The following is a 57671-nucleotide window of genomic DNA, read 5'->3' on the forward strand; positions in this document are numbered from 1 at the left end:
TGAGCAGCCGGTGGTGGATTTTCTGGAACCCTACCTGCGTGAGCGCGGCTTCAAGACCACCGTGCAAGAGGTAGAGCCGGGCCGCCCCAACCTGATCGCCGACCTGGGGGAAGGCCCCGGCGGGCTGATTCTGGAGGGGCACACCGATGTGGTTACGCATGGGAACCTCGAGCGCTGGACCGTCCCCCCCTACGAGGCCCGACTGGTGGATGGCCGCATCTATGGGCGCGGGGCTTGCGATATGAAAGGAGGGCTGGCGGCGGCCATCTGTGCGGCAGTGGCGGTACAAAAAGTGCTGGGAGAACCCCAGAAAACCCTCCGCCTGTGCATTCCCTGCGACGAAGAAGGCTTGATGATCGGCATCAAAGCCTTTATTCGGGCCGGCTACGCCGAGGGTTTTGCCGGGGCTATTATCTGCGAGCCGGAAGAAAACCAGGTGTGCTTATGGCAGAAGGGGGCCATGCGGGTCTGGGTGCGCTTTCAGGGCAAGATGGCCCACGGGGCCATGCCCTACGCCGGGGCCAACCCCATTCCCTCGGCCTCCCGCTTCGTGGTGGCCCTCCAAACACTTCAGGCCGCCTTGCAGGTCGAAAGCCAGCACGAGTACCTGGGGCTGCCCTGGGTTACCCCCACGGTGTTTCAGGCGGGGGCAGGGGAAGGGCAGTTCAACGTGATGCCAGACCAGGTGCGGGTGGGCCTGGACATCCGCACCAACCCCGGCCAGGATCACGGTGCGCTGAAAACCAGGCTCAGGCAAGCCCTGGAGGGGAGCCTCGAGGCCGGTGTAAGCGCGTCCCTGGAGGTCTTTGAAGACCGCCCTGCCACCGAAACCCCGCGCGAGACTGCCCTGGTGCAAGCGGTAGAGCAGGGCTTACAGCTACTCCAGATGCCCCTTCGGTATGGGGGTGTGCCGGGGGCTACCGACGGTACTTTTCTGTGGGCCTGGGCGGGACTGCCCATCGTGACGATTGGGCCCGGTGGCAAGACGGTTCCCCACCAGGCCGACGAATACATCGAAGTAGAGGAACTCATCGCAGCCGCCCGGCTGTATGCGGCTACCGGTGTGCTGATGCTCACCTAGCTAAAATCTGACAATCGCGTTAGATTGTTAGCAAAGCTGAGTTGGCAGTTGCTGGAAACGGGTTCTTGCTCGGATTTGCCCAGCGTTGGGTGGTTCGCAGCGTCTTTTCCGGCGAACTCAGCGTCAAGGAGGCAGAGCAATGAAGAAATATCTGGTTGGACTGCTGGCGTTCTTGGGGCTTGGTCTGGGTTTGGGGATGGCCCAGCAACGAGGGGGTGCGATTACCATCGCCATCCAGACCGAACCTGCGGCCTGGGATCCTACCCAGGTAGCGGGCGCCGATATCTCCCGGGTGGTCTACGACAACGTGCTGCAAGGGCTTGTGAAGCGCAACCCCAAAGGCGAGATTGTGCCCTCGCTGGCCTCGCGCTGGACGGTCTCGAATTCCGGCCTGACCTACACCTTCACCCTGCGCCAGGGGGTGAAGTTCCACGATGGCTCCGACTTCACCGCCCAGGATGTGCTGGCCAAGTTCAACCGGGCCCGCAACCCCGATACCCGGGCCTCGGGCCACCTGCGCCCCGATCTCTACCGTGACATCGCCAACATCACCAGCCCCAACCCCAGCACGGTGGTGTTCAGCCTGCGCCAGCCCAACAACGATTTCCTCTTCATCCTCTCGCGTCCGGAGTCCCTGATTGGCCCCCGCCAGCGCCCCCTGGCTGAACAACGGGTGCAGCCCATCGGTACAGGCCCCTTCCGTTTTGCTGGATGGGAGCGGGGTGTAGCGGTGCGCCTGGAGCGCAACCCCAACTACTACGTGCAGGGCCTGCCCTACCTGGATCGGGTCAACTTCCGCTTCCTGGGGGATGGAGATGCCCAACTGGCCGGTCTGCGGGCCGGTGACCTGGATGTGATTGCCTATAGCTTGCTGCCCGAGAACGCGGTGGTGCTCTCGCGCGACAGCAACTTCAAGGTGTTCTCTGGCTCTGCTACGGCTGAAGCGGTGGCCGGTTTCAACAACAGCCGCCCCCCCTTCAACGACGTGCGGGTGCGCCGGGCCATTACCCTAGCGACCAACAAGGACGAACTGATTCAAGGGGCTATGCTGGGCTATGGCACCAAGATCGGCTCCATGCGTTCGCCGGGCGAAGCCTGCTACGTGGATCTGAGCAACTTCAACGCCTATAACCCCGACGAGGCCCGCCGCCTGCTGGCCGAGGCCGGCTTTACCAACCAGAACCCCCTGCGCTTTACCTTCAACCTGGCCGCCGAGTTCCCCTACGAGCGCCGCATTGGCGAGGCCATGGTGGCCCAGCTCAACAAGCTGGGGCCGCTACAGGTGACCATTCAGGTGACCGACTTCAACACCTGGATTCAGCGGGTCTTCAGCCAGGCCGACTACGCCATGACCATCATCGGGCACGTGGAGGCCAACGATACTTCCAACTACGCCAACCCCCGCTACTACTGGCGCTACAACAGTCCGCGTTTCCAGCAGTTATACACCCAGTACCTGCGGGCTCCCAACCAGACCAAAGCCTGTGAAGCCTTAGCTGCTGCGCAGCGTTTGCTGGCCGAGGATGCGGCAGGGGTATGGGTCATGAGCTTGCCAGCACTGGGGGCGTACCGTGCCCGCATCCAGAACTGGCCGGATGGTTTCCTGACCCCCGCCATCAGCGTGGCGGAGGTGTGGGTGCGTCAATAGTTCGCTAACGCTTGCGCCGGGGTCGAGTGTCCAGGGCACTACCCGCTCTAGGCCCTCGGCCCTCTACGTTTGACCATGTTTGCCTATACCGTTCGCCGCCTCGGCTTTGCCCTCGTGACCTTGTGGTTGGCGACCTTGCTGGTGTTCGGGGCGCTCCTCCTCATTCCCGGTAATCCGGCCCAGGCCATTTTGGGCATTGATGCCACCCCTGCCGACCTGGAGGCCCTCGAGGCCCGCCTAGGGCTGGATAAACCCCCCCTCGAGCGCTACTCGAACTGGCTGGGGGGTGTGTTGCGGGGCGACCTGGGGCAGTCCATTCGCTACGAGCGGCCCATCTCCGAACTCATCGTGGCCCGGCTGGGCATCACCTTGCCCATCGTGGTGGCCTCCTTGCTCCTGGCGACCCTGCTGGCGGTGCCGCTGGGTATTCTGGCTGCGCGCAAGGCCGGAACCTGGGTGGATGTCGCGGTCTCTACGGGCTCGCTGGTGGGCATTGTGCTGCCCTCGTTCTGGGTGGGCCTGATGTTTATCTACGTCTTTATCGTCTGGCTCAAGTTGCCGCTACCTACCAGCTTTCCCATTGGCGGCTGGGAGAATCCCCAGCGGGCCCTGGCCGCTCTGGTGCTGCCGGTGCTCACCGTGGGGCTGGCCAGCGCTTCGTTTCTGGTGCGGCTGGTACGGGGGAGTGTGCTCGAGGTCTTGCACCAGGACTATATCCGTACCGCTTTCGCCAAAGGGCTGGGCGAACGGGTGGTGCTGTACAAGCATGCTCTCAGGAACGCCGCTTTACCGGTGGTGACGGTGCTGGGGCTCGAGTTCGCCAGCCTGCTCATTGCTACCGTGGTGGTAGAGACGGTTTTTGGCATCCCTGGCCTGGGCTCGCTCTCGCTTACCGCCATCAGCGCCCGCGACTACCCCCTGGTGCAGGGGGTGGTGCTGGTGATCGCGGCTTTTATCGTGCTTATGAACCTGCTGGTAGACTTCCTGTACGCGTTGTTGGATCCGAGGGTGAGCTATGCCTAGATGGCTCCCCATGCCCAGCGGAATACAAGAGGTGGATGGTGGCTAGCCAGGTTGCGCATCGCCCAGGGGCCCGGCGGCGTTCCTGGTGGGGTGGGCTGCCCATCTCGCTCAAGGCGGGGGCTTTTCTGATTTCCCTCATCCTTCTGATGGTGCTCCTCAGCGCGCTGAATCCCACCAATCCCAACGCCACTACCCCCAATCGCCTGGCGCCCATCTTTTCCGAGGGGCACCCCCTGGGCACCGACATCCTGGGGCGCGATACCCTGGCCCGGGTGCTGGCCGGGGCCCAGAACGCCCTCTATGTGGGGCTGATTGCGGTGGGTATTGGGCTTTCGGTAGGGCTTTTGCTGGGGGTGTTGGCCGGATATTTGGGCGGCTGGCTCGACCAGATTTTATCGGTGCTGCTAGAAACCCTTTACGCGCTGCCCGCCCTGCTGCTTGCGTTGCTTTTGGCCGCCATCTTCAACCCGGGCGTGACGACTTCCATGGTGGCCATCGGCCTGGCAGCGGTGCCCGCCTTTGCCCGGGTGGCCCGGGCCAGCGTACTGTCCGTAAAGGCACTGCCCTACATCGAGGCGGCCCGCGCTCTGGGCATGGGCCAGGGGCGCATCATGCTGCGGCACGTGTTGCCCAACATCATGGGGCCGCTGGTGGTGCAGGCCAGCCTGGCTTTTGCGGTGGCCATTCTGGCCGAGGCCGCGCTTTCGTACCTGGGCCTGGGTACCCAGCCCCCCAACCCCAGTTGGGGCCGGATGCTACGCGAGGCCCAGAGTTACCAGGAGCTCACGCCTTATCCGGTCATTTTTCCGGGGCTGGCCATCGGCCTGGCGGTGCTGGGCTTCAACCTGCTGGGCGATGGGCTGCGGGATTATCTTGACCCCAGGAAGAGAAGCTAATGGCCGATAGCCAGTTGCTCTTGGCCAAGGGCGGTAGGCTGTAAGCGAGGTACACATGAACTACAAAGACATGTTTCGACTGGACGGCCAGGTGGCCTTGGTGGTGGGTGGGGGTTCGGGGATTGGGCAGGCTTCTTGCGAGGCCCTGGCGGCCCAGGGGGCAGCTGTGGTGGTCGCGGATATGAAAGCCGAGTTCGCCGCCGAAACCGTGGAAAAAATTAAGGCCAGCGGTGGGCAAGCCGAGGCCCTCGAGGTCAACATTACCGATGCCGAGGGGGTCAAGGGGCTCATTGCGGGTATTGTGGAGCGCTACGGTCGGCTGGACGTGGCGGTCACGACCCCCAGCATCAACGTCCGTAAGCCCATCCTGAGCTACACCGGCGAAGAGTTCGACCGGGTGGTGAACGTCAATCTCAAGGGCACTTTTAACGTACTGACTGAAGCAGGCCGGGTCATGGCCCAACAAGGCTCAGGCTCGCTCGTAGCCTTTTCTTCCATCCGCTCGCTGGTGGTGGAGCCGGGGCAGTCGGTCTACGCCATGACCAAGGCCGGAACCGTGCAACTCGTCCGGGGTTTGGCGGTAGAGCTAGGTTCCAAAGGGGTGCGGGCCAATGCCATTGGTCCTGGTGTGATTGATACCCCCCTCACCGCGCCCATCAAGAGCAAGCCCGACTGGTACAACGCCTACGCCGAGCGCAACATCTTGCGCCGCTGGGGCCGCCCCGAGGAAGTGGCTGCAGCAGTGGCTTTCCTGGCCTCACCGGCGGCCTCCTACATTACCGGCACCATTTTGTTTGTGGATGGTGGCTGGACGGCTATTGACGGGCGGTTCACCCCACCTCTTTAAAAAAAACTGTGCCGCAAACAAACCCTGGGGCTTTGGTATAGTACCCTGATGCTGTTTGGCCCTCCGGGGCCGACGTGGGTGGTGCATGGGTCGCAACAATGCTCACTGGTTTGCACTCCCGGCGGTGGCGCTGCTGGGCCTGTTTTTGCTGTACCCCTTTCTAGATGTGCTGCGTTTTTCGACCTGGGACTGGTCGGGGTTGTCGGAGCCCAGGGTAATTGGCCTCGAGAACTACCGCAACATTCTGCGCGACCCCGATTTTTACAATAGCCTGCGCATTACCCTGATCTTTGGGGTCATGACCCTGATTCCCTTTGTGATTCTCTCGATACTGCTGGCCCTGGCGCTGGACGGCCAGCCCTACGAACGCCCCATCAAAGCCCTGCTCTTTTTGCCGGGGCTGGTCACGCTGGGCGGGGCGACGGTGGCCTGGTATACCCTGTTTTCACCCGAGTACGGCGCACTGGCTTCGGTACTGCCGGTGCCGCGCTGGGATCAGAGTCCTTTTTGGGCGCTGATTCTGATTATGCTCTTCACCATCTGGCGGCACATTGGCTATGGGGTACTGGTGGTTTCGGCCCGCCTCAAGGCCATTCCCAAAACGCTGCTCGAGGCCGCCGCCGTGGACGGGGCCACCGCTTCCCAGGCTTTCCGCTACATCACCCTGCCCCTGCTGCGCCCGGCCATTACGTTTCTGGTGGTTATTGGTACGGTGCTCACCTTACAGGGCTACACGGCGGTGTTCCTGCTGACCCGGGGCGGCCCTTTTGGCGGCACCGAGGTGCTGGGCTACTACCTCTACAAAACCGGCTTTGAAGTGGGCCGCCTGGGCTACGCCGCCGCCCTCACGGTCATCATCTTGCTGCTCACCCTGGCCTTTGCCCTGGCGCAGGCCCGGCTCTTGCGGGAGGAGAAATGAACCATAAGACCGTATGCTCCGCACGGACTGGGGTGCGTGGTGCCGATGGGCTCGAGCTGCGGGGGGTTGGGCGTGTTCGACTGCTTCTCCCTGCCCTAATGCCCTTATGTCCTTGTACCAATCTGGAGGTTCGTGCATGCGCTGGTTAGGGCATTTGTTGGTGGCAACGGTGGCCCTGCTGGTGGCCCTGCCCTTTGTCTGGATGGCCTATGCGGCCTTCATTCCACCGGAAGCGGTATTTAGTGGCGATATCTTTGGAAATTTGGGCTTTAGCCTGGCCAACTTCGAGGTGCTGGGCCGGGGCGGTTTCTGGGAGGGCTTCTGGGGGCGTTTGCTGTTCTCGGTGCTCCTGACCGGCGGCGTGACTTTGCTGCAGCTCACCACCGGCTTTCTAGCGGCCTATGCCATCAAGGAAGGCGCGAAAATTTTGCCGTTCTTTCTGGTGTTGCTGGCCATTCCAGTGGAACTGCTGCTGGTTCCCTTGTACGGCCTGCTGGTCGGCCTGAAGATTCTGGATACCCTTTGGGCTTTGGTACTTCCCTTTGCGGCGAGTCCTTTTATCGTGTACCTGCTCTTCCAGGGGATGCGTACCGTACCGGAGGAATTGCTGGAGGCCGCCCGGCTGGACGGCGCGGGTCATCGGGTCCTGCTGACGCGCATTCTGTTACCGCTATTGCGCCCCCAACTGATTGCAGCGGGGGTGCTGGCCTTTGCTGCCCACTGGAACCTGGTGCTCTACCCGCGCATTGTCGCGGGTAGCAAGGAACTCAAAACCGTGCAAACCTGGATTACCGATTTGCAGCGCCAGAATCCTGCCGACTGGGGGCCGCTCTCGGCAGCCGCCCTGGCTGCAACTTTGCCTTTGATCATCATCTACCTGCTCTACGAACGGCGCATTGTAGAGACCTTTGAAGAAGGGCTCAAGGGCTGATACCAGATTCGGTCAGTTCGGCGCCGTATGGCGCCGAACTAACAGGGCCGAAGTTATCCGCGTAGCGGAGGGCGATACCGCCCCTTGGAAGTTATCCGCGTAGCGGAGGGCGATACCGCCCCTTGGAAGTTATCCGCGTAGCGGAGGGCGATACCGCCCCTTGGAAGGGAGTGCTCTAGGATTCAAAAAGATAGCCTCTGGGGGTCTTTAGTTTGGATGATTATCTTTTTGAATCCGGTATGAGATGCTGCACAATCTCTAGATCCTCCGCTCCCTGCAAGTCGTGGCAGCATCCAGCCCTGGCCTTTTCCTCACCCTGATCTTTGTCCGCTGCTTTAGTTCCTTGAACGCCTTTCTCATCCTCGGTATGGCAAACTGGTAAGGGTTTGCAAAGGCAAACCGTGGAGGATGATTAAGTCCATGCGTCTGTTGATGTTGCTTGTGATGGGGTTGGGGCTGGCCTGGGCCCAACGCCCGGTAGAAGTTCCCTTCTGGCACACGGCGGGGCCGCCCGGCCAGGAGGTGCTGGAGGGTATGATCCGCGAGTTTAACGCCTCACAGCGGGAGTACCGCATCGTACCGAGCTTTGTGGGCGACTACCGCGAGGGGGGCCTGAAGCTGCTGGCTGCCTTGCGTTCGGGCGGTGCGCCAGCGCTGTTCCATGCCGAAATCTCTTTTTTAGGCCGCATGGCCCAGGACAACGTAGCCCTACCGCTGGACGAGTATCTGGGCAACCTGCCGAGCGATTTTTATCCGAGCTTCTTGCAAGTGGGCAAGTTGCGGGGTCGTACCTATGGTTTGCCGATTGGCCTGTCCATCCCGGTATTTTTCTACAACGCCGACCAGTTTGCCGCCCGTGGACTGGGGGCGCCGCGCACCTGGGACGATGTGGCCACGGCGGCCCAACGCCTCACCACCCGCGCCGCCAAAGGGTACACGGTCTCGAGCGACATCTATAGCTTCAACGTGTTGGTGATGAGCCGAGGGGGGGCCATCGTCAACGAGCAGGGTCGCCCCGACTTCACCAACGCCAAGGCGGTGGAGAGCCTTCAGTACCTGCAAGACCTGGTGAAGCGCAACATCGCCCAAAGCCGCAACATCGCCGAAGCCCAGTTCTCGGTCGCGGACTTCTTGCGTACCAAAACCTTCATGGGCATTGCGCCCATCACCATGTGGCCTCTCATCGAAAACCGCGCACCCATCCCCTTCAAGCTGGGTGTGGCCGCGGTGCCGCGCTCGGAAGGCGGTAAAGTGCCGCTGGCCGGGGGTACGCTGGTGGTGCTGCGGGGGGCCAGTGAGCAGCAGGCGCGGGGTGCGGTGGCTTTCTGGCGTTTCCTGATGGAGCCGGCCAACATTGCCAAGTGGGTGCGGGCTACCTACTACATGCCCATGCGCCGGGCAGCGCAGCCCCTGCTGGAGGACTTCTACCGCGAAGACCCCCGCCGCCGGGTGGCCTTTAGCCAGGTGGAGTATGCCGAAGTATGGCTGCAAGACCCCGAGTTTACTGTCTGGTACAGCTTTTTGGAGGATGCCCTCGAGCGCGCCCTCAAAGGCAACGCTAACCCCCGGCAGGTGCTGGAAGAGGCCCAACGAAGGGCCAACGCCGTAGAGCGGCGCTAGTAGACAGCCCCGGCGAAAGCCGGGGTTTTTGCTTGCGTATGACCAGGAGATCGTACATCTGATGGTTATCCCTCCCATGCCCCTGACCCCCTGCTGATGGCTGGATGGTTTTCTGTTTGTGCGTAGAATAGAGCTACTCACAGGAGGAACGTGTGAAGCATCTGCTAGCTTCGTTGGTTTTGCTAACCGGATTGGCCTCGGCTCAGACCGAAATTTCCTTCTGGCACAGCATGGATGGCCCCGCCGAGCGGGTCATCAACCAGTTTGCGAGCGCCTTCAATGCCTCGCAGCGCAACTACCGGGTCACACCGCGTCTGATTGGCGACTACCGCGAGGGTGAGACCCGGCTCCTGGCAGCCCTGCGGGCCGGGGGTGCGCCGGTTATGTTCCAGGCCGAGATTCTGCTGTTCCCCCGCCTGGTAGCCGAGGGGGTGGTGCTGCCGCTGGATGAGCTGGCGAACGCTTTGCCCAAAGCCTTCACGGACGATTTGTTCGAGGCCGCCTGGGATTATGGGCTCATCAACAATCGCCGTTTTGGGCTGCCCTTCAACACCTCGACCCCGGTGCTCTTCTTTAACGAGAACCAACTGCGGGCCAGGGGGCTCAAAGTGCCCAGCAACTGGCGGGAGTTCGAGCAAGCGGCCAAGGGGCTCACGAGCCGTACTTCCAAGGGCTTTATTGCCCTGTCGGAGTCGTGGACCTTCGAGGCCCAGGTGACCAGCCGGGGGGGTAACCTGGTCACTGCCGATGGACGGCCCAACTTTACCTCTCGTGAGGTGGTAGAGGCCCTCGAGTTCCTGCAACGCCTGGGACGCGAAGGCAGTACCAGTGTGCGCAACCTCTCCGAGAGCTTTTTTGCCCAGACCGACTTCATCCGCACCAAGGGCATGATGGTCATGGCCTCGATTGCCAACTGGCCGGCTGCCGAGAATGCTTCCTTCGCCTTCAAGCTGGGGGTGGCCCCCATCCCCCGTGAACCCGGTGGCAAGGTTCCGCTGGGCGGAGCACAACTGGTGGTGCTGCGTGGGGCCAGCCCGGAGCAGCAGCGCGGGGCTTTCGAGTTCTGGCGGTTCCTGATGGAACCCCAGAACATCAAAACCTGGGTGGAGGCCAGCTATTATGTGCCCTTGCGCAAGTCGGCGACGCCCTTGCTGGAAGCCTTCTACCGCGAGAACCCCTACCGCAAGGTGGCCTTTGAGCAGGTGGCGGTGGCCCAGCCCCGCCCCCGGGTACCGCAATTTGCCGTGTGGCGCAACTTCCTGGAAGAAGCCCTGGAAAAAGCCCTCAAGGGTAGTGTGCCCGCCCGCCAGGCCCTGGAAGAAGCCCAGCGCAAAGCGGAAGCTGCACGCTGATGGCGGTTCTGGGTCGTCGGGCAAAAAAACCGCTGGGGTTAGTGGGTAAAGCACGGTAGTCAAAGGCCGCGATGTAAATGGCAAGTTTCTGCTCGAGCTTTAGGCTTTCGGCCTCTGTCACGCTCCGCTGACAGGGGTGGGGTATAAAACTACCATCATGGTGCTTTTGCACAGCCTGTGCAAAGGACTGTGAAAGACTGTAGTTGTAGATGGGGGCTATGAGACGATTCTTGCTTGTATTGGGAGTGCTGGGTTTGCTTGGGGGGATGGGTTGGTCGGCCTGGCAATGGTACGGATTTCTGCGACCTGGGCAGGACTTTGTAGACTTGCAGAGTATCGGAATTGTGCCGCTTAGTGTCTTGTGCGAACGAAAAATCCGGCCTCCGAAAGCCCGCTTGGATGCTGCTACCAGGCGATTGAAGGCTCAGCTTTTGGAAGCGGTCTACCGCCCGCTCAACCCTCGTGCCTCGGGGGAAGCCATTGTGCTCAATTACCACGATGTGTTCCCCAGGCACACTGCGGATAATGTCTGGTGGGACATAACCCCCCAGGAGTTCGAGCAGCAGCTCGCCTGGCTCAAGGCCAGGGGCGCTCGTTTTATTACCCTCGATCAACTTCGCCGACACCTGACCCTGAACGCGCCTTTGCCAAAAAATCCTGTAGCCCTCACTTTCGACGACAACCACCAGGGCTTCTACGAGCATATCTATCCCATCCTCAAACGTGAAAAAATCCCGGCGGCCATGTTTGTCCACACCGATTTCGTGGGGCGCGGAGGGCCCCGGGCCCGCATGAACTGGGCCACACTGCGCAAACTGGATCGAGAAGGGCTGGTGACGATTGGTTCCCATACCGCCTCGCACCGCGACCTGACCCAGCTCGCGCAGCCGGAGCAGCGTCGGGAGCTTTTGGAGTCGAAGTGGGCGCTGGAACGCCAATTAGGCCGCCCGGTGGTCTACGTTGCCTATCCCGAAGGCAAGGCCGATGCCCTGACCCTCAAACTGGCCCGCGAGGCGGGCTATGTCATGGGCTTCACCACAGACTGGCGCCTGCCGGGCGACTCGCCGGATATGCTGGCCATTGGCCGCTACATCCAGACCCAGATGCCCCGCGCGTGGTATACCCTCAACCCCGAGGACAAACCCCAAGAGCGGATCGGCATTGTGGAGCGCCGCCTGAAAGAAACACCCGTGCGCCTGGAGTACCGCCGCGACCTGGGCGTGCGCTGGGCCATGATTCGGGGGGGGCGGGCCGAAAGCCGGCTCTCGAGCTACCGCGAGAGTGTGCGCGACTTTGTACAGCAGGCTGGAGCGGTGGCCGGCATCAACGGCACCTTTTTTGCCGACCCTGACCTCAAAGCCCAGGACAACACCATGGTAGGGCCCATTGTGGCAGCGCCCAAACGCTTTTTCATTCCGGAGCGCAACCCTTATGTGATGTACCGGATTGTGGAGCGCCCCCTGGTGGCCTGGAACCCCAAACGCATGATTTTTGTGCCGCTTAAGTTCGACATGAACCGGCCCGACTCGATCCGGCGCTTCATGCCGGACTATACCGACCTTTTTGTGGGCGGAGTCTGGATGGTGCGGGGGGGCAAGGCGGTCTGGCCGCTCAAGAACCCCCCCGCCGACCACTGGGAACCCCGCCCCAGGGTGTTTTTTGGCTATGCCCAGGGCGAGCCGGTGCTGGGCGCCTCCTTGCAGCCGGTGAGCACAGCCCTGCTGGCCCGGATGGCCGCAGCGGCGGGAGTCGAAGAGGCTGTCTTGTTGGATTCGGGTTACTCGACCTCGCTGGTGTACCAGGACCGGTTGGTGGCAGTGGGTCGGCGGTGGGACGGGGTGCCCAGCCGACCGGTACCGCATGCCATTGTGCTTTTGGGGCAGCTCGAGCAGGCCCGGAGCCCTACTGCTGCCAGACAGAACTAATCGGCTACAGAGCTAAGAGACTGTCTGAGAAGGCTCTAGGAAGCCAATCTTCTAACCATAATACCGATCCAAACCAGAGACCCCCAGAGGCTATCTTTTTGAATCCTAGAGCACCCCCCGCCCTTTCGGTCGGCGAAGAAAGCGTCTGCCTTCCAAGGGGCGGTATCGCCCTCCGCTACGCGGATAACTTCCAAGGGGCTTACGCCCTCCGCTACGCGGATAACTTCGGCCCTGTTAGTTCGCCGCCATCCGGCGCCGAACTAACCGAATCTGGTATCATAAGAACCTACCTGTTGCATTCCATTTGGCCTTGGCGAAAAACCTCCTCTTCTCCCCCAGCGGGGGAGGTCGGGTGGGGGCAGTGCCCATCTGCGGAACCCTCTATCAAAACCTTTTCTTGCGAGCGACATTTTGGATGATTGTTCGGAAAATTAGGAACTAAATAATATCAGACAGTCTCTCACAGTGAAACGTAATGTACCTGGCACAGTAAACCCCGCCGTACCGAGTATTCGTGGGTACCGCTCTAATCTGGGATCGAAATGAAGCTGCCTATTTATGGCATTCCGCTCTCGGTTTCGCTGGTAGCGAAAATGCCCCTGGCTTTGGCTTCGTACATGCGGTTATCTGCCGCAATTAGGAGCGCATCCGGCGTTGCGCCATCTTCTGGATATGCGGCAAGTCCAATATCTGCTCGCAGGGGCAGTTTGTTAAAGCTTATCGACTCGATGGCATGGGCATAGCGGGAGGTGACCGCGAGCGCTTCATTTTTGCGGGTATGCGGGAAGATGGCTGCAAACTCATCGCCGCCCCAGCGGAACAGGTGGTCTCCCGAGCGCCGCTCCGCTTCAAGGTGTTCGGCCACTTTAATGAGGGCTAGGTCCCCGGTGGCGTGGCCCAGGGTGTCGTTGATGGTCTTGAAGCCCTTTAAGTCCATCACTGCTAAGGAAAGCGGATAGCCGTGCCGAACAGCCCGCTCGAGTTCTTCCCGCAAAATTTTGTCGAAGGCGCGTCGGTTGGGAAGCTTGGTAAGAGAGTCGGTGAGGGCGGCTTCCTCCAGTAGGCGGTGGATTCTGCTATCGTGCAGCAGTGTAGCCAAGGGAGAAGCGAAAAACTGCGCTGCGCGCAGGCTATCCTCCCCGAAACCCTGGGCGTCGTGCAGGTTATCTAAGTTAAGGTAGGCCAACACCTGGCCTTGATAAGGGATGGGCAGGCAAAGGTTGGCCTGAATTTCCTGAACCTTGCCAGCAGAGTCCATAATTTCCTGAGGTGCTGTTTCGTAGCTGACCTCTGCAATGGCTTTGGTTTTTGTGCTCAAAATGCGAGGCTCCCCCTGGCATGAACTCTCCTCCCCCAAACCGTACCATTTGAGCATGTCTGTGTGGCTAAAAGGTGTGGCCTGCAATGCCTCGAGGTCGTACCCTACAGCGGCTTTGTATCGGTAGAGCCCCTGCTCCAGTACCAACAAGCTTCCCGCTTCGCTGCCTGGCACCTGGCCGATGGCTTCCTCCAGTACCCGCTGATAGAGGTTCTCTGAGGGCTGCTCCAGCAGTTCCTGCAGCAGACTATTAGTAACTTCATGCCGGAATTTCTCTACCAAACGCTCAAACCCAATGCCCAGGGTTTGACAAAAAAGCTGCAGTAGCTCCCGCTCTGCATTGCGCCAGACTCTTTCGCTGCGTGTACCTGTAACCAAGACAAAGCGGCTTCGATTGGAGCCGGAGGTCGGGACGGGGTGGGCCACAAAAGTGCGCCAGTCCAGCGCCTGCAAAGCACGAACCCCGTAGGGCTCTGCTGCGTAGTGCTGTGTGAAAAAGGGCTTTCCCGAGGCGTACACATCCCAGGCCAGGCCCTGCCCGTACGGCAGCCCGTCCCGCAAAACCTCCAATAAGCTGGCTTCGGTCACTCCCTGGTAAGCAATAGCTTGCATGTGGGCCCCTCGAGCCTCCCAGATCACCCCGGCCTCGAGGGAGAGGCCTTGCAGCAGCAGCGAGAGGGCCATTTCCGAAGCCTCCTTAAGGGAATGTACTTTTTGCAGCCCCACCGCGAGGTCGGAAAGTAGGTAACGTACCTCGAGGTCGCTCAGCCGGTCTAGTTGAAGGCTGACCGCTTCGGCAAACCTCACTAAGCCCTCTATTTCCTCGGGTAAAAATGGCTTGATCTTCTCCAGATTGAGTACCGCCACCACCTCCCCTCGCTCGTAAAGGGGAAGGGCCAGCTCGGCCAGGGTGGAAAAGCCCGAGGCGCCAATGAAGGCCGGCTCTTTCCGTACGTTCTGTACGCATACCGGCTTGCCTTCACGAAACGCTTGTCCTACCACACCCTGGGCCGAAACCTTGTGGAGGCCAAGGGCCGGAGCACTAGCCAGCAACAGAAAAGCTTGTTCCTGAGGCAACCAGACGCTTACGTGACCGCCCGACACTAAATGGTTCAGGCGCTGCGGAAGGTTTTCCAGGAGGGTACGGCGGTTTTCGAGTGCAGGAAGAACCTCCAGGGCCGCCGCAATGAGCTGGTGGCTGCGAAGCAAAGCTTTGGCACGGCGGTGGGCCCTGCGAAGGCTTTCTCCCACCCCATAAGCAATCGTTGCAGATAGCAGTAGCAATGCACCATCGAGAGCCTCAAACCCCCCTGTGAGCGCCAGGAGAAAAGCGGATGCTCCAGCGGCCAGAAGCCCCCAAAGCAGGCCATAAACGCTGGCCGTGGTGGCTGTAAAAATCATGAGGAAAGGAAGTTGATAAGAAAGATAAGAACCCAAAAAATGCAAAATCAGCGCGCCCAACACTGCGCCAATGGCAACCATCCCATAAGAAAGAGTCCATAGGAAGCGGTTGGGCATCGGGCTCAAGCTTTCCTCCTCTCCAAGACCGTGGCTGCGGGCCGGCCCAGCAGATAGCCCTGCCCCAGCGAGAAACCTTCTGCCAAAAGGAACCGACGCTGTGCCTCGGTCTCAATGCCCTCGACGATGATCTCAAGTCCCAAGGCGCTTCCCAAGCCCTGCACCGCCTTCATAAGGCGGGCTTCGGAGGTTCCGGGGGAGGGGTTGGGGCCCAGGCTTTTTACAAACCCCTGATCCAGCTTGATGGCCGCCAGCGGTAAGCGGGCGATTTGATCCAGGGAGGAAAAACCGGTGCCGAAGTCGTCGAGGTGGAGGGAATACCCCCGGCGGGCCAAGTCCTGGAGCACCGCAAGACGGCCCTCGTCGAGCAGTACCTGTTCGGTTACCTCGAGGGCAAGTTGCTGCGGGGCCAGACCATGGCGTTGCAGATGATGGGCGATGCGGTTGGGAAGGGCTGGCTCAAGCTGGCTGCCTGCCAGGTTCACCGCCACCGGAAGCCCCCACTGAGCGGCACGGGCCACTGCCTCGCCAAGTATCCAGTCACCCAGTTCAATCATCCAACCGTCCTCTTCCACGATGGACACAAACCGCCCCGGGGAAATCAGGCCCCGCTCCGGATGCTGCCAGCGCAAGAGGGCCTCGAGGTGCTGCAATTGCCCATCAGCCAGACGTCGAATAGGCTGAAAGTGAAGGAAAAAATCCAGGGGCGCACCACCACCCGCTTTGAGCGGCCGCAGCGCCAGTGCCAGGGCTTGATGTAGCCAGTCGTCCTCGAGGGTGTTTTGCCTCAGGAACGGCTCATAAATAGAGATGCCCCCGGGTTGCCGCACTTGTTGCAGGGCAGCTTCGGCAGCCTCGGGAAGCTCGTGCAGGGCGATCTCCGGGCGGGCTAAGGCCACACCCACCCGCGGATTAAAGTCGAGCTGTGGCCAGCGGGAAGCAAGCTGTGCCTGCGCCTGCGCTTGTAGCCTGGCCAGTACCGCCATAACCTCCGAGGAGGTCTCGACACCTTCCAGTAGCAGCCAGAACAAATCCCGGTCGAAAGCCAGGCGGTCATCTGAGCGTAGCTCAGACTTCAGCAGGTCTGTAATGGAGCGCACCACAGCCGCCCAGACGCCCTCCCCTTCTAGCCGCCGGATACGCTCCAGCGAGCGGCAGTGCAAAGCCACCAGGGCTTTAGGCGTCAGGGACTCCACCAGCACTTCCTTCAGGCTGTGGAGGTTGTCCAGACCGGTCTGGGGGTCGCGGTAGCGACCCAGACGCACCTCCTCCTGCAGTTCGTTTCCGTAAAGCAGCCAGGCCACGTGGTGGGCCAGACCCTCCAGATGGCGCACGTCGGTCTCGTCGAAGGCGTCGGCGCGTTCGAAGTGATCGAGGTACAAGTAGGCCCTTGGAACCCCTTTGACCACCACCGGCGTGGCCAGCATAGCCTGGATCTCGCTCGCGCGCCCCGGCCCTTCCAGCAGATCCCGGCGTTCAGGGTCGAGCCGGCTATTGAAGCGGGCGATGTCGGTCTGGGTAAAGACCTTAGCCTGGATGTGCTGGCTGAGCGAGAGGGGTTCTTGGGGGTACAAGACCACCCTTTGCAAGGCTTCCAGGTCATAGCCCCAGGCCGCCACAAAGCGAAAGTGGCCTTCGGGTTGGAGGAGGGTAGCGCTACCGGCCTGCGCCACCGGCACCACCCTAAAAGCTGCCTCCAGGGCCCGCCGCAGTACTTCGGTTGAGCAGAGCGCCTCTTTGAGCCCCGAGGCCAGGAGTTCTACGGATGCCTCCTGAAAGCGGGCCTGCCGGTAAGAATCGCTGATATCGTAGCCTGCGCACTGAATGCCCACCGGTTGGCCTTCTGGGTCTAACACCGCCACCAACTCCCAGCGGCTGCGGTTCCAGGCCTTCTCGAGCGGCTTGCTAAACTCTACCCAGCAGGACCGAAGGGGGTTTTCGAGGATTCTATTGACAGTAGAGAGCACCAGCGGCAGGTCTTCTTTGGCCACATGCTGCAATGCGCTGGCCCCTAGCGGCAGGGCAGGCAGCCCCATGTAGTTCAGATAGGCCTGGTTGGCATAGGTAAGGCGCCCCTCGAGGTCGGTGCGCACCACCATGATCCCCCGGGTTGTGCCAAGGGGATCCTCAAGGGGAGTCTTTTGAATCGACACGGCCGACCCTCCCAGATGCTTTAGGTGCGCCTGTGGTTTGTTCTAAAGACATGATTTCCACCCCTGTCTTTGATGGTAGCCAATCTGGCCTCGTGGGGCGGGTCATCTGAACACACCCAGGGCTCGAAGCGGCCTCGCTTCCTTTGGGACGGCCCTTGCTGTACCCATGGGCCACATTCAGGCCCGTGCTTTATAACTCGTCTTCAAAGAGTGCTTCCCAGGTTTGCTGACGGCGGATGATTTCCCAGTTTTGACCGGTCCACAGCAGCTCGGCGGGGCGCGGGGTGTCGAGGTAGTTGCTGCTCATGCTGCTGGCGTAGGCCCCCCCTTGCAAAATGGCCAGCAAATCGCCCTCCTGGGGTTCGGGCAGGGTGATATCCCGCGCCAGCACATCCCCCGACTCGCAAGCCGGGCCTGCCAGGTCGTAGGTTTCTTGGAGGGGGTTTTTGTAGAGCGGTTCGACCGGGTGGATGGCGCCATAAAGCATGGGCCGGATCAACTGACCCATGCCCGCGTCAATGAGCAGATAGTTGCGCCGGGTGCGCTTGACGCCCCAGCAGCGCGTGACCAGCACCCCAGCCTCGGCGACCAGGTAACGCCCCGGCTCGAGCCATAGCTCGGCGCTGTGCTTGCGGGCCAGTGCGATAGCCTGTGTTCCTACCTCGCCCAGGTCGAGGCCCAGGCCAAAACCACCCCCCAGGTTCATCACCTGAAAGGGGCCGTGGGTGCGGTAAAGCTCGTCCATCACCCGGTAGCCCGCCGAGTAGTCTTCGGGGTGCTCGAGGGCCGACCCCAGGTGAATGTGCAGGCCCAGCACTTCCAGGTGGCTGTGGCGGGCTTGCTCGAGGGCGGCCCCTACCTCTTCCGGCAGGATGCCAAACTTGCTCTCGCCGCGCCCGGTGGCCAGATGGTCGTGGGTGGCGATGGGCAGGTCGGGGTTGACCCGCAAGAGAACCTGGGCCTTGGGCAGTAGCTTGGCTACCCGATTGAGGTCGGCCAGGGAATCGAGGCCCAGAATCGGGATGCCCGCCAGGTTCAGTTCTTTGAGCATGGCCGGGGTCTTGACCGGCCCATTCAACAACACCTCATTGCGCCGGAAGCCGGCCTTGTACGCCCGGTAGACCTCGCCCAGGCTTACGGCCTCCACAAAAGCCCCCCGCTCCAGCAGCCGCCGTAGCAGGCCCAGGCGGGGGTTGGCCTTCATGGCATAGAAAATTTCAGCACCCGGAAAGGCTTTTTGCAGACGCTCCAGCCGCTCCAGAATGACCTGCAGGTCGTAGGCGTAAAAAGGGGTGGGGAAGAGGCGGGCCGCTTCCTTGAGGGCTTCTCTAAACTCAGGTCGCAGGGCGGTGTAGGATTGGGACATGCTCATCGGTGTGACCCCTCAATCGCGCAGCACAGAAGGTCTTTTTCGAACCAGAATCTGGGGCCTGCTCGAGCCCTACGTACGGGCTCTGGAAAGCCAGGGTGCGAGCATTGTAATCCTTCCCCCCCAGGCCAGCGATAGGCTGCCTGCCCTGCTGCACCAACTCGATGGGGTCTTGCTGCCCGGTGGGGTAGATGTAGACCCCGCGCATTTTGGCGAAGAGCCCATCCCGGAGATGGGCGAGGTGAGCCTGGAGCGCGATGCCATAGAGCTGTTTGTGGCCCGCTACACCGCCCAGCATGGCATCCCCACCCTGGGGGTTTGCCGGGGGGTACAGGTGATGAACGTAGCCCTGGGGGGTAACCTCTACCAGGATCTGCCCGCCCAGGGTTTCCGTAGCGTGCAACACTACCAGAAAGCCGAGCCGCCGGTGCTGGGCCACAGCGTCGAACAGACGGGCCAGAGCCCCCTGAACAAGCTATTTGAGCCCCGTTTTCGGGTGAACTCGTACCACCACCAGGCCCTCAAAGATCTGGCCCCAGGGCTATGTCCGGTCGCCACCGCGCCCGATGGCATTGTGGAAGCAGTAGCCCTGGAGGGCCACCCCTTCTACCTGGGGGTGCAGTGGCACCCCGAGCTGCTCCCACAGCAGTGGGGTATTTTCCGTGCGCTGGTGGAGGCTGCTGTCGAACAGCGCTCAAGGGGTACCAAGATGCCTGTGCCATGAGCACCCCGGAGATCTGCAATGAAGCAAGGTTTACGGCTCAACCATGTTGACGGACTCTTACGATGGGCTACGGACTTTGGATCACGGAGTTCGTTCCTTGACCGACAGAGCGAAGATGTGTGCTCTATCGTTTTTGCTCCTGTGAGAGCCACCCTCAGATTCGCTTGCGTGCTGGATGAGGTTACCTATGAAAATTGAAGGAGCCTTAACCCGGCTGTGAGGATTTCTTAATGTCGTTTTGAACCACCCTACTTTTTGGTGCGCTATACACTAGGTTCAGTGCGGGTATCCTATGGTTTTATCCGGAGGTCAGGGCTTGTCGTTGTATCAGACTCTTAGTAGATCGCTCGAGCCCATGCTTGGGGAGCGCACCCGGATGGTGTTGGAAGAGGGGGTGCGTCGGCTGGGCATCAGCCCGGACAAGCTCGATGCGTCCCAGGCCGAAGTCATTCTCAAACGCCTGGTCTACCGCGAGCTTCAGACCAAAATGAGCCCCAACGCAGCCCGCAGCCGCATCGAAGAGATGCTCAAGGAACTGGGTATTGGCGGAGTGAACGGCACTAAAGCGGGCACGGACAAGCTATCGGCCCATGCCAAAGGCGTACTGACCGACCTCGAGGCCGGCCTCAAGCGCTTCAGTCTGTACCTGGACTGGCCCGAGGTAGGACGCTTGCGCGGTCTGATTAATGTGATCAAACAAGACCCCGAGGCCTCGGCGGTGCGGGCCTTGCTGCGTGAAGGGCAGGAGGTGTTGGCAACACTCGAGGAAAAGCTCCAGTCGGCCCTGCTGCGCCAGACCCGTGACATCGCCGACCTCGAGATGGCCTTACAGCGGGTGCAGAGCGTGGGAGGCCCCAAGGTACGCCGTCTGGAAAACCTGATTCGCCAGATTCAGGAGGCCCACGCCCAGGAAACCCTGGCCTCCGCCGAAGTTGAACGGGCCCGGGCCCTGGCTGCAGATATGCGCAAGCTGGTCGAATCGTCGGTGGTACAAAACCCCACCAGCGAGACAGCCATTACCCTGGACACCATCGAAGATATTCCGGCCGTGGATCGACCCACCGAGCCCCAGGTGGTGCTCAAGGACCCCACCATCGAGGCACCCGCCCTGGTGGAGGGAGCGCCGGATGGCTTCGACGATGAAGCCCTGGTGCTCGACCTCGACTTCGACGCCCTGACCGTCGAGCAGCAGTCACGCATCCGCGAGATTGACGTGGCCGAGGATACCCGGCACCTGGAGGCTTTCAAGGAGCGCTACGCAGCGGTGCTGGGCATCCCCAAAATTGCCGGCGAACTGGCCACCCTGCAAGCTGAATTACAGGCCGGCAACCCCCTGGGAGAGCGCCTGGCGGCTTTTGGCGAACTACTCAAGGCCACCCATGCAGAGGCCCTGGCCGAAGCGCGGGTGCGCTACGAATGGCTGGCCGACCGGCTGGGCCGCCTCGAGCTGCCCCCCGAAAAAACCGTTCCGGTGCAAGCCCGGCTGGCGGTGGTGCTGGAAACCTTGCACGCCGGTGGGATACCGCAGGAACTACCGGAGCTGGAGCGGGCCATGGCCGGCCTCGAGGCCGAAGAAAAAGCCAGCCGCGAGGTTCGCGAGCGCCAGGCCCGTCTCGAGCATGCCCTGGCCGCCCTGCGCACCGAGGCCGAACACGCCCTCTCGCCCTTCCGGGGGCACCCGAGGGTGGAGTCCTTCATGACGGCCCTGGCTGGTTTGGATATCTCCGAGTCCTCGCTCCAGACCTTGCGCCAGGAACTCTCCGAACTGCTGTCCCAACTGGCCCGCGAGCGCGAAGAGGAAAGCCTCAAGCGCATGGGACTAAGGGCTACCGTGCAGGCCCTGCCCACCCTCGAGATCCTCGATCTGGATAAGCGGCGCCTCATCCAGCAGATTGATCAGGGTGCCGGGAGCCTGGGCGAACTCGAGCGGGCCGTGGGGCAACTGGTGGACAAAGCCAGGGGGCTGGTGGCGAGCAAGCTGGATGCTCTTGAGGTGCGCATTCGCAACCTCGAGCAGACCCTCAAGGAGTCCCTGATCGAGCTCAAGCAGCCCTTGCAGGCCACCCGCGAGGCCCTCGCCCAGGGCCGCATCGCCGACCCCACCCCCCTGGAGCGGGCCCTGGGTGAGCTGATTGCCGCCCGCCGGGCCGCGATGGCCGAGGAGCTCTCGCGCTACGAGATGGCGGCCCGCAGCATGAAGGGTCTGGGGGGTGAAGAACTCGAGGACAAGGTGGCCCAGGCCCGGGCCTACCTCCAGGCCGGCGAACTGCCCGATCTGAGCGAAATTCACGCTTTGCTGGGCCGCCTGCGCCGCGCCCAGGAAACCCTGCGGGCCGAGTTAGGAGGGCGCATAGATGCGCTTTTGGAGGCCTACAACACCCACAAAAGCGTGGGCGGCGAAACTGCCCTTCGCCTCAAGCCGTTGTGCGATTTCTTACACTCGGCTGCTGAGCGGCTGCCCCGCCTGGGGGTGAGCGGCCTGCTCGAGGTGCGCCGGGCCCTGGAAGAGGCCGAACGCCTAGTGGCCCAACTCGCACAGGAACACGCAGCAGCCCAAAGCGTACTTCAGGAGCTCAAAGGAGCCGACCTCGAGTCCTTGCTGGATGTGTTCGAGTCCCCCACCCCACTGAGCACCCCGCCAAAGCCCGAACCCCCCAAACCTGCTCCAACCGAAGCCACCCCATCACCCCAACCACAGGCTTCTGTTTCTGTCCCATCTACCCAGGCCGAAGCGCTGGCCCAGTTTCAGATCCGGGGTGTGGAGGCCATCGCCCTCATCGAGGCGGGCCAGGTGGTGGCCGGAAGCCTGCCTTTTGCTTCCAGCAGCGCCCAGATGGTCTTCGACGATCTCTTAAACCTGGCCAACGAGCTGGCTGGGCAGTCTGCTCAGCTCTCGGTCATTTCTCTGCCCCAGTGGGTGCTGGTGCTGGTGCCCTTGAAGCAAAAAGGGCTGGTGATCCTGGCCGAAAAAGCCCTGCTCTCACGTTTGCTGGCCCTCATCGAGCGCCAGCGCGACGCACTCGAAGCGCTATAAGAGAACATTTGCAAAGACCGCTTTATTCGCCGCTGCCGTGCACGTACTGAAGCTCGTACAGCTTGGCGTAGTAGCCGCCTTTTCGCAGCAGTTCGTCGTGGCTTCCTTCTTCCAGCAGCTTGCCCTTGCGGAAGACCAGAATCCGGTTCACATGGCGAATGGTCGAGAGGCGGTGGGCGATCACAATCGAGGTGCGCCCCTCCATCACCCGGTAGAGCGCTGCCTGAATCTTCTGCTCGGTCTCGGAGTCTACGTTGGCGGTGGCCTCGTCCAGAATCAGCAGAATATCGGGGTTGTGCAGGATGGCCCGAGCCAACGCCAGCAGTTGCTTTTGTCCGGTGGAAAGCCCACCCCCCCGCTCGTGCAGCACGGTCTGGTAGCCCTGGGGCAGTCGCACGATGAACTCATCGGCCCCAACAAAAGCGCACACCTCCTTAATACGCTCGAGTGTAATACGGTCGTCTCCCAACCTCAGGTTGGACTCAATCGTACCGCTAAACAAGAAAGGGTCTTGCAGCACAATACCAATCGCGCGGCGCAGGTCGCGTTGGGCATACTCGCGCACATCTACCCCGTCAATCTTCACGGCTCCCTGCTGCACATCGTAGAAGCGAGCAATCAGGCTAATCACGCTGGTCTTGCCCGCGCCGGTAGCCCCCACCAGGGCAATCTTCTCGCCAGGCCGCACCTGGAAGCTTACCCCCCGCAGCACCCAGTCCCAGTCGTCTTCGGGCGGAGGGTTAGAACCCCCTGTGCCCTCCGCTTTGGTCTCTTTATCTACCGTTCCGTCCGGTTTGGCCTCTCCGCGCTTGCCGTAGGCGAACCATACGTTTTCGAAGTCAATCTGGCCTCTAAAGCGCTCGACCTGCCTGGCGCTGGGCTTATCGGACACTTCTTCTTCGGTATCCAGGAGTCCAAAAATGCGTTCTGCTGAAGCCATGGCGGCCTGGAAGATGTTGAACTTGTCGGAGAGGTCTTGCAGGGGTTGGAAGAGCTGGCGCACGTAATCGGTGAATGCCACCAGCAGACCAAGGGTTATGGCCTGCTGCACCACCTGTCCGCCCCCGTACCACAGCACCAGGGCCACGGTGATTTCCCCCATAAAGCCCACCAGCGGAAAAAACAGAGCGAACCACTTGATGATGTCCACCCACGCCCTGCGGAGGTCGCTCGAGAGCAGGTTGAACTGGGACTCGTTTTTCGGTTCCCGCACAAAAAGCTGGGTGGTCTGAACCCCGGCCAGGTTTTCCTGCAGGGAGGCATTCACCTTGGCCAGCCGGAGCCGCATGGCCCGGTAAGCCTCGCGCATGCCGTTGCGGATCCAGGTGGTCACGGCCAGGAAAATGGGCATGATGGCAAAAGCCACCAGCGCCAGCCGCCAGTCCAGCACCAGCATGAAGGTCATCAGGCCCACAATCAGAGCGAAGTCGGCAATGAGCCCCACCAACCCGCCGGTAATGAACTGGTTGATAGCGTCCACATCGGAGGTAATGCGGGTCATCAGGCGGCCCACCGGGTTGCGGTCGTAGTAGCCCAGGTGCAGCCGCTGGAGCTTGGCGAAGATTTCCGAGCGCAGGTCGTAGAGGATGTGCTGCCCTACCCAGCTAATCAGGTAGGTCTGGGCATAGTTGGCGATGAAGTCCACCACCCGCACCGCCAGAAATAGCGAGCAAATAAGGAGCAGGGTTTCGTAGCGCTGGGCCAGGGGCAGTACCTCGCGCGGCACGATGGCGTTGTCTATGGCGTATTTGAGAAACAGCGGGGTAGAGGCTGCCGTAAGGGTGCTCACTACCAAGGCCAGCAAGGCCAGTCCCACTTGTTTCCAGTAGGGCCGCACGTAGACCAGAATGCGCCGGGCCAGTTTGGCGTCAAAACTCTTCTTGAAGGCTTCTTCTTCGTGCATAAGGCTCCGCGGCTGATGGCTAGTGGTTTATGGCGGGTGGCTTTATATCGCCTATGAGCTATCCGCTCTAGACTATGGGCGCTAATCCACCTCCGCTTGCAGACGCTGAATGCGGTCGAGTTCGGCATAGATGCCCCCGGTGGTCAGCAGCATTTCATGGGTGCCCTCTTCAGCGATTTTGCCGTGATCCAGGACCACAATCCAGTCGGCGTACTGCAAGGTCGAGGTGCGGTGACCGATCAGGAGGGTGGTCTGCTGTCCCAGCATACTCTTGAGGCCGGATAGAATCCGCGACTCGGTTTCGGTATCCACCGCACTCATGGCATCGTCCAGAATCAGGATGGGTGGTCTGAGCGCCAGGGCCCGGGCCAGGGCCACCCGCTGACGCTGCCCGCCCGAAAGGGTCACGCCGCGCTCGCCCAGCGAGGTGTTGTAGCCTTTGGGAAAACCCACAATGTCCTCGTGCACCCCGGCCAGCTTGGCGGCCCACTCGGCCCGCTGTAGGTCTACCTCCGGCAGCCCAAAGCAGATGTTCTCCAACAGGGTGTCGGAGAAGAGAAAGGGCTCCTGTGGCACCATCCCGATAGCCCGCCGCAAGGTAGCGAGGGGCAATTGTTTTACGTCATAGCCCCCTACCAGCACCCGGCCCTCGGTGGGATCCAGGAGGCGGGGAATCAGGCTCACCAAAAGGGTCTTGCCGCTGCCGGTGCGTCCGGTAATGCCCAGGGTGGTGCCCTCCGGGATGGTCAGGGTGATGCCATCCAGCACCTTGCGACCGCCGAGCTCGAGGCTCACCTCCTCGAACTTGACCTCCCCCCGCAAAAAGCCATCAGCCACCCCCTTTGCCCCGTTCGGGAGAAGGGAATTCGATGGGTCGGCAATTCGGGCCGGCTCGTGCCAGAACTCCTCGAGCCGCTTGTAGCTCGTCGAGCCCCGCTGGAAGATGGTCAGCGTCCAGCCGAGCCCTACAATCGGCCAGCCCAGCATCATCAGGTAGGCGTTGAACTGCACAAACTGCCCCGCGGTCATCTCGCCCCGGATGACCATCCCACCGCCCATCCAAAGCACAATCAGAGCAGCAAAGCCCATCAGGAGGCCCATTAAGGCCCGTACCGGGCCGTCCACGCGCGTCAGGGCCAGGCTTTTGGCGATGTAGTCCTTGTTGAGGGCCTGGAACGACTTTAGCTCGCGCTCTTCCAGGGCAAAGCCCTTGACCACCCGGATGCCGGAAAAGTTCTCCTGGGCGCGGGTAGAGATTTTATCGAAGGACTCCTGACTCTCGCGGTAGCGCTGGTCAATCAGGCGTAGAACGTAGTACATGATGACAAAAATGACGGGGAAGATCAGAGAAAGCGCCAGGGCCAGCGGGACACTGACCAGATACATGGAGGCTATGGCAAACACCACAAACATCAGCAGGCGGCTGCCCATGTTGATGCCGCCCCCCAGCATCTCGCGCACTGCGCCTAGGTCGGTGGTGAACTTGTTCATCAGATCGCCAATGCGGTTCTGGCTATAAAAATAGCTGTCCAGCGCTAGGGCTTTCTTGAACAAGCCCATGCGCAGGTCGTGTTCAATGTAGCGGCTGGCCACCACCAGAAGCTGCCGGTTGGCCCAGGAGAAAAAGGCCGAGGCCACGGCAGCACCAAAAATGGCCCAGACCCAGACCAGGTAAGCCTCTCCAGCGCGGATGGCGTCAATGGCATGGCGCAGGAAATAAGGCGATAGGGAAGCCATGCCCACCGAGGCGATACCGGCCAGCATGCCCCAGAGGTACTGAGGGCCATAGCGCCGCAGGTAGGGCATCAATGCTTTGAGGGGGCCAAATACTGACTGGTCAGTTCTGGGGGATGGTTCGTCTTGCCGGGGCGACTGCATTTGTACCACTCTATTCCTCCCAATGGTTTTGGAGCGTGAGCTTTTTCTTATTTGAGCAGCCTGGGGGTTGCTGGGTCAACATCGCCCCCGAGAAGGGGCACACGAGAAGGGGCACACGAGAAGGGGCACACGAGAAGGGGCACAGAAGTATAAGTCTATCAGGCGTGGAGATCTTTAGCTAGTTCGGCGACGACCCGTTCCCAAGGAGCCTCCAGACCCACCATCCGCCAGGGCTTGGGAGGGGGGGCTTTTTTGAGCAGCTTGCGAAGCGGGGTGGGCAGGGGTAGGTATTCGGCATCGTGCACGTAGAGCAGCCCCTCCACCTTGCCCAGCCTCGAGAGGTAACGGTGCATACCGGCGGCCTCGAGGTCGGTGGGCAGCTCCAGGTCGAGTTCCAGGTGAGCCCCTTCCTGGCGGAGTTCGGCCGGGGCTTTATCGGCCAGGAACAGACTCAGCCCGTGTGCGGCCAGCCCAGCCTTCAGGGGGGTCAGCCAATGCGTGTCACAGAGCAGCATGGGCTGGGCAATTAACCCAATCGGATGGGTTCCGGGCTGTTTGGGCGGTGAATAAGAGGCGTTGAGCAGGTGCTTGGTGCGCTCCAGGGCCCGCCTTGCCAGCATGGGGTTCTGGGTCAGGTTCTGTCCGATTTCCGCCGCCAGACCGGCCACCTCCGGTGAAAGCTCGGCGGGAACCACCAGCACCAGGGGCAGCCCGGGTACAAGCTGCTCGAGGGTCGCATCCAGGCCCACCAACCAGGGAGAGGAGCTGCCCTTCTGGGCCTCCTGGCCTAGCTGGGTATCGGGCAGTAATAAGAAGTCCACCCCCTGGCTCTTTAGACTAAAGATTTGGCTCAGCAAGCGCCGAATCGGTAGTGGAAAGGGAAGGTTTATGGCCTCCTCCTCAGGTCGAACAATCTCTACCTCGAGCGCTCGCAAGTATGCTTCCCAAAAAGATAGGTAGCGCTTAGAAAGCCAGCTGTTCAAAACACCCACACGCACCGGACTATCCTATCGCACATCGGGGTGGATGTTGTTTGGGGGTTCTCGCTACTCCAGACCCAGCGCTACTTCTTTCGGGGTGCCGGGTGGCTCGAGCGGGGGATCATCCCCGATTTGCGAAAGAAACTGGGTCAGGGCCTCGAGGCTCTCGAACTGGTGAAGTTGCCCGTTGGTCTCGTCTTTGAGTACCGCCCATAGACCGGACGGGTCTTGCCAGAGTTGCAATAAATAGGTTCGGGTCTTCGGCATAACTCCCTCTTATGCACCTGAGGGTAGCAAAGCCGTCGTTACAAGACCGTTATGTTTTGAAGAGCTGCCGTACAAAGCTGCGGAGGGCCAGAACGCCCTGGCGCAGCGACTCGGGTTCGACCCATTCTTCGGGGGTGTGGGCGCCGCCCCCACGATACACGCTCAGGGTGATGGCGGGGATACCCGCCTCCACGCCCGCCGAGGCGTCGGTAGAACCGGCGGTGAACTGGGCCTCGAGGCCTACTTCCATAAAAGCCTTGCGGGCTGCTTCCAGCATGGCCGGGGTGGCCGTACTGCCGGCCGGGCGCTCACCCAGCACCTCAAACTCCAGCCGAACATTGAACCTTCGGGCAGCTTCCATCAAAATTTCTTGTACCTGAGAGACTTTCTGATCCAGTACTGGGGCTTCCAGGGCCCGCAGATCAAGCTCGAAGCCCACCTCCTGCGGAATGGCATTGATGGCCTCGCCACCCCACAACTTGCCCACATTCAAGCTGGTATTGCTGGGGCGCTCGAGGGCGTACATCTGGGCCAGTGCCTGTCCCAGCGCCGGCACCGGCGAGGGGGCCTCGCGGTCGCCCCAGGCATGGCCCCCCGGCCCCAAAAAACGGGCCCGCATCCGGTGTGAACCTGCCGAACGGCTCACAATGCCAGGTAGATACCCATCCACCCCGATCATCTGCTGGGGTTGCAGATGCTTGACCAGATGCCGGGCCCCGCGCAGATTACCCAACCCTTCCTCGCCCACACTAAAAGCCACCGTACAGCCCAGGGCCACCAGTTCACCGGCCAGGGCCATCAAGACCGCCACCCCCGACGAGTTGTCACCCACCGCCGGGCCATACCAGCGGTTTTTCTCCCGCCGCAGAACTGTAGGGGTCAGCACGGTGTCAATATGAGCGACCAACAAGATGGAGCCCTGACCGGCCCACACATTGCCTAGCTCATCGGTCTGGGGCTGTAGCCCCTGGGCGCGGAGTTGGCGGGCAACCCAGGCTCCGCGGGCGGGATCGCCGCCAATCTCGGCAATTTCCCCCAGCAGCAGTACAGGGTCGAGGGTGGTTTGGGTGGCAGGATCGCTCATCGGGTTTTGATGATACAGGCTTTGTACGTGCTGTGCAGCGGGGGTGTAATCCTAAGTACGACAACGTTAGGAATTTGCTCTACCCGAAAAGGGGAGCCCATAAGCCGCGCCGCTTTAAACACCGGCCACTTCTTTCGCCGAGACCGTCACCGCAAAAATCTAATGTGGGCGCACTTAGACCCATCATCGCCAGGATGCAGGGTTGTTGCAGGTCTCATGTCTCGGGTCGTTTGTTTAGATGCGGGTGTCCTATGTGGCGTTGAGCCTTCGACTTTCAACAGCCGCAAACGATGGCACAAAAGCACCCACGCAGGATTCCTGATTACTCCTCCTGCGCCTACTGCTCGTCGCTTTTTTCCGCCAGGCCTTCGCGCAGGGCGTAGAGGGCGGCCTGGGTGCGGTTGTTCAGGTGGAGCTTCTGGAAGATATCGGACAGGCGGTTGCGCACAGTTTTTTCGGAGAGCGAGAGTTCGGAGGCAATCTCGAGGTTGGTGTAGCCCTGGGCTACCAGGCGCAAAATTTGCACCTCCCGCTCCGATAGCTCGGCGTGCTCTTTGGGGGTGGTCTCCTGTTTGGCCTTGAAGTCCTGGATGATTTGCTCGGCCATCTCGGCATCGAGCAAGACCTCGCCCTGATAAACCCGCCGGATGGCCTCCAGGAGTTCCTTGGCGTCGGCGTCCTTGAGCATGTAGCCCCGTGCCCCTGCCTTGACAGCCTCGAAGACATAGCCGTCCTGGCGGTACATGGTGAGCATAATCACCTTGGCCTGGGGCCACTCCTTGAGGATTTCCTGGGTGGCCTGCACCCCATCGAGGCCGGGCATCTGGATGTCCATCAGGATGATGTCGGGGTGGGCCTCGAGGGCGTGGCGCAGGGCCTCGCGCCCATCTTTGGCCTCGCCCATGACCTTGAAGTCGGGTTCGGCCTCCAGCAGGCTTTTGAGCCCCTGGCGAAACAGGGCGTGGTCGTCGGCAAGCAGGATACGAATCATTAGAGTGTATTGTACACACAAGCTGAACCCAGCCTGGTGCGTGGTTGGTTGGACATGGTTCATGTTGCACTTGGGTATGACCCATAGCCGGTAGCCTTATGGAGGGGGCATAGGTTTTGTTGTGTGCGCCCGTGCTGTTATCGGGAAGGGTTCCAAGAAGGTGCAAAGATGAACGGTTGGTGGCTGCTTTTGCTGGCGATTATTTCAGAGGTCATAGGCTCTACTGCTCTCAAGGCCTCGCAGGGCTTTACCAGACTGCTGCCCTCGCTGGTGGTAGTGCTGGGTTACGGGCTGGCTTTTTACTTTCTGAGCCTGGCGCTCAAAACCATTCCGCTCAACACCGCCTATGCGGTCTGGTCGGGGCTGGGCACAGCCCTGATTGCAGTGCTGGGCTGGTTGGTACTCAAGGAGCCCATGAACGGGGCGATTGCGCTGGGCATTGTGCTCATTATTGTGGGGGTGGTGGTTTTGAACCTGGCCTCGAGGCCCTAGTGCACAGGTAACTTGTTTTTCAGTAGTTTTTAAGCACGATGATTGCCCAAAATTGCGATGTGCAGCTCATTGAGGGGGACAGTATTGCATATCGAAATTCCTAGTTAGCAGATCACTGGTGTTTTTTTCAGTGGGTTAGGGCTTGGGGCAGGGTCGGTGCGTGAACCCTCACAAACCTCAGCCAGGGGCGCTTCAGACGCCTGGGGTTGCAAAAATGCTCGTAGCAAGGCGAGATGGCTGGGTGTTATGCCCCCACCTAGCCTCCCCCGTTGGAGGAAGGCGTGGCTTTACTTTATGCACCAGCCCTGGGGCTTGGGGCCGATTTATATGGTGCGCTGGCTATGAACCAACGGGTTCGATGCTATCTGCCCAAGGGAGGGCGATGCCGCCCCCTGGAAAGAGGTACGATTTGTTCCTCGGTCGTCAGGAAGGGTGTATTTCGGGTTCCAAAAAATTGGCCTTCATGGGGGCCATGCGACGGGAAACCCTTGTCCCTGGTGAGCCGAACAGCCACGGTGTACCCTGAAACCATGAGCCATCGCGGCCCAAAGGCCAGCCTGGGGGTTTTGCTGGTGGACGACCATGCGGTCGTGCGCCAGGGGTTGCGGATGTTTCTGGCCACCGATGAGGGGCTTTATGTGGTGGGCGAGGCCGAAAACGGGCAGGAGGCCCTGGAGAAGGTGGCTGCGCTGCACCCCGACGTGGTGCTGATGGACTTGCTGATGCCGGTGATGGATGGGGTGCGTGCGACCCGCGAGATTAAGGCGCGCTTTCCCGAGGTGGAGGTGATTGCCCTAACCAGCGTGTTGGAAGACCAGCTGGTGGTTGAAGCCATGCACGCCGGCGCAACAGGTTATTTGCTCAAGGATACCCACCCCGAAGAACTGGTGGAAGCTATCCATGCGGCGGGCCGGGGGGAAGTGCGACTGCACCCCGAGGCCGCGAAGCGGCTGGCCCAGGAAGTGCGTACCGCCGAGATGCGCGAGGCCCTCACCCCCCGGGAGACTGAAATCCTGCGTTTGTTGGCGCATGGGCTATCCAACAAGCGCATCGCCCAGCAGCTCAACCTGTCCGAGCTGACCGTCAAGACCCACGTTTCTAACCTGCTGTCCAAACTGGGGCTGTCTTCGCGCACCCAGGCGGCTTTGTTCGCCATTCGGGAGGGGCTGGTTGGGCTCCGGTGACTTCCTGCTCCGGCTCGACCCCCGAACCCTGGCGGGGCTTTTGGAGGCCACCCGCGACGCGATTCTGATTGCCTCCGCTGAGCGCAGGCTGGTGTACGCCAACCGGGCGGCCCAGAACTTGCTGGGCTATAGTCTGGAGGAACTGCAAGCCGTGGACATCCTGAACTGGATTGCGCCGCCCTACCGCACACGGGTGGTTAAGTGTATCCAGCACAACCGCAGCGCCCTGCCCGGCATCTTCGAGATAGCCCTGGTACGAAAGGACGGAAGCTGGCGGTATGTGCGCTGCTCCATCTTGTATCTGGAGGTGGAGGGCCAGGTGTACGGAGCGGCCATAGTCCACGACCTCACCTCACCCCAGACCCTGCGCCGCCACGAGGCGCCCACTACGGACGCGAACGGGCGGGATATGACCCAGGACATGGTGGAGGAGGTGCGCCTCGCAAGCAAGCGTCTCGAGGCCCTCTACCAGGCCGACGAAAAGCTCTATGCCTCCCTCGAGCTCGATCAGGTCTTGCAGGCGCTGGTAGATGTGTGCGTGGATCTACTGGGGGCCGACAAAAGCTGCATCCTGATCTGGGATGAAACCCACCAGCACCTCATCACCCGCGCTCAGCGGGGGTTTACCTCGCAGTTCGTGCAGGTCATGAACGAGTACGCCGGGCGGGGCCTGCTGGCCCACGCAGCCCAGAGCGGCGAGACGGTGGTGGTACAGGATACCCACCAGGACGAACGGGTAGACCGCCGCGTGACCGAACCCGAGGGCATACGGGCCTTCATGCACATCCCCATACGCCTCGATGGCGAGGTGTTTGGAGTTTTTAGCATTAATAACTTGCTTCCTCACACCCTGGGCCCCGAGGAGCAGCGGGCTTTTACCTCGCTGGCCCGGCGGGCCGCCGTGGCCATTCGCAACGCCCACCTCTACGCCGAGGCCCAGGGCAAGGCGGCCCTCGAGGAGCGCCAGAAACTGGCCCGCAACCTGCACGACTCGGTTTCTCAGGCCATCTACGGCATTGTGCTGGGGGTACGCACCGCCAAAACCCAGCTGGCCCGCAACCCGGAACAGGCCCCCGCTGCGCTGGATTTCGTGTTGAACCTGGCCGAGGGGGCCATCGCCGAGATGCGGGCCCTGATCTTCGAGTTGCGTCCGGAGTCGCTTAAGCAAGAGGGATTGGTCGCCGCACTGGCCAAGCAGGCTGCTGCACTAAGGGCTCGGCACGGCCTTCCTCTGGAGGCCCACCTCGGCCCCGAGCCTGCTATGAGCCTGGAAGCCAAAGAAGCCCTCTACCGCGTGGCCCAGGAAGCCCTCAACAACATCGCCAAGCACGCCAAAGCCCACAAAGCGCACCTGCGCTTGCAGCAGGCAAACGGTATGGTACAGCTCGAGATTTGCGACGATGGGGTGGGGTTTGATAGCCAGCGTGAGTATCCGGGCCACCTGGGTCTGGTTTCCATGCGGGAGCGCATCGAGCGCCTGGGGGGTCGCTTTGAGGTGGTCAGCAGCCCCGGTGCCGGTACAACGGTGCGGGCAAACCTGCCCCTTCTGGGGGGTTGATGGGGGCGGGGGCTTTGTCCTGCGGCAAAAGGAGTAGCGTAATGATGTGCAGACGCTGCTGTGGCACTTACTGGCCGCCACCCTGATTGGGTTTGCGGTGGGCCTCGAGGCCTTCGGGAGTGCGGGGGTGTTTGCGGTGAGCGCCCTCTCGGGTGTGGCCGATCTGGACGCCATCTCGCTTTCGCTGGCGCGCCTGACGGCCAGCGAACAGCTGGTCTTGCAGGTCGCGGCCATCGCCATCCTGATTGCGGCTTTGAGCAACACCCTGTTCAAAACCGTACTGTCGTTTGGCGCCGGGCGGCTGGGGGTTTATGTGGCCCTGGGGCTGTTGCCGGGTGGATTGCTGGCTTTGCTGACGATGCTGGGTCGCTAAACGCTTGCTTCACTTCCCAAAACGCCGCTCCCGTTTCTGGTAGTCGCGCACCGCCCTCAGGAAGTCCACCTTACGGAAGGCAGGCCAGAAGGCGTCGAAGAAGTAGTACTCGCTGTAGGCGGCCTGCCACAGCAAAAAGCCCGAGAGCCGAATTTCGCCCGAGGTGCGAATGATGAAGTCGGGGTCGGGTACACCCGCGGTGTAGAGCCGCTCGGAGATGTGTTCAATGTCGAGTTCGGCAGCCAGCTCTTCCGGCGACTTGCCGGTCTGGGCGGCCTCGAGCAGCAGGCTCTTGACGGCATCCACAATTTCTTCCCGCCCCCCATAGCCCATGGCGATATTGAGCAGCATTCCGCTGTGGTGCTCGGTGGCTTTTTCTAGTTCTTCCAGGGCCTCCAGCACCTTGGGCGGGAAGCGGTCGTGCCGGCCAATTACCTTGACCCGCACCTCGTTGGCGTGGATGCGGGGGTCTTGGGCCATCCGTTTCGCTTCCTGAACAAAGAGCTGCATGAGGGTCTCGACCTCGGTCTGGCTGCGGTTAAAGTTGTCGGTGGAAAAGACCCATATGGTCACGGTAGGAATTTTGAGCTCGAGGCACCACTCCAGCACCTCGTAGGCTTTCTGTACCCCAAATTCGTGGCCCTGGTGTCCCTCCAGGCCCAGCTCCCTGGCAAAACGCCGGTTGCCATCCAGAATCATCCCCAGGTGCTTGGGCGCCTGGCCCCGGCGCACCTCGGCCTCGATCCGTTTTTCGTACCACCAGTAAAGCGGCTTGAGCAAGGCGCCAAAGAGCTGTACCAGTTGTTGTCGAATCGAACCTTTGGGAACGCGCACAGGGGATGTTGCCGCCATGGGCCACCTCAACCTATCTATCTTAGCGGGAAGTCTGTAGATAAGGTGTGCATGTTTGGGCGAAACCAAGGCCTTGATCGTTTGCCACCCTGCCTGACCCTGAGCGGCTGGCTTTGGCTGATGGGGCCGCTACCAGGTTTTGACCAAAAAACATGACCTGGACGATATTTTTGGGAAACCAGCAAAGCCTCTGGTTGTGCAGTAAAAAGTGTTCAGCGACGCAGACGATCTACCTTGAGCACAAAGCTCAGCACGAAGCTGCCGTGTTTGGGGCTCTTCATCTGGATGCTGTTGCCCTGCAAGGTGAGGCTGGTAGGGGTGAGGGCGGTGATGGTCACGTTCCCGCTGCCGCCCCAACTCTTGCGGTTGTTGGGGTTGCGGTCATCCACGTAGCTCAGTGTGCCCCGCACCTGGGAGTTCAGGGGATCGCCTATGCGGTAGGTCTGGCCCTGTTTGAGCGGCCCTTTGAGGTCAACCGAAAGAATACGTGGCGCGTAGGGGGGTGGATTGCTGTTGGGGTCGGCAAAAAAGTGCAGGCTCACTCGAGCCGAGTCCTTGAATAGGTCCCCGGTCACCCGAGTTTGGGGTTTGGCGGGTAACCTGCCCAGATCCAATCCGCGCACCTGAAGCCGGAAACTGCCGCCGGTGGCCGGGGTGAGCCCGGTTTGCGCCAGGGCCAAGGCTGCTAACATCAGTCCCATTACCCATAGTCTGATCATGCTCCCAGGTAAACAGAGCGCACCCTGAGGGATATGAAAGTTCTGTGGAGGCACCTTGATTTTTGCAGGGCTGGGTGGCTCGTGCAAGCTGCTTCGGAAGGGCTTGGTGTGTATCGGTGGTGCAAATGAACCGGGTTTGGGCTTAAAATCCGCTAACTTCGGAGTTACAACGCGGTGCATGCGTTAAACCGTGGAGGTTGACTATGAAACCTAAGGGGTTGGGTCTTTTAAGCCTGTTTTGCTTGCTGGTCTGGGGGACGGGGGGGATAGCCCTGACCCAAACCCTGCCCCGCGATGTACGTGAGCGCATTATTGCCGCCACGGTGTTCATCACCTACCCCACCGGCACCAACTCGGCCAGTGTAGGCTCGGGAACGCTGATTAGCCCCCAGGGCTTCATCTTGACCAACTACCACGTGATCGGCGACCTGGAGAACCGGCGCATTGCCCCGCGCCTGTTTGTGGGTACCATTCGCTTTGTGGATCAGCCGCCGGAGGTACGCTACCAGGCCGATGTGGTGGCCACCGACCCCAACCTCGATCTGGCCATTCTGCGCATCACCCGAACTTCCAATGGTCAGCCCATCGGCAATGTTACCTTTCCGGCGGTTCCGATTGGCGACTCCAATAAGCTGATTGTGGGCGACCCCATCTTTGTGTTTGGTTTTCAGGGAACCGGGGGCAACACCATCACGCTATCTACCGGGGTGGTGGGCGGTTTTACCGGTGAAGACATGGAGAGCGGCGGTAAGCAGTGGATCAAGCACGATGCCCAGACCGGCCCCGGCAACTCGGGGGGCGGCATTTTCAACCAGGATGGCGAACTCATCGGTATCCACACCCGTGGGGTGTCGGGGCAGGGCAACTCCCGCACCGCCTTCATGCGCCCCTCGGCCCTGGCCTGGGGTCTGATTGGCCCCAATGTGGCAGGCTTGGTGAACCGGGCCCCCACTGCCTCTACTCCCCAACCCCAGCCCCCCCAACCCCAACCGCAGACGGCTGCCAGTACCGCCTGGCCCCCGGCCCTGGGCACCGGCCAGACCTGGCAGGTGCGGATTCAGGGTGGCCAGTGGACGGGCGAGTGGTCGGTGGTGGTGGGGCAGAAGGATGCAGACGGTGACTTTGAGGCGGTCGCCAGCCTGGGCAGCCGCCGAAATGAGGCCCTGTTTTTCCTGCAAGACAACATCCTGCGCCTGAACATTGGCGACCGGTATCCGCTGGCCCGCTGCCGCTTCGACCCCCAAAACGGGAGCGGGGTCATCCAGGGCAAGCTGTTCGTATTCAAAGATGCCAACACCGATGCCGAAGAAATTGGTACCTGTGTGGCCAGCCAGCGGGGCGCCCAGGCCGTGCAGCCGGTGCAGCCCCAGGCTGCCTGGCCTCCCCGGTTGGCCGTGGGGCAGCGCTGGCAGCTTAGCGTGACGGGCAAAGACCTGGATGATGGCGGCACCGTGACCCTCTCTGAGCGCGACAGCGACGGCGACCCCAAAGGAACCGTGGTGTTCAAGGAAAATTTCTCAATGGTGGTCTACTTCTACATGAGCCGCAGCGGAGCCGCTTTCCTCGACATGACCGTTCCCAGCGGAGCCGATAGCCACCGTGCTTGGTGGCGCTGCCGCTTCGAGCAGCAGGGCAATGCGGCCAGTCTCAAGGGAACCCTCCAAACCTTCCGCACCGATGCCAATGGTCAGATTAGCGACCTCCAGGATGTGGGGGCTTGTACTGCTACCCTGAGCCGCTAGCGAATGCAGGCTAACTGAAGAAGCCAGAGAGCCAACTTCTCTTACTGTTCCCTGCACTCCGGTATGCTTGAGGCATGAAGATAACCACCATCGTGCTGGACTCGGTGGGCCTGGGCTACCTGCCCGATGCCGCGCAGTTCGGCGATGAAGGAGCCGATACCCTCGACCACACCGTGCTCAAAACCGGCCTCGAGCTCCCCCACCTGGCCTCGCTGGGGCTGGGCCATGTACCGGGGGTGCACACCCTTCCCAGGGTGGCTGAGCCCAAAGGGGCTTTTGGGCGCATGATGGAGGTGAACCCCGGCAAGGACACCTCCACCGGCCACTGGGAGTTTGTAGGGATTCGCCTCGAGCACCCTTTCCAGGTTTTTCCACAGGGTTATCCACAGGATTTCCTGGCACACTACATCCAGCGCATCGGGGTGGAAGGCTACCTGCTCAACCAACCCTACTCGGGCACCGACGCCATCCGCGACTTTGGCGACGAACACCTGCGCACCGGTTGGCCCATCGTGTATACCTCGGCGGACTCGGTTTTTCAGGTGGCAGCCCACATCGGCAAGGTGCCCCTGGAAACGCTCTATGCTTGGTGCCAGACTGCCCGCGAGATGCTGGTAGGGCCGCTGGCCTGTGCCCGGGTGATTGCCCGCCCCTTCGAGGGCGAGCCGGGCCACTACTACCGCCGAGAAGACCTGCGCAAAGACTTTGCCCTGGAGCCCCCGCCCAACGTGCTGGACGCCATCAAAGCCGGCGGATTGGAGGTGGTGGGGGTGGGTAAAATCCCCGACATCTACGCCCATCGGGGCTTCACCCGCGAGGTCAAGGCCGGCAGCAACGCCGAGGGTATGGAGCACACCTTGGAACTGATGCACGAGCCTTTCTCCGGCCTGGTCTTTACCAACCTGGTGGACTTCGACGCCAGGTACGGCCACCGCCGCAATCCCCAGGGCTACGCCGAGGCCCTGGCCGCCTTCGATGCCCGGCTGCTCGAGTTGCTTTCTGCGTTGGGGCCGGAAGATTACCTTTTCATCGTCTCCGACCACGGCAACGACCCCACCTACCGCGGCACCGACCACACCCGCGAGTATGGGATGCTCTTGGTGGTGGGGCCCGGAATGGCCGGCAAAGACCTGGGCACCCGCGCCACCTTTGCCGACCTGGCGGCTAGCCTGGCCAGGGGCTTCGGCCTCCGGTGGACGGGGCCTGGTACAAGTGTCATCTAGGCGTTTTGGCGCACCTCTTCAAAGGTGTAGCGCCGCATGATCTCGCCGTTTTCAAAAACCGTCTGCAGGATGCTCTGGGGATGGGGCTGGGTCTCTTCCAGCGGCAGCTCTACCGTGCGGATACCCCGCTCGTCCTTGATGACGTCCAGGCGGCCCTTTTTGGAGAGCTTGCTGGGGTCGTCTACCGGGCTTTTGCCTACCCCATAGGTCTCGCCGTTCACGCTTACCAGGTGCAGCTTCTGGGCGAACTTCTGGGTGTCGCGGTGGGGGTGCTGCAACAGGGCCCCGCCCATGCCGAAGGCCACGTTGGAGGCGCTGTAGCCCCACTGCTCGAGCAAAAACAATACCTTGCGGATGGTGTCGGCGTTTACCCCATCGCCCTGGATGACCCGCACCCCGTTCAAGACCTTGTAGCCCTTTCGGTTGAGGGTGGCGCCAAACTTGGCCTCGAGGGTCTGCACGGTGCGCAGCACCACAAAAGGCGGGTCGCCCGAGTCGGGCCGGATGACCGCGGTGGCTCCGGACTGCTGAATGAGCTCTCGCAGGTCCTCTCCGATAATCTGGCCTATGGCGTGCTCGCGGTTGTAAGAGTCGATCACCATGGCAAAAAGTGCCCCCGGCTGGCCGTAGGTCTCGATCATCTGCCGGTAGGCCTGGGCCTCGCCCGCACGGCCAAAGCTGGTTACGGTGGCGTGCTCCATGGCCGGAATGGAGTAGCCGGCCATCCCGGCCCCGTAGTAGTTGCGGGCGTAAATGAGGGCAGTGACGGTGTCGGTGCCCTGGAAGTTGACCAGGTGGGCCATGCCGCCCAGCCCGGCGCTCTCCAGGCTGCTCACCCCCCGCGCGCCAAAGTCGTGCAGCTTGAAAGGCAGCTCGGCCTCAGGGTCGTCGGCGGTCTTCTCCAGGTAGGCCTGAAGGATGTTGCGGATGTTCCAGGAGATGGTGCAGACCGTGGTGGGATACCAGACTGCCCGCAGCAGGGCAGTCTCGAGCCAGCCCGGCAGCCAGGGCACCCGGGGGTCGGTGCTTTCGATAATCACCAGCGGGTTATGAACGGGAATTACCGCTCCTTCCGGCACGGCCCGGATGCGCACGGGGAGCCTGCCGCCCAGCTCCTCGGCAATGTGGCGCCAGCCGTCGGTGGGAAAGGGCAGGCCGTGGGCCAGAAAGACCTCCCGGGCCTCCTCCACATCGGCCATACTGACCCCTTTGGACAGGTACTCCATCAGAAAGGCCTGCAGGCCAAAAAAGCGCACAAAGTTGGAGTCGCCCCCCCGGCTCTCGATGTACCAGCTCGCATAGGTCATGTTCTTGGGAAACTGGGCGAAGTGGCTGGCCTTGTAGCTGTCGGTGTTGAGAATCAGGTTGTGGGGGTTGAGGGGTTTCATGGGAGCTCCTTTCTTTGGGGCTTGACCGGTTTTTGCGGCGCCTGCCCCAAAAACCAACAAATCTGCTGGTAGTGGTCTTCAAAGAAGCGAGCCTGGTGGGGCTCGAGCTCGTCTAAGGGCAGCCAGAAAGCCCGGGCTGCGTCGTCTTGCCCTTGGACGGCCGGGGGTGGGGTGCTCCCGAGGTCGAAGTGGTGTCCGAAGCTAATCACCCTGCCCCGCAGGCTTCGGCCTGGGTGGTCGAAGGCCTTGGTGGCTTTGAGCAGGGAGGGCTTTAGTTGCAGGCCGGTTTCTTCTCGTAGCTCGCGCAGGGCGGCCTCGAGCAGGGTCTCCTTGATCTCCACATAGCCCCCCGGCAAAGCCCAGGCCCCTTTGCTCAGGGCCCCTGCCCGCTCGACCAGTAGCACGTGGGCCTGGGCCAGCACCGTTGCGTCGGTAGCCACGTGCACAATGGGATAGGGGTAGCGTTGCTCGAGAGAACGATAGTACTGCAGGGTTTTCCATTCGGCTTGCAAACGGCTAAACTCAGCTGTAGCGGCAAACTGCTCCATGTACTGCCGCACGGCCTCGGGCACCATGGCCTTCCAGTCGGCGTTCCCGGCAAAATAGCTATTGCGCACGTCGGTGGCGTTGAGGGTGCTCGTCACCCCACTGGGCTCAAAGGGCCAGTTGCCAAAGCCGTGCAGGTAGTAGCTGCTCTCGTCCTTGTGGTAACCGGTGATGTAGATCTCGGCCCCTGGGCCCGCAAGGCCCTCCACGGCGGCCCCCACCGTGCGAAACCAGCGGGGGTCATCGTAGAAGTCATCCGCAACGGCTACGAAGTGAAGCCGCTCGGCGGCCACGGCGTCCAGGCTCGCCCTGATCATGGCCTCGCGTTCGTCGGCGCTAAAAGGGTTTTTGGGGGTGGGATAGCAAAAAGCACTGCCCAGCACCACAATCAGCCGGTCAAAGCGGGCCAGGGCACGGGTAATGGTCTCGAGGTGGGCGTGGTGGGGCGGCTGGAAGCGCCCGATGAACACCGCCGTTTTCATAGCTCCCTCCGAAAGCGGTAAAGTTCCGCAGGCCGACCCAGGCCGCGCTCGAGCTCGCCGGTGGGCTGAAGCATCCCCGAGGCCAGCATCTTGCGCCGGAAAGAGTCTTTGTTGAGCTTTTTTTGCAAGATGGTTTCGTGAACGGTTTGTAACTGGCGCAGGGTAAAGCGCTCCGGTAGCAACTCAAAGCCGATGGGAGTGTAGCCCAGCTTCCCCCGGATACGCTTTATGGCCACCGCTAGAATCTCGGCGTGGTCGAAGGCCAGGGAGTACTTTTTGAACTTGCTATCGAAGATCTCCACCGCGCTTTCCCCCTCCGGGATGCGCAGCCTGAAGAGGGCCTTCTCCTCGCCCATCTCACGGATGTGACTGGCTTCCACCAGGGCGTAATAGGCCACGCTGATTACCCGCGTGCGGGGGTCGCGTTCAGGGTGACCAAAAGTGTAGAGCTGCTCGAGGTAGATGGGGTGGCGCAGGATGCCCTCCCGCTCCATGCCCGCTACCCCCTCGAGGCCAGCTTTTTGTCGCAGCACCCGCGCAGCGGCTTCGTCGAGCGACTCCTGCATTTGCACGAACCCGCCCGGCAGGCTCCAGTAGTTAAGGAAAGGATGCTCTTTGCGCTTGATCAGCAGGGCCTCCAGATGCCCGTCGCGCAGAGTCAGAATGACCACATCTACCGTAACGGAAGGCCGTTCAAATGCGCTGGCGTTGTAGGAGTCCAGGTAGTGCTGTTCTTCGAGGCTGCGTTGTTGCACGGGGCTCTCCAGGATAGAAGAAACTTATATGCAACAAGTATATATCTAGTATGTAGATAAGTCAAGTCGTTCCGGCCTCGCACTTTTTTGTGCCAATATGCTTGCAAAGTGTACACTAAATATATGACGTTTAGCCTTTTTTTGTCTAAAGGTCTTGATGAAATTTACCAATTTGTGCTAAGGTGTCTCCTCAAGCGGTTGCTGGCGATACGCCTGAGGTTGAAAAAGTTAAATATAAAAAGCATCTAAATGTCAACCAGCGACCTGGCACCGCTCCAGGAGGCCCCATGAACCACGATTTTGATGTCATCTCGGCTGCCCGCAACTGGCGTTTCAAGGATGTTCGGCAGGTTTCCAGCGACATTGCCGGAGAGGTCTTTGCCAGCGATGTGCTGGATATGGACGAACTGCGCGAGCTGGTTTCCAAGCCGGTCTGGAAGTCGCTGCAGGCCACCATCGAAAAAGGCACCCCGCTCGACCCCAGCATTGCCGATACCATCGCCCTGGCCATGAAAAAGTGGGCCCTGGAAAAAGGTGCCACCCACTACACCCACTGGTTCCACCCCCTCACGGGCTACACCGCCGAAAAACACGATAGCTTCTATAGTCCCATCTCCGAAGGCAAGGTGATTGCCTCCTTCACGGGCAAGGAGCTCATCCAGGCGGAGCCGGATGCTTCTTCGTTCCCTTCGGGCGGTCTGCGCGCCACCTTTGAAGCACGGGGGTACACGGCCTGGGATCCCACCTCGCCAGCCTTTATCATGCGCCACTCCAATGGGGCAACCCTTTGCATTCCCACCGCCTTTGCTAGCTGGACCGGCGAGGCCCTCGACCTCAAAACCCCCCTGTTGCGCTCCATCGAGGCCCTCAATAAAAGCGCCCAGCGGGCCCTCAAATACTTTGGCCTGCAGGCCAATAAAGTTTCCTCGACCCTGGGGGCCGAGCAGGAGTACTTCCTGATTGACGAAGAGTTTTACTTCCGCCGCCCCGACCTGGTCATGACCGGGCGTACCCTCTTTGGGGCCAAACCACCGCGCGGTCAGGAGCTCGAGGATCACTACTTTGGCTCCATCCCCGACCGAGTGCTTTCCTTCATGACCGACGTAGAAAACCAGCTTTATGCGCTGGGGATTCCTGTAAAGACCCGTCACAACGAAGTAGCCCCCGGCCAGTACGAGATTGCCCCCATCTTCGAACCCTCCAACATTGCCGCCGACCACCAGCAGCTCATCATGCAGGTGCTCAAGAACACGGCCCGCCGCTATGGCCTGGTGGCGCTGTTGCACGAGAAGCCCTTTGCCGGTATCAACGGCTCTGGCAAGCACTGCAACTGGAGCATGGGTACCGACACCGGTATCAACCTGCTCGAGCCCGGCGATACCCCCCACGACAACCTGCAGTTCCTGTTTTTCTGCGCAGCCGTCATCAAGGCGGTCGACGTGCACCAGGATCTGCTGCGCATCAGCGTAGCCTCGGCTTCCAACGACCACCGCCTGGGGGCCAACGAAGCGCCGCCGGCCATCCTCTCGATATTCCTGGGTGAGCAGCTCACCGACATCTTAGAGCGGCTGGTCAGTGGTAAGGGTGGCTCGGGCAAGAAGGCGGGTGTGCTCGAGCTCGGAACCCCAGTGCTCCCACCTCTACCCAAGCACGCCGGCGACCGTAACCGCACCTCGCCCTTCGCTTTCACCGGCAACAAGTTCGAGTTCCGTGCGGTGGGCAGCAGCCAGAGCATCTCCTTCCCCATTACCGTGCTCAACACCATCGTGGCCGATGCCATTGACGCGCTGATGGACGCGGTCGAGGCCAAGATGAAGAAGAAGATGGGCTTTGAACAGGCCGCGTTAGAGGTCATCAAGGAGACCTACGCACAGCACAAGCGTATCGTTTTCAATGGCGATGGCTACTCCGCAGCCTGGCATAAAGAGGCCGCCAAGCGGGGGTTGTTGAACCTGCGTACCGCTATCGATGCCATCGAGCACTTCACCGATGAGAAAAACATCAAGCTATTCACCCGCCTGGGGGTTCTCAACGAACGCGAGATTCACGCCCGCCAGGAGATCATGTACGACATCTACTTCAAGCAGGTCAACATCGAGGGCGAGACCACCGAGTGGGTTGCCCAGACTCAGATTCTACCGGGGGCCCTGAGCTACCTGGCCGAACTCTCGGAGATCGAGGTCAAGTCTCGGGCGGCCGAGCGTACCATCGCGCAGGTGGTGCAGGCCACCGATGCCCTCTCCGATGCTTTAGAAAAGCTCAAGGCCCAGAACGCCGAGCTTGGCGGCGACGAGGTGCACGAAAAAGCCCACCACATGCGCGACAACGTGCTGCCGGCCATGGCCGAGGTGCGCAAGGCGGCGGATACACTCGAGCGCATCCTGGCCGATAAGTACTGGCCTCTGCCCAGCTACCGCGAGATGCTCTTCGTTAAGTAAAATTTGTGTATTTGGCAAAAACCACCCGCCTCCGGAGGCGGGTGGTTTTACATACCGACCTTCGTAGGGCAATATGCTATAATCATATTTACGTGCTGGCTTACGGAAAGGAAATATTAATGCTGACCCCTTTAGCGGACGCTCTGATGGACTCGTATAGGCGCAACAACACCATCCTGCTAAACCTGCTCCATGCGTTGCCGAGAGGGGGTATGGATGCCCGGGCGCTGGAGGGCAGCCCGAGCATTGCGCAGCAGTACGCGCACATGCAGCAAACCCGTCTGTTCTGGCTGGGCCAGGTCGCGCCCGAGTTTGCTACGGGTATGAACCAACTTTTCCGCCAGGCCGGGGAGGATTGGGTGGCCGAACGTGAACCTGCCTGCATCGAGCAAGCGCTGAACCAGAGCGCCAACGCCGTGTGTGAGGCGGTACGCGATCGGCTGCATACCGGCCAGGCCATGCAGGGGCCACACGCTTCCTACGATCACCCTATTCTTTTGCTTCAACACCTGCTCTGGCACGAGGGCTACCATGTGGGGCAGATCAAGCTAGCCCTCAAGGCTACTGGCCACAGCATACCGGAAGAAGTCGAAGAAAAAGCCATCTGGAGCCAGTGGCGAACGGAGGTTTGGTGATGATGGGCCTACAGTTCAGCGGTGAAATCTGGGAGTGGCGCGGGCCAGCGCCGTTCTACTTTGTGAGTGTTCCCGGGGAGCAAAGCCAGGCCATCAAGAGCGCCGAACGGTTGCTGACCTACGGTTGGGGCATGATTCCGGTTAAGGTGCGCATCGGAAAGACCGAGTGGAAGACCTCGCTTTGGCCCAAGGACGGTCGGTACGTGCTTCCGCTCAAAGACCAGGTGCGCCAGGCCGAGCGCCTGGAAGTGGGTCAGACGGTCACGGTGAAGCTCGAGGTCGGCCCAGAGCGGAACAGGAAGCGATGAACATCCCCGAGATGTACAACTACCTGGTTCGCGCGCGCGGCGAGTTGTGGGGGGTACTCGAGGCCCTTCCGGACGAAGCATTATCGCGTCCGCTGCTAGGTGGTGAGGGCTTCCACTGCATCAAAGACCTGGTGTTTCACATTGCCAGCGTGGAGGACTTCTGGCTGCACGAGGACATAATGCGTACGGAGCCGGTGTTGATGAACATGCCAGCCCTGAGGAACACCACAGGCGGCCCGGCGTATGCGGGCTTTGCCCTGCACGCCCTGCTGGACTACTGGAAGGCTGTCGAGCAGAGCACCCGGGCCTATCTCAGCGTGCTTACCGATACCGAACTAAAGCGGGTGCTGAGTCCGCACGACGACCTCGAGCAGCGCTACACGGTGGAGGGCATTCTGTGGCACGTGATGTTGCACGAAGTGCGGCATACCGCGCAGATAGCTCTGCTGTTGCGTATCCAGGGCATTAAGCCGCCCGCTCTGGACTTGCTATGGTTCTTGCCCAGGTTTTGAGGCCCTCGATATAAAAGCGTGTTGCGCCTTCAGGCAGTTCATGTTTGTGCGCGGTGGCTATAGCATTGGGGGGCAGTTTGCCCTACACTCTGTTCTGGACAGCGCACGGCGAATGCCCCTCTGACATTCCATCCGTAGCCTGTGTGAGGAGACCCGGATTCAAGTTGGAGAAGCTCAAACGTTACACTGCCAAGGATGCCGAAGAAACCTACCTCGTCCCCCACTGGGCGGCGGGGTTTTTTCGGGTAGGGGAGGATGGCGAGCTCGAGGTCACCCCTGAAGGGCCGGATGGCCCCAGCGCTTCGCTGTACGAAATTGTGCAGGATCTGCGCGATGAAGGCCGTCCGCTGCCGGTGATGCTGCGTTTCCCGCAGATTTTAGAAGCCCGGGTTCTGGCGCTCAACGAAGCCTTCAAGCGGGCCATCAAGAAGTACCACTACCACGCCGGTTATCAGGGGCTTTTCCCGGTTAAGGTGAACCAACGGCGCATGGTCGTCGAAACGGTGGCCCGAGCCGGCAAGCAGTACGCCTACGGCCTCGAGGCCGGTTCCAAAGCCGAGCTGGCCCTGATTCTGGCCCAGGATTTGCACCCCGAGTCCATCATTGCCTGCAATGGCTTTAAAGATGATGACTTCATTCGCCTGGCCCTGATGGGCAAAAAGCTGGGCAAAAATGTGGTGATTACCCTGGAGAAATTTGCTGAGCTGGGGCGGGTTATTCGCATTGCGCAGGAGCTGGGGGTGGAGCCTCAGATTGGCATCCGCTACAAGCTCAAGACCAAGGGTTCGGGGGCCTGGGAGGAGTCTGGGGGCGAGGCGGCCAAGTTTGGCTTTACCACCCCTGAAATTATCCGGGCCGTGGACATCCTGGCTGAAGCCGGGATGCTGGGCACCATTGCCATGCTGCACTCGCATATCGGCAGCCAGGTAACGGACATCCGCCGCATCAAGCAGGCCGTGCGCGAAATAGCCCAGACCTACGTACAGCTTCGTAAGCTGGGGGCTCCGGTGCGCTACCTTAACCTGGGGGGTGGCCTGGCCGTAGACTACGACGGCTCCAAGACTGCTTTCTACGCCTCCGCCAACTACACCCTGGAGGAATACGCCGAAGACCTGGTGTACGTGACCAAGGAAATCTGCGATGGCCACGGAGAACCGCACCCCATCCTGGTGACCGAGTCGGGGCGGGCCGTGACCGCCTACCACAGCGTGCTGATTTTGGAAGTGGTGGATACCATCCGGCCTCCAGGTGAAGAAAAGCTCGAGCAGCCCAAGGATGCCCACCCGGTGGTGAAGGATATGTTCGACCTGGCCAGGGGTATCTCAGCCAAAAATTACCGCGAGGTCTACCACGACGCCTTCGCCAACAAGGACACCATCCAGAACCTCTACGACCTGGGCCTCATCTCGCTGCGCGACCGGGCCGCTGCCGAGGCGCTCTTCTACCAGATTGCCCGTAAAACCCTGAAGCTGGCCCTGGAGCTCGACTACCCTGCCGACGAGCTCGAGGACCTGCAAAAGATGCTTGCCGACAAACTGGTCTGCAACTTCAGCCTTTTCCAGAGCCTGCCCGACACCTGGGCCATCAAGCAGATGTTCCCCATCGTGCCGCTCTCACGCCTGAACGAGCGCCCCACCCGCGAGGCCACCCTGGTCGACATCACCTGCGACTCCGATGGCAAGATTGACCGCTTCATAGACACCCACGACGTGCGCAATACCTTGCCTGTACACGAAATTCGCCCGGGAGAACCTTACTATCTGGGGGTTTTCCTAACTGGGGCCTACCAGGACGTGCTGGGCATGAGTCATAACTTGTTTGGCCGTATCGGCGAGGCTCACGTGGTCGTGGATGAAGATGGCTACGACATCGAGCGCTTCATAATAGGAGAGAAAGCCCGCAAGGTAATCGAAAAGATGGGCTACGAGGAGGGTGAGCTGGCCGAGGCCGTAGAAAAGCTGGTGCGCTCCTCCAAGAAACTTACCCCGGCTGAGAAGGGATCTTTCATGGAACTGTATGCGCGGGAGCTGGTGGGATATACATACCTGGAAGACTAGCCCTAATCGTACCAATGACGCCAATCACTGACTACGAAGTGCTAATTGTGGGTGCCGGGTTTGCTGGCAGCGAAGCCGCCTACGCCCTGGCTAAACGAGGGGTGCGGGTGGGCCTGGTGACCACCAGCCTGGACTCGGTTTTCCTAGCCTTTACGCCTATCCAGGCGCCGTTTCCCCAGGGCTCGCTGCTGGCCGAGATCGGCCAGGAGGGCCTGAAGGGTTGGGAACTGCACAGCCGGGCCAAGTACCGCCTGGAAAACCAGCCAAACCTGCACCTCCTGCAACTCTCGGTCACGCGATTGCTGTTGGATGGCCAAGCGGTTGTGGGCGTCGAAAGCTGGGAAGGGCCGCGCAAGACCGCGCCAGTGGTGGTGCTGGCGGTGGGCAGTTTTCTTTTGCCCAGGCTCTATATTGGCAGCGTGGCTGAGGAGGCCGGGCGGCTCTCGGAGGTAGCCTACCCCGACCTGTACCAGCACCTCCAGCAGCTTGGCTTTGCCTTTACTCCCCAAGAGGCCCAGGTCGCCAGGCAGAGCGGAACCCCTGGTTACCGGGTGACGTATCAGGTTTTCGCCGAAGCAGAGTGGGACTCGGCCACCTTCCGACTACACCGCCTGGAGGGGTTGTACGCCGTCGGCCTGTGCGTGCTGGGGCAGGGAACGTATGCCCAGATGGCCGAGGAAGGGATGCGGCTGGCGGAAAGCCTGCAGACTACAGTCAATCGTCGATAGTCGAATGACCATAGACCTATAGACCACGCAACTTGCAACTAGACCACGCAACTTGCAACTACAAAAGCCGTAGAGACTTGGTTTCAACCAACTCGAGTATCTTGCGATCCAGCCGCGATAAGGGGCGGCGTTTGGGATCTTCCTTGGCCACCCAGGGAGCTTTGTAAACCTGAATGTTAAGCTTGCGGTGCGTGAAGTCGTGGCGAACCGCGCCCACCGGCTCAGCTTTGTCCAGCCTAAAGCGGGCCAGCAAGCGCTCTAAAGCCCCTGGGTCTTCCTCCATCGGAACCCCCCAAAGCCCGCCCAGCACGGGGCCCTGGCGCAGTTCCAGGTGGATGCCCGCAGGCCCCTGCAAGACCAGTGCTACCATCTCGAGGCTTTTCTGCAGGCGTTTTTGAGCAGTAGGGTAGCGCTCGGGGTGGTTCTTTCCCTGGCAGAACGGGGCTACCGGGCAGGCCCCGCAGCTTGGGTTTTGGGGGGTGCAAACCGTGGCCCCCAGCTCCATCAGGGCCTGATTCCAGTCGCCGGGTGTGTCTTTATCGCCTCTAAGGTTCACCAGCTGGGCCATCAGGGTATCGGCGGCCTCCTGCACCTGTTTGGGGCTGGGCTTTTCCCAGGCAAACAGGCGCGACAGCACCCGCCGCACATTGCCATCTACCGCTGCGACGGGCTCCCCAAAGGCCATCGAGGCCACTGCGGCGGCGGTGTAGGGGCCGATACCGGGCAGAGCGAGCAGTTCAACGGACGAGCAGGGAAGCGCCTGGCCAGCGAAAACAAGCTGTTGGGCCAGCTTGTGCAGGTTGCGGGCCCGGGCGTAGTAGCCACAGCCTTGCCAGGCCTTCAAAACATCTTCCTGGCTGGCTTGGGCCAGGGTTTCCAGGTTGGGAAATTGCTGCAAGAAGCGCAGGTAGTAGGGAATGGCCTGCTCGACCCGGGTCTGCTGCAAGAGCATCTCCGATAGCAAAATCCTGTATGCGTCAGATTCCCCTCGCCACGGCAGCTTGCGCTTGTGGAGTTGGTACCAGTTGAGCAGGTCTTTGTGGAGGTTGCTGAGCATGGAAAAGCCGTGGGTTGGGCGGTTCAGCAAAAGGCCTAGCCGAAAAGCTGCCGATGTACAACCATCAAGCAGCGATCCTGCACCACCGGGATTCCGGCTTGCCGCAGGGTTTCGGAAAAGGCGTTGTTCAAAATCCCCGATTGCAGCCAGACCAGCTTGGGCTTGGCGGTCAGGATCTCTTCCAGGTGGTTGGGCAGGGCCTCGCTGCGGCGAAAGACAACTACAATATCTACCGGCTCCTCTAGATCGGTCAGGGTGCTGACCGCGACTTGACCCCAGAGTTCTTGTTCGGCGTAAACAGGGTTCACAGGAAACAACTGATAACCTTTGCGCCCCAGATAGTCGGGTACATAGAACGCGGCTTTGCTGGGATTGGGGTGGGCCCCCAGCACTGCTACCGTGCGGGCTGAGGCCAGAAAGTCGCGCAGATTATCCATTTCTAGGCACCATATTGACGCAAGAGGTCAGCAATGACGGTATGCCCGCTCTCGATAGCGAGTTGTAGGGGGGTTTTACCCTGAAAATTCTGCCAGCTCAGATTTGGATTGGCGTTTTCCAACAACCAGCGCACTGCATCGGTATGGCCCCGCCCCACCGCCAGCCCCAGGGCCATGCTGCTACCTTCCTGGGCTCCATGGCTCCAGACCAGTTCCAACATCTCCACCCGGCTCGAGAGGGCCGCATGGGGCAGCAAGGCAATTCCGTGGGCGCTTTTGTGCTGGGCCTGCGTGGGTTCGCGCTCTAACATCGCCCGAACGGTTTCCACCTGCCCCAGCATAGCCGCCGTGGAGATTTCCAACGGGGCTCCTCTAGACAGCAAAAACTCCGCAATAGCTCGGTTCCCCACATGGGCGGCCCCTTGAATGGCTGTTTCGGTGTCCCCTGGTTGCCATTCGTGAGCCAGGTTCAGCAACTCGGGGGTTTCGTCCAGCATGGCCTGCACTTTTGCCAGATCGCCATGCCCAGCTATCACAAACTCACGGATGCGCTCAGGGGAAAGGCTCATAACCTCAGCTTAGCGCGGTTCGCGAGTGTTAAGATAGGTGCCCTTGTTCGATGTGCTCATATGCTCAAACAAACCGCTCGGGGTGGGTGGCCTGGTAGAGCCGCCAGGAATCCCAGTCGCGAGGGCGTGCTTGCAACTCGGCCCAGTGCCAGAAGTGCATTAGCATGGAGCGTGCCGTGCGGGTCTCGTGATAGAAGATGTCGGCCCCCAGCCCGCCCGCTTCCATCAGGCCCGAGTCGTAATAGGCCTGCAGGGCTGTTTGCAGGTTGTAGGGAATCTGGCGAAAGTCCACCTGCACGTGGTTTTCCCCGATTTCCACCACCACATACTGAGCCCTTACGTCGCCGTTGAAGGGCGCCCCCACGGCCCCGCTGTTGAGCACCAGGGCCTCGCCCAACTGGTACATGAAGGGGCGGTGGGTATGCGACCCCACCAGCAGGCGGGCCGGGTAGTCCTCGCTGATTTCCACCAGGGTGCTCAGGACTTGGTGTTCGTCGTAGCCTTCCCGGTAGTGACGGGGCGAGCCATGGGTAGCCCGCACCAGCACGCTTTCACCCAGGCCTTCGGCTTTATCCAGGCCCAGGGCCCGCCGGGGTGCTTCCTCGATTACCACTTGAAAAGGTAGGCTGCCCAGCCAGTCCAGATGGGCTCGAGAGAGCTGGGCCACCGACCAGGCCGTGGGCTCGAACAAGGGGTCGGTGTAAAGGTCGTTAAGCGAAGGGTCGCGCTGGGCCCATTTGACCAACAAGTCGTCGTGGTTGCCCAGGGTAAACCAGAAGCCCTCGGGGGCCAGGGCGCGGCCCTGTTTGGAAGACGACAGATCCAGCAGACGTTCCAGTACCTCGCGGTTGGAAGGCCCCCGGTTCACGATATCGCCATTGACCACCACCAGCCGGGGCCGGACTTCCTGCAGGTCGGCCAGGACGGCCTCGAGCGCCGGAAGATTGCCGTGAATATCCGACAAGATGGCAACACGCATACTCAGTTTCCGGGTGCGAAGGGGTTGCGCTGCAGGGTGATGATGCCGGTGACCAGGGCCACTATGGCCAGCAGGCTGACGATGCTCAGGGCCTGTAAAAGCATCCAGAAAAAGTCCCGTAGACCCCACAGGGGAGAGGTTTTGGGGGTTTGGCGCAGCAGCAAAAACCCCGTCAGGGTAATAACCCACAAAAACGCCAGAACCACCAGCGCTCTGCCCACAGCTTTTTAGGATAACAGCCCAACCCAATTCCAAATAGCACAGTTCCCACCATTACGCCAAACGCCACATGCGTGTGTTCTACAGCAGTACAGGCTGCTTCACTTGCCTTCTGAGTTGTCGGGGTTTTCCTCGTTGCCGGGGCTGGAGTTACCTGAACCTGAACCGGGCGTCCCGCTTCCCGCTGGGGTTCCGGCAGGCGGTGTGGGGGGCGCAGGGGCGCGCTGGTTGGGGGGTGGCGGGGCTTGTCCGGCGTTTACGCTGGCCCAGGCATAAGAGGCGCGCAGCATGTCCAGGTCTTTCTGGTCTACTACACCATCGCTGTTGAGGTCGCCTTCCAGTTTTGGGGTGGCGGGGGCTGATGCCTGGGGTGCTGGCGCGGCCGAATCGGTAGGGGGTGAGGGGGGGCCTGGTGGGGTCGACGTGGAGGTAGGCTGGGCTGGTTCGGGTTGGGCGGGCTGTGCCTGTCCAGGTTGAGGAGGCTGTGCCTGTCCAGGTTGGGCGGGCTGTGCCTGTCCAGGTTGGGCGGGCTGCGCGGGGCTGGGGGGTACGGGTTCGGTGGGGGGGGTGTTCTCGGCAGCGCCGGGAGGGTTGGCGGCCTGGTTTTCAGGGGGAGCGGGCGGGGTCGCTTGTGCTTCGGTCTGGCCTTGGGGGGAGCTGTTTTCAGGGGCTTGGGGGGTGTTGGCTGCAGGCGCTTGGGGAGCGGTGGTAGCGGGGGTCAGGCGGCGGCCCCAGTTGCGGGCAAGGGCCTCGAGGTCGCTGTACTTGTAGCGCCCCTGGGTGCTTACCCGCTCGATGGCTTGGGCGTTGCCGGCCAGTTTGCCGTTTTTGTCGTAGAAAGCCACCCGGGTTTCGCGGAAGCTGGCTTCGGGCCGCACCTTTTTGTCGGGCAGGGGGGCGGCGGTGAAGCGGAAAACTTCGAAGTCTTTGCGTGGGCCGATAAAGGCGGCATCAATATCCACCAGGCCCTTTTCCTCATCGTAGCGAAGCACATAGAGCACGCCGGCATCGGCCTTGAAGGTATCCAGGGTGGCTTTGAGGTCTTTTAGGGGAATTTGTGCCTGAAAGCCCCTGGCCTCGCGGTCGCGCACCCTGAACAGGTAGGGGAAGGGGTCGGATACCTCGGCCAGGGGGAAGACCTGGTCGAGCCGGGGGGGCGGGGTTTCCCCTATGACCAGGGTTACTTTTTGGGTGCGATTGGAAAGGTTGGCGTCCTCTACGCTCACCGTGAGCTCGAAGTTGCCCTTTTCCTGGGGCGTGCCGCTGATGCGCCCGTTGCTGTAGGTGAGGCCTTTGGGCAGGTTACCCTCGAGGCTGAACTTGTAGGGGCGGATGCCGCCGTCTGCGGTGAGGGTGGTGTTGTAGGGTTCGTCTACATAACCCGTGTCGATTCGAAGTGTCAGACGAAGGGGTTGACGGCTTTGGTTGTTCTGGCTGTCCGAACCGCAGGAGGCCAGCAGAATACCTAAGAATAAGGGTAAACCCGCCCACAGAACCCTGCTCAATACCGGTAACCCGCGCATGAGTCCAGTTTAGACCGCCGGATGAAGGCTGGTTGTGAAAATGGCCTGGCTTTTACTCATGCGGGTACAGCAATGGGGCCTCCACGATAAGCACGATGGGGCATGCCTTCAGCGTTTGGGGCTTGTATAGTGTGGGGCATGAGTGTTAAGCCCGACTGGTGGATACGTGAAAAAGCCAAGCAAGGCATGATTGAGCCCTTCGAGGAGCGCCTGGTGCGCGATGGGGTGATCAGCTACGGGCTCTCGAGCTTCGGCTACGACCTGCGGGCGGCCCGCGAGTGGAAAATTTTCGCCAACGTGTTTCACACCATTGCCGACCCCAAAGGCCTGGATCCCAAGAGCTTCGTGGACTACGAAGGCGACGAGGTGATCATCCCGCCCAATTCCTTTGTGCTGGCCCGCAGCATGGAATATATCCGCATGCCCGATAACGTTTTGGCAATCGCCATCGGCAAAAGCACCTATGCCCGGGTGGGCATTGTGGCCAACATCACCCCCCTGGAGCCCGGCTGGGAGGGGCACGTGACCCTCGAGTTCTCCAACACCACCCCCCTGCCGGCCAAGATGTACGCGGGTGAAGGGGTGGTGCAACTGGTGTTCTTCGAGGGGGAGCGCCCGGAGGTGACCTACAGCGACCGCAAGGGTAAGTACCAGGGCCAGCTGGGCATTACCCTCCCCAGGATTTGAGCGAAGCCCAAAGCTGAAGGCTAAACCCCGAAAAGCAAAACCTTTACTGCCCTCGACACCTGGCCCTGAACCCTTCTGGCGTGTTCTCATCTGGGTAAGTAAACTGTTTCAGATGCGCGTTGCTTTGATCGTTGCCGTTCTGGTGGCCCTGGCCGCTGCCGCCTTTTTCTTGTGGCAGGGGAGTGGAGCAGACCGCAGTTTTGGAGGAAACATGGAAGCCCTGCCCTATAAGTCCGACAAGCCCGTGACCAAGTTTGCCAAGCCCGAGCAGGTGATTGACCCTGCCAAATTCGACTACTACGCCGAAATTGAAACCAGCAAGGGAAAAATCGGTATAGATTTATATGAAACAGAAGCGCCCAACACGGTCAACTCGTTTGTATTTTTGGCCCTCCACCGATACTTTGAGGGCATTGTGTTTCACCGGGTCATTCCGGGGTTTGTGGCCCAGACCGGCGACCCCACCGGCACCGGCATGGGCGGCCCCGGCTACCAGTTTGGCCTGGAAGTGACCCCCAAGCTCAACTACGACAAAAAAGGTGTGCTGGGCATGGCCCGCACCATGGATCCCAACTCCAACGGCAGCCAGTTCTTCATCACCTATGGCCCCACCCCCAACCTCAACCAGCAGTACACCATTTTTGGGCAGGTGGTACAGGGAATGGATGTGGTGGAAAATATCAACCCCACCGAAGGCCCCCAGGCCCGCCGGGAACGCGACAAGATTTTGTCGGTGAAAATATTTGCGAAGAGCAAATAGGCTTTAGTTCCGAGCCGATGGCTTTTGGGCTATCCGGTACCTGCATGATTCCCGAAGGCACCCGCTACTTTCTGCCCCCCGAGGCCCGCCAGCGCCGCGAACTACTGGAGCGGCTGGTAGGGCTCTTGTACGGCTGGGGGTACGAGCCGGTAGAGCTGCCCTCACTGGAAATCTACGACCCAGGGCACACCCTGGCCGAGCGCGCTTTCAAGCTCGTAGACAAAACCGGCGAGGTACTGGCTTTGCGCTCGGAGTTTACCACCGCGGTAGCAGGGCTTCTGCGTAGCAACGGGCGGCTGGTGTCGGGCCAGCCGGTGCGCATGCAGTATGCCGGAACCCTCTGGCTGCGCGAGGCCAATGCTGAACTGGGGCGCAGCCGCGAGTTTAGCCAGGTGGGAGCCGAGCTGGTGGGGGTGAGCAGCCCCCAGGCCGACGCCGAGGTGCTCGAGCTGGCCTGGGAAGCGTTGCAACTCATCGGCTTCCCCGAGGCCAAGATCGAGGTGGGGCTGCCCGCCCTGGTGCGGGATTTGCTGGACGCCACGGGCCTGCCCGACGAAAAAAAGGAGCGCTTGCGCCAGGCCATCCACCGCAAGAACAGCCCTGAGCTTTTGTCCTTGCTGAAGGACTACCTGGTACACCCCAGCTTGCAAAAGGCCCTGCTGGCCCTGCCCGACCTGTACGGTGGGCGGGAGGTGCTGGAAGAAGCCCGCAGGCTGCCCCTCTCGGGCAAAGCCCAGGCCGACCTGGACTGGCTCGAGGCCGTCCTGGCCCTGCTGCCCGAAGTACCGTTGCTTCTTGACCTTGGCCGGGCCCGGCTCCTGACCTTCTACACCGGCCTCAACTTCCAGGCCTACACCCCCGACTTTGGCCTGCCCTTGCTGGGCGGGGGCCGCTACGATGGGGCTTTGCTGCCTTATGCGGCGGGCTTTGCCCTGGGGCTCGAGCGGGTCATGGAGGCGCTACGCCTGCCGTTGTCCGAGGTTCCGCCAGAGGTACTGGCGCTGGATCGGGCTCTGGCGCGAAAGCTGCGCTCGGAGGGCAAGCGGGTAGAACTGGCCTGGACAGCTAACCTGCGCGACCTGAAGGAGTACGCTTTGGAAAAAGGAATCCGCTGGCTGGCGGTAGAGGGGCGGCTCGAGCCCATCGGGTAAGTTCACACCGGCAACTCGGTGGTGCTCTTGACCTGCCGCAGCACCGCAGAGGAGATTACCGTGCTCAGGCCCGGAATGGCGGTGAGGTGATCCAGTAAAAATTTCTGAAACTCGTTCAGGTCGGCCACCATAATCTTGAGCAAAAAGTCATCCTCGCCCATCACCACGTGACACTCGGTGACCTCGGGGTATTTGAGCACCTCCTGCTCGAAACGCTCCACATCGACGCGGCTTTTATGGTCGAGTTTGACCCGCACAAACACGCACAGGCTGCGGCCGATTTTGTCCTTGTCTAGGAGGGCCACATAGCCCCGAATCACCCCCAGTTCTTCCAGTCGCCGAACCCGGCGCAAGCAGGTCGAGGGGGAAAGGTGAACCTGCTCGGCCAGTTCGCTGTTGGGGATGTGGGCCTGGCGCTGAAGGATGCTCAAAATTTTGCGGTCTTTTTTATCCAGTTCAATAGTTACCATTGGATTGCTTTATCCTAGCATTCTGTGCAATTCAATTGCATTAAAGAGCAAAAAGCCGGGCGTTATCGCAAGCTTTTACCATCCAAATGGTGCTAGTCTAAAAGCAAACCCGAGGTATGCTTATGAAAATCAAAACCCAGGCCGTGCACGCCGGACACCACCCCGACCCCATAACCGGAGCCCATGTGGTGCCCATCTTCAGCACTTCCACTTTCGCCTATGGTTCGTTTGCCAGGGGAGAGCGGCTTTTTGCCGGAGAGGAGGCAGGCTACATCTATGGGCGCGTCGGTAACCCCACCGTGCGGGCCTTCGAAGAGAAGCTGGCCAGCCTCGAGGGGGCCGAAGATGCAGTGGCCTTTGCCAGCGGAATGGCCGCCATCAGCGCACTGTGCAACACCCTGCTGGCCCCCGGCGACGAAATCGTGTATCTGGCCCCCCTGTACGGCGGTACCGAGGGCTACTTTCTGGAAACCCTGGCCAAATTTGGGGTGCGGGTAACCGATGCGGGGAGTGTGGAGAACCTGCCCCAGGCCCTTTCGCCTGCCACCCGGATGATCTACCTCGAGACCCCCACCAACCCCACCCTGCGCATCTACGACCTTGCGGCGGTGGCCCAGCTTGCCCGCGCAAGAGGGGTGCTGACGGTGGTGGACAACACCTTTGCCACTCCCTACCTGACCCGCCCCCTGCAGCACGGCATTGACCTGGTGCTGCACTCCGCCACCAAATACCTGGGCGGCCACGGCGACTGCCTGGCAGGGGTGCTGGCCGGCCCCAGGGAGCTCATGGAAGCAGTGCGGGCCGAGGGGCTGCGGCATATCGGCGGTACCTTGGGGGCCTTCGAGGGCTACCTGATGCTGCGGGGCCTCAAGACCCTGCCCCTGCGCATGGAGGCCCACTGCGCGGGTGCAGCTCAGGTAGCCGAATACCTCTCCCAGCACCCTGCCGTGCGGCGGGTCTACTACCCCGGCCTGCCCTCCCACCCCGGCCACGAGACGGCCCGGCGGCAGATGCAGGGCTTTGGGGGGCTGGTCTCCATTGAGCTGGAGTCCAAACAGGCTGCGGCCATTTTCCTGGATAGCCTGAAGCTTTTCACCCAGGCCGTAAGCCTGGGCGATGTGGAGTCGCTGGCCACCCACCCGGCCTCCACCACCCACCAGCTTCTGCCGCCCGAGATTCGGGCTGCCCACGGCGTCAGCGATGCGCTGGTACGCCTTTCGGTGGGCATCGAGGACCCCGAGGATTTAATTGCCGACCTCGAGCAAGCCCTTGCCCAGGTAACGCGGGCTGCGGCGGCTTCGAGGTAGCCTTTGCTCCAGGGATGCGTATTTGTGGCGAGGCGTCGGTTTTTAGGTGTGCTGGCGCCCCGGGTCGAAAGATTTGCATCTTGCCTGAACCTCGAGTTGAGCTGGTATACCAAAAAGGGTAGCATATCCTTCCATGCTGGCTCCGCAAACCGAAGAGGCTTACCGCCGCCTGCGCCGGATGATTTTGTCGCTGGAACTGAGGCCTGGCGAGCCCCTGGTTGAGCGCAAACTGGAAGAACTGCTGGCGGTTTCCCGAACCCCCATCCGGGCCGCCATTCAACAGCTTTTCCGTGAGGGGCTGGCGCAGCGCACGGGCCGGGTCTACACCGTAGCTCCCCTGGACCTGGCAGAACTCGAGGAGGCTTTTGAGTTTCGTACCTGGCTCGAGACCTACGTGGTGCGGGTGGCTGCCTCGCGTCGGCCCAACGCCCGCCAGCTTCGGGAACTGCTGGCCTCGGTAGAGGCCGACCTCGACCCCGAGGTCGAACTGGAAAAAGCCACCGATTTCCACCTGGCACTGGCCAAGCTTACCGGCAACCGCTTTGTGGTGGCCTCGCTGGCCCAGGTTTTGCAGCGCATCTACCGGGCCCGCTACCTGGAAATTACCCGCCCTCAGGGGGCCGACCAGGCCCTGAGCGACCACCTGCACTTGATCGAACTGCTGCAGCAGGGGCAGGCCGAGGCGGCGGCAGCCTTTTTGCAGAGGCACCTCGAGCGTTCCCGGGAGGCCTTATTAGAAAGCCTCGAGGGCTCCATTTTGCTGGGCGCACGCTCATCTTGACGCCCAAGGTGGGCCGGATAGAATCAATGACACGCTACACCTTGGGCGATTTTTGCCTGCTGGAGATACGGAGATAGGAGGAACCATGATGCGATTGGCAACTCTAGCTGTGGTTTTGTTAGCTGCGGGAGGTGGGCTGGCCCAGTTCACCCCGCGCAACCCCGAGTGCATCGCCCCTGCCGGGGCAGGCGGCGGCTGGGACTTCACCTGCCGCAGCGTGGCCCAGGTGATGCAAGACCTGAAGATTGTGTCCCAACCCATCAAAACCACCAACCTAA

General features: G+C 61.2%; 51 protein-coding genes (2 of these 51 running past the window's edge). 30 read left to right on the plus strand and 21 right to left on the minus strand.

Translation table 11 applies throughout. The features are described from left to right. The 10 genes from Q0X23_RS07850 to Q0X23_RS07895 all read left to right on the plus strand — a co-directional run. Positions 1–1081, plus strand: the 3' portion of a protein-coding gene (locus Q0X23_RS07850; protein ID WP_297859792.1) for a M20 family metallopeptidase. It extends 110 nt beyond the left edge of the window; the window shows 1081 of its 1191 coding nt (coding positions 111–1191); its start codon lies beyond the left edge, outside the window; its stop codon occupies positions 1079–1081. Positions 1082–1220: 139 nt separating this feature from the next. After that, on the plus strand, positions 1221–2729 hold the full coding sequence (locus Q0X23_RS07855) for an ABC transporter substrate-binding protein (RefSeq protein ID WP_297859793.1): 1509 nt from the start codon (positions 1221–1223) through the stop codon (positions 2727–2729). A 75-nt stretch (positions 2730–2804) separates the two neighbouring features. Continuing rightward, on the plus strand, positions 2805–3752 hold the full coding sequence (locus Q0X23_RS07860) for an ABC transporter permease (protein ID WP_297859794.1): 948 nt from the start codon (positions 2805–2807) through the stop codon (positions 3750–3752). Positions 3753–3898: 146 nt separating this feature from the next. After that, complete coding sequence (locus Q0X23_RS07865) at positions 3899–4648, plus strand: ABC transporter permease (RefSeq protein WP_374707473.1); 750 nt, start codon at positions 3899–3901, stop codon at positions 4646–4648. A 55-nt stretch (positions 4649–4703) separates the two neighbouring features. Continuing rightward, positions 4704–5495, plus strand: coding sequence for an SDR family NAD(P)-dependent oxidoreductase (locus Q0X23_RS07870; protein WP_297859796.1), 792 nt, complete (start codon positions 4704–4706; stop codon positions 5493–5495). An 85-nt stretch (positions 5496–5580) separates the two neighbouring features. Then, complete coding sequence (locus Q0X23_RS07875) at positions 5581–6414, plus strand: carbohydrate ABC transporter permease (protein ID WP_297859797.1); 834 nt, start codon at positions 5581–5583, stop codon at positions 6412–6414. A 136-nt stretch (positions 6415–6550) separates the two neighbouring features. Next, positions 6551–7345: a carbohydrate ABC transporter permease gene (locus Q0X23_RS07880; RefSeq protein WP_297859798.1), complete on the plus strand. Its 795-nt coding sequence runs from the start codon at positions 6551–6553 to the stop codon at positions 7343–7345. 420 nt (positions 7346–7765) lie between these two features. Next, complete coding sequence (locus Q0X23_RS07885) at positions 7766–8965, plus strand: ABC transporter substrate-binding protein (protein ID WP_297859799.1); 1200 nt, start codon at positions 7766–7768, stop codon at positions 8963–8965. A gap of 152 nt (positions 8966–9117) precedes the next feature. Further along, entirely contained in the window at positions 9118–10317 is a 1200-nt protein-coding gene (locus Q0X23_RS07890; RefSeq protein WP_297859800.1) for an ABC transporter substrate-binding protein, read from the plus strand. A 218-nt stretch (positions 10318–10535) separates the two neighbouring features. Beyond that, positions 10536–12242 carry a polysaccharide deacetylase family protein gene (locus Q0X23_RS07895; RefSeq protein ID WP_297859801.1) on the plus strand — a complete coding sequence of 569 codons (1707 nt, stop codon included), beginning with the start codon at positions 10536–10538 and terminating at the stop codon, positions 12240–12242. Positions 12243–12798: 556 nt separating this feature from the next. On the opposite strand, the gene Q0X23_RS07900 is transcribed toward Q0X23_RS07895, so the two are convergent. The 3 genes from Q0X23_RS07900 to lysA form a co-directional block, all read right to left on the minus strand. Further along, a complete protein-coding gene (locus Q0X23_RS07900) occupies positions 12799–15078 on the minus strand; it encodes a diguanylate cyclase domain-containing protein (protein WP_297859802.1) in 2280 nt (759 codons plus the stop codon). Positions 15079–15083: 5 nt separating this feature from the next. Further along, positions 15084–17177 carry a GGDEF domain-containing phosphodiesterase gene (locus Q0X23_RS07905; protein ID WP_297859803.1) on the minus strand — a complete coding sequence of 698 codons (2094 nt, stop codon included), beginning with the start codon at positions 17175–17177 and terminating at the stop codon, positions 15084–15086. A 244-nt stretch (positions 17178–17421) separates the two neighbouring features. After that, complete coding sequence (lysA, locus tag Q0X23_RS07910) at positions 17422–18603, minus strand: diaminopimelate decarboxylase (protein ID WP_297859804.1); 1182 nt, start codon at positions 18601–18603, stop codon at positions 17422–17424. Here lysA and Q0X23_RS07915 point away from each other — a divergent pair. Continuing rightward, positions 18596–19324, plus strand: coding sequence for a gamma-glutamyl-gamma-aminobutyrate hydrolase family protein (locus Q0X23_RS07915; RefSeq protein WP_297859805.1), 729 nt, complete (start codon positions 18596–18598; stop codon positions 19322–19324). The genes lysA and Q0X23_RS07915 overlap by 8 nt on opposite strands. 355 nt (positions 19325–19679) lie before the next feature. Then, positions 19680–22358, plus strand: coding sequence for a hypothetical protein (locus Q0X23_RS07920; protein ID WP_297859806.1), 2679 nt, complete (start codon positions 19680–19682; stop codon positions 22356–22358). Positions 22359–22380: 22 nt separating this feature from the next. On the opposite strand, the gene Q0X23_RS07925 is transcribed toward Q0X23_RS07920, so the two are convergent. The 6 genes from Q0X23_RS07925 to Q0X23_RS07950 all read right to left on the minus strand — a co-directional run bounded on the left by Q0X23_RS07925 (position 22381) and on the right by Q0X23_RS07950 (position 29461). Then, positions 22381–24261: an ABC transporter ATP-binding protein gene (locus Q0X23_RS07925; protein ID WP_297859807.1), complete on the minus strand. Its 1881-nt coding sequence runs from the start codon at positions 24259–24261 to the stop codon at positions 22381–22383. A gap of 81 nt (positions 24262–24342) precedes the next feature. Continuing rightward, positions 24343–26067, minus strand: coding sequence for an ABC transporter ATP-binding protein (locus Q0X23_RS07930; RefSeq protein ID WP_297861185.1), 1725 nt, complete (start codon positions 26065–26067; stop codon positions 24343–24345). Positions 26068–26297: 230 nt separating this feature from the next. Then, the gene (locus tag Q0X23_RS07935; RefSeq protein WP_297859808.1) at positions 26298–27137 is read right to left on the minus strand and encodes a hypothetical protein; all 840 of its coding nucleotides are present in this window, start codon (positions 27135–27137) and stop codon (positions 26298–26300) included. Positions 27138–27185: 48 nt separating this feature from the next. Next, a complete protein-coding gene (locus Q0X23_RS07940; RefSeq protein WP_297859809.1) occupies positions 27186–27386 on the minus strand; it encodes a hypothetical protein in 201 nt (66 codons plus the stop codon). A gap of 49 nt (positions 27387–27435) precedes the next feature. Continuing rightward, positions 27436–28470: a M20/M25/M40 family metallo-hydrolase gene (locus Q0X23_RS07945; protein WP_297859810.1), complete on the minus strand. Its 1035-nt coding sequence runs from the start codon at positions 28468–28470 to the stop codon at positions 27436–27438. 337 nt (positions 28471–28807) lie between these two features. Continuing rightward, on the minus strand, positions 28808–29461 hold the full coding sequence (locus Q0X23_RS07950) for a response regulator transcription factor (protein ID WP_297859811.1): 654 nt from the start codon (positions 29459–29461) through the stop codon (positions 28808–28810). Between the two features lie 168 nt (positions 29462–29629). On the opposite strand from Q0X23_RS07950, the gene Q0X23_RS07955 reads away from it, so the two are divergent. The 4 genes from Q0X23_RS07955 (at position 29630) to Q0X23_RS07970 (ending at position 33068) form a co-directional block, all read left to right on the plus strand. Continuing rightward, positions 29630–29953, plus strand: a complete 324-nt coding sequence (locus Q0X23_RS07955) for a multidrug efflux SMR transporter (protein WP_297859812.1) — start codon at positions 29630–29632, stop codon at positions 29951–29953. A 530-nt stretch (positions 29954–30483) separates the two neighbouring features. Continuing rightward, positions 30484–31137: a response regulator transcription factor gene (locus Q0X23_RS07960; protein WP_297859813.1), complete on the plus strand. Its 654-nt coding sequence runs from the start codon at positions 30484–30486 to the stop codon at positions 31135–31137. Beyond that, on the plus strand, positions 31124–32695 hold the full coding sequence (locus Q0X23_RS07965; RefSeq protein WP_297859814.1) for a GAF domain-containing protein: 1572 nt from the start codon (positions 31124–31126) through the stop codon (positions 32693–32695). Before Q0X23_RS07960 ends, Q0X23_RS07965 begins: the two co-directional genes overlap by 14 nt. Before the next feature lie 46 nt (positions 32696–32741). Then, complete coding sequence (locus tag Q0X23_RS07970) at positions 32742–33068, plus strand: DUF4010 domain-containing protein (RefSeq protein ID WP_297859815.1); 327 nt, start codon at positions 32742–32744, stop codon at positions 33066–33068. Between the two features lie 9 nt (positions 33069–33077). Here the strand turns inward: Q0X23_RS07970 and Q0X23_RS07975 are convergent, their stop codons facing one another. Together Q0X23_RS07975 and Q0X23_RS07980 are read right to left on the minus strand one after the other, a co-directional pair. Continuing rightward, positions 33078–33920, minus strand: a complete 843-nt coding sequence (locus Q0X23_RS07975) for an isoprenyl transferase (RefSeq protein ID WP_297859816.1) — start codon at positions 33918–33920, stop codon at positions 33078–33080. Positions 33921–34132: 212 nt separating this feature from the next. Beyond that, complete coding sequence (locus Q0X23_RS07980) at positions 34133–34639, minus strand: hypothetical protein (protein ID WP_297859817.1); 507 nt, start codon at positions 34637–34639, stop codon at positions 34133–34135. A gap of 203 nt (positions 34640–34842) precedes the next feature. On the opposite strand from Q0X23_RS07980, the gene Q0X23_RS07985 reads away from it, so the two are divergent. Both Q0X23_RS07985 and Q0X23_RS07990 read left to right on the plus strand, forming a co-directional pair. Further along, entirely contained in the window at positions 34843–36381 is a 1539-nt protein-coding gene (locus tag Q0X23_RS07985) for a serine protease (protein WP_297859818.1), read from the plus strand. Between the two features lie 74 nt (positions 36382–36455). Continuing rightward, complete coding sequence (locus Q0X23_RS07990) at positions 36456–37604, plus strand: phosphopentomutase (RefSeq protein ID WP_297859819.1); 1149 nt, start codon at positions 36456–36458, stop codon at positions 37602–37604. Here the strand turns inward: Q0X23_RS07990 and Q0X23_RS07995 are convergent. The 3 genes from Q0X23_RS07995 to Q0X23_RS08005 are packed head-to-tail and all read right to left on the minus strand — an operon-like array spanning position 37601 to position 40775. Further along, positions 37601–38992, minus strand: coding sequence for a nicotinate phosphoribosyltransferase (locus Q0X23_RS07995; protein ID WP_297859820.1), 1392 nt, complete (start codon positions 38990–38992; stop codon positions 37601–37603). The two genes, Q0X23_RS07990 and Q0X23_RS07995, sit on opposite strands and share 4 nt — an antisense overlap. Further along, positions 38989–40020: a bifunctional nicotinamide-nucleotide adenylyltransferase/Nudix hydroxylase gene (locus tag Q0X23_RS08000; RefSeq protein ID WP_297859821.1), complete on the minus strand. Its 1032-nt coding sequence runs from the start codon at positions 40018–40020 to the stop codon at positions 38989–38991. Before Q0X23_RS08000 ends, Q0X23_RS07995 begins: the two co-directional genes overlap by 4 nt. Continuing rightward, a complete protein-coding gene (locus Q0X23_RS08005) occupies positions 40017–40775 on the minus strand; it encodes an NUDIX domain-containing protein (RefSeq protein ID WP_297859822.1) in 759 nt (252 codons plus the stop codon). The genes Q0X23_RS08000 and Q0X23_RS08005 overlap by 4 nt, the downstream gene beginning before the upstream one ends. Positions 40776–41062: 287 nt before the next feature. Here Q0X23_RS08005 and Q0X23_RS08010 point away from each other — a divergent pair, with 287 nt between their 5' ends. The 6 genes from Q0X23_RS08010 (at position 41063) to Q0X23_RS08035 (ending at position 47453) form a co-directional block, all read left to right on the plus strand. Further along, complete coding sequence (locus tag Q0X23_RS08010; RefSeq protein ID WP_297859823.1) at positions 41063–43213, plus strand: glutamine synthetase III; 2151 nt, start codon at positions 41063–41065, stop codon at positions 43211–43213. A 92-nt stretch (positions 43214–43305) separates the two neighbouring features. Beyond that, positions 43306–43848, plus strand: coding sequence for a DinB family protein (locus Q0X23_RS08015; RefSeq protein ID WP_297859824.1), 543 nt, complete (start codon positions 43306–43308; stop codon positions 43846–43848). Beyond that, positions 43848–44156, plus strand: coding sequence for a DUF1905 domain-containing protein (locus Q0X23_RS08020; protein WP_297859825.1), 309 nt, complete (start codon positions 43848–43850; stop codon positions 44154–44156). Before Q0X23_RS08015 ends, Q0X23_RS08020 begins: the two co-directional genes overlap by 1 nt. Then, on the plus strand, positions 44153–44668 hold the full coding sequence (locus Q0X23_RS08025) for a DinB family protein (RefSeq protein ID WP_297859826.1): 516 nt from the start codon (positions 44153–44155) through the stop codon (positions 44666–44668). The genes Q0X23_RS08020 and Q0X23_RS08025 overlap by 4 nt, the downstream gene beginning before the upstream one ends. Positions 44669–44832: 164 nt before the next feature. Continuing rightward, positions 44833–46725, plus strand: a complete 1893-nt coding sequence (gene speA, locus Q0X23_RS08030; RefSeq protein ID WP_119342355.1) for a biosynthetic arginine decarboxylase — start codon at positions 44833–44835, stop codon at positions 46723–46725. A gap of 14 nt (positions 46726–46739) precedes the next feature. Next, positions 46740–47453, plus strand: a complete 714-nt coding sequence (locus Q0X23_RS08035) for an FAD-dependent oxidoreductase (protein ID WP_374707451.1) — start codon at positions 46740–46742, stop codon at positions 47451–47453. A gap of 58 nt (positions 47454–47511) precedes the next feature. Here the strand turns inward: Q0X23_RS08035 and mutY are convergent, their stop codons facing one another. The 6 genes from mutY to Q0X23_RS08065 form a co-directional block, all read right to left on the minus strand. After that, complete coding sequence (mutY, locus tag Q0X23_RS08040) at positions 47512–48510, minus strand: A/G-specific adenine glycosylase (protein ID WP_297861187.1); 999 nt, start codon at positions 48508–48510, stop codon at positions 47512–47514. A gap of 35 nt (positions 48511–48545) precedes the next feature. Next, positions 48546–48947, minus strand: a complete 402-nt coding sequence (locus tag Q0X23_RS08045; protein ID WP_297859827.1) for a CoA-binding protein — start codon at positions 48945–48947, stop codon at positions 48546–48548. 2 nt (positions 48948–48949) lie between these two features. Further along, complete coding sequence (locus Q0X23_RS08050; protein WP_297859828.1) at positions 48950–49516, minus strand: ankyrin repeat domain-containing protein; 567 nt, start codon at positions 49514–49516, stop codon at positions 48950–48952. Positions 49517–49580: 64 nt separating this feature from the next. Further along, complete coding sequence (locus Q0X23_RS08055) at positions 49581–50495, minus strand: metallophosphoesterase (protein WP_297859829.1); 915 nt, start codon at positions 50493–50495, stop codon at positions 49581–49583. A gap of 2 nt (positions 50496–50497) precedes the next feature. Then, positions 50498–50716 (minus strand): hypothetical protein, encoded by a 219-nt coding sequence (locus Q0X23_RS08060; RefSeq protein WP_119342352.1) that lies wholly within the window; start codon positions 50714–50716, stop codon positions 50498–50500. 99 nt (positions 50717–50815) lie between these two features. After that, positions 50816–52237, minus strand: coding sequence for an Ig domain-containing protein (locus Q0X23_RS08065; protein WP_297859830.1), 1422 nt, complete (start codon positions 52235–52237; stop codon positions 50816–50818). Positions 52238–52375: 138 nt separating this feature from the next. On the opposite strand from Q0X23_RS08065, the gene dcd reads away from it, so the two are divergent. The 3 genes from dcd to Q0X23_RS08080 all read left to right on the plus strand — a co-directional run bounded on the left by dcd (position 52376) and on the right by Q0X23_RS08080 (position 54835). Continuing rightward, positions 52376–52924 carry a dCTP deaminase gene (gene dcd / locus Q0X23_RS08070; protein WP_297859831.1) on the plus strand — a complete coding sequence of 183 codons (549 nt, stop codon included), beginning with the start codon at positions 52376–52378 and terminating at the stop codon, positions 52922–52924. A gap of 211 nt (positions 52925–53135) precedes the next feature. Then, complete coding sequence (locus Q0X23_RS08075) at positions 53136–53684, plus strand: peptidylprolyl isomerase (protein ID WP_297861188.1); 549 nt, start codon at positions 53136–53138, stop codon at positions 53682–53684. Between the two features lie 44 nt (positions 53685–53728). Continuing rightward, on the plus strand, positions 53729–54835 hold the full coding sequence (locus Q0X23_RS08080) for an ATP phosphoribosyltransferase regulatory subunit (protein WP_297859832.1): 1107 nt from the start codon (positions 53729–53731) through the stop codon (positions 54833–54835). 2 nt (positions 54836–54837) lie between these two features. Here Q0X23_RS08080 and Q0X23_RS08085 read toward each other — a convergent pair whose 3' ends face one another. Next, positions 54838–55305 carry an Lrp/AsnC family transcriptional regulator gene (locus tag Q0X23_RS08085; RefSeq protein ID WP_297859833.1) on the minus strand — a complete coding sequence of 156 codons (468 nt, stop codon included), beginning with the start codon at positions 55303–55305 and terminating at the stop codon, positions 54838–54840. 122 nt (positions 55306–55427) lie between these two features. On the opposite strand from Q0X23_RS08085, the gene Q0X23_RS08090 reads away from it, so the two are divergent. The 3 genes from Q0X23_RS08090 to Q0X23_RS08100 all read left to right on the plus strand — a co-directional run. Next, complete coding sequence (locus Q0X23_RS08090) at positions 55428–56612, plus strand: PLP-dependent aspartate aminotransferase family protein (protein ID WP_297859834.1); 1185 nt, start codon at positions 55428–55430, stop codon at positions 56610–56612. Between the two features lie 133 nt (positions 56613–56745). Beyond that, positions 56746–57393 (plus strand): GntR family transcriptional regulator, encoded by a 648-nt coding sequence (locus tag Q0X23_RS08095; RefSeq protein ID WP_297859835.1) that lies wholly within the window; start codon positions 56746–56748, stop codon positions 57391–57393. A gap of 88 nt (positions 57394–57481) precedes the next feature. After that, positions 57482–57671: the start of a Bug family tripartite tricarboxylate transporter substrate binding protein gene (locus tag Q0X23_RS08100; RefSeq protein ID WP_374707474.1), read on the plus strand. Its footprint extends 776 nt past the window's final position; the window shows 190 of its 966 coding nt (coding positions 1–190); the start codon lies at positions 57482–57484; the stop codon falls past the right edge of the window.

The sequence above is a fragment of the Meiothermus sp. genome, from assembly GCF_026004115.1.
Lineage (GTDB): Bacteria > Deinococcota > Deinococci > Deinococcales > Thermaceae > Meiothermus.

Bases quoted from the DNA above. Each gene is read 5' to 3' on its own strand.
- Q0X23_RS07855 (WP_297859793.1), top strand. From the start codon at position 1,221: ATGAAGAAATATCTGGTTGGACTGCTGGCGTTCTTGGGGCTTGGTCTG.
- Q0X23_RS07860 (WP_297859794.1), top strand. From the start codon at position 2,805: ATGTTTGCCTATACCGTTCGCCGCCTCGGCTTTGCCCTCGTGACCTTG.
- Q0X23_RS07865 (WP_374707473.1), top strand. From the start codon at position 3,899: ATGGTGCTCCTCAGCGCGCTGAATCCCACCAATCCCAACGCCACTACC.
- Q0X23_RS07870 (WP_297859796.1), top strand. From the start codon at position 4,704: ATGAACTACAAAGACATGTTTCGACTGGACGGCCAGGTGGCCTTGGTG.
- Q0X23_RS07875 (WP_297859797.1), top strand. From the start codon at position 5,581: ATGGGTCGCAACAATGCTCACTGGTTTGCACTCCCGGCGGTGGCGCTG.
- Q0X23_RS07880 (WP_297859798.1), top strand. From the start codon at position 6,551: ATGCGCTGGTTAGGGCATTTGTTGGTGGCAACGGTGGCCCTGCTGGTG.
- Q0X23_RS07885 (WP_297859799.1), top strand. From the start codon at position 7,766: ATGCGTCTGTTGATGTTGCTTGTGATGGGGTTGGGGCTGGCCTGGGCC.
- Q0X23_RS07895 (WP_297859801.1), top strand. From the start codon at position 10,536: ATGAGACGATTCTTGCTTGTATTGGGAGTGCTGGGTTTGCTTGGGGGG.
- Q0X23_RS07900 (WP_297859802.1), bottom strand. From the start codon at position 15,078: ATGCCCAACCGCTTCCTATGGACTCTTTCTTATGGGATGGTTGCCATT.
- Q0X23_RS07905 (WP_297859803.1), bottom strand. From the start codon at position 17,177: ATGGTGGTGCGCACCGACCTCGAGGGGCGCCTTACCTATGCCAACCAG.
- Q0X23_RS07915 (WP_297859805.1), top strand. From the start codon at position 18,596: ATGCTCATCGGTGTGACCCCTCAATCGCGCAGCACAGAAGGTCTTTTT.
- lysA (WP_297859804.1), bottom strand. From the start codon at position 18,603: ATGAGCATGTCCCAATCCTACACCGCCCTGCGACCTGAGTTTAGAGAA.
- Q0X23_RS07920 (WP_297859806.1), top strand. From the start codon at position 19,680: ATGCTTGGGGAGCGCACCCGGATGGTGTTGGAAGAGGGGGTGCGTCGG.
- Q0X23_RS07925 (WP_297859807.1), bottom strand. From the start codon at position 24,261: ATGCACGAAGAAGAAGCCTTCAAGAAGAGTTTTGACGCCAAACTGGCC.
- Q0X23_RS07930 (WP_297861185.1), bottom strand. From the start codon at position 26,067: ATGCCCTACCTGCGGCGCTATGGCCCTCAGTACCTCTGGGGCATGCTG.
- Q0X23_RS07940 (WP_297859809.1), bottom strand. From the start codon at position 27,386: ATGCCGAAGACCCGAACCTATTTATTGCAACTCTGGCAAGACCCGTCC.
- Q0X23_RS07945 (WP_297859810.1), bottom strand. From the start codon at position 28,470: ATGAGCGATCCTGCCACCCAAACCACCCTCGACCCTGTACTGCTGCTG.
- Q0X23_RS07950 (WP_297859811.1), bottom strand. From the start codon at position 29,461: ATGATTCGTATCCTGCTTGCCGACGACCACGCCCTGTTTCGCCAGGGG.
- Q0X23_RS07955 (WP_297859812.1), top strand. From the start codon at position 29,630: ATGAACGGTTGGTGGCTGCTTTTGCTGGCGATTATTTCAGAGGTCATA.
- Q0X23_RS07960 (WP_297859813.1), top strand. From the start codon at position 30,484: ATGAGCCATCGCGGCCCAAAGGCCAGCCTGGGGGTTTTGCTGGTGGAC.
- Q0X23_RS07975 (WP_297859816.1), bottom strand. From the start codon at position 33,920: ATGGCGGCAACATCCCCTGTGCGCGTTCCCAAAGGTTCGATTCGACAA.
- Q0X23_RS07980 (WP_297859817.1), bottom strand. From the start codon at position 34,639: ATGATCAGACTATGGGTAATGGGACTGATGTTAGCAGCCTTGGCCCTG.
- Q0X23_RS07985 (WP_297859818.1), top strand. From the start codon at position 34,843: ATGAAACCTAAGGGGTTGGGTCTTTTAAGCCTGTTTTGCTTGCTGGTC.
- Q0X23_RS07990 (WP_297859819.1), top strand. From the start codon at position 36,456: ATGAAGATAACCACCATCGTGCTGGACTCGGTGGGCCTGGGCTACCTG.
- Q0X23_RS07995 (WP_297859820.1), bottom strand. From the start codon at position 38,992: ATGAAACCCCTCAACCCCCACAACCTGATTCTCAACACCGACAGCTAC.
- Q0X23_RS08000 (WP_297859821.1), bottom strand. From the start codon at position 40,020: ATGAAAACGGCGGTGTTCATCGGGCGCTTCCAGCCGCCCCACCACGCC.
- Q0X23_RS08010 (WP_297859823.1), top strand. From the start codon at position 41,063: ATGAACCACGATTTTGATGTCATCTCGGCTGCCCGCAACTGGCGTTTC.
- Q0X23_RS08020 (WP_297859825.1), top strand. From the start codon at position 43,848: ATGATGGGCCTACAGTTCAGCGGTGAAATCTGGGAGTGGCGCGGGCCA.
- Q0X23_RS08025 (WP_297859826.1), top strand. From the start codon at position 44,153: ATGAACATCCCCGAGATGTACAACTACCTGGTTCGCGCGCGCGGCGAG.
- Q0X23_RS08035 (WP_374707451.1), top strand. From the start codon at position 46,740: ATGACGCCAATCACTGACTACGAAGTGCTAATTGTGGGTGCCGGGTTT.
- mutY (WP_297861187.1), bottom strand. From the start codon at position 48,510: ATGCTCAGCAACCTCCACAAAGACCTGCTCAACTGGTACCAACTCCAC.
- Q0X23_RS08045 (WP_297859827.1), bottom strand. From the start codon at position 48,947: ATGGATAATCTGCGCGACTTTCTGGCCTCAGCCCGCACGGTAGCAGTG.
- Q0X23_RS08050 (WP_297859828.1), bottom strand. From the start codon at position 49,516: ATGAGCCTTTCCCCTGAGCGCATCCGTGAGTTTGTGATAGCTGGGCAT.
- Q0X23_RS08055 (WP_297859829.1), bottom strand. From the start codon at position 50,495: ATGCGTGTTGCCATCTTGTCGGATATTCACGGCAATCTTCCGGCGCTC.
- Q0X23_RS08065 (WP_297859830.1), bottom strand. From the start codon at position 52,237: ATGCGCGGGTTACCGGTATTGAGCAGGGTTCTGTGGGCGGGTTTACCC.
- dcd (WP_297859831.1), top strand. From the start codon at position 52,376: ATGAGTGTTAAGCCCGACTGGTGGATACGTGAAAAAGCCAAGCAAGGC.
- Q0X23_RS08075 (WP_297861188.1), top strand. From the start codon at position 53,136: ATGGAAGCCCTGCCCTATAAGTCCGACAAGCCCGTGACCAAGTTTGCC.
- Q0X23_RS08080 (WP_297859832.1), top strand. From the start codon at position 53,729: ATGATTCCCGAAGGCACCCGCTACTTTCTGCCCCCCGAGGCCCGCCAG.
- Q0X23_RS08085 (WP_297859833.1), bottom strand. From the start codon at position 55,305: ATGGTAACTATTGAACTGGATAAAAAAGACCGCAAAATTTTGAGCATC.
- Q0X23_RS08090 (WP_297859834.1), top strand. From the start codon at position 55,428: ATGAAAATCAAAACCCAGGCCGTGCACGCCGGACACCACCCCGACCCC.
- Q0X23_RS08095 (WP_297859835.1), top strand. From the start codon at position 56,746: ATGCTGGCTCCGCAAACCGAAGAGGCTTACCGCCGCCTGCGCCGGATG.